This window comes from Shewanella sp. Iso12 (assembly GCF_012030025.1).
GTDB classification, from domain to species: Bacteria; Pseudomonadota; Gammaproteobacteria; order Enterobacterales; family Shewanellaceae; genus Shewanella; species Shewanella algae.
Window position 1 is genome coordinate 1 of sequence record NZ_JAAUHW010000019.1, and the last position, 50,899, is coordinate 50,899.

Genomic DNA, 50,899 nt, shown 5'->3' on the forward strand with positions numbered 1-50,899 from the left:
AATTGTTTGGCTGACAAAGCCGTGACGAGCGAGCCGCGCAGTGTACTGAAGTACATGAGCAGCGTAGCAAGGAAACAATACCGTCAGACGGACAATTAACCAGTAAGAATATGTCTGGTGACAATAGCATTGTGGTCCCACCTGATCCCATCCCGAACTCAGAAGTGAAACGCAATCGCGCCGATGGTAGTGTGGGGTCTCCCCATGTGAGAGTAGGTCATCGCCAGACGCCACTTTGGTTTTCACTTTTTAGAAAAGTAAAGACAAGACAGTAACGATGGATCCCCAGCACTTTGTGTTGGGGATTTTTCGTTTTAATTGCATTTTGAAATGTCCACTCTCACATGGGGAAGATAAAGAGTCCGAACGCAGTGAGGCACAATCCCATGTGGAGTAGGGTGAGGTTGTCGCATCAAACTCAGTTTGATGCGACAAACGAACGCGGAGAGCTTGCTCGAAGCTGGCCATCGCCAGACGGCTAATACCAATTTGATTAACTATCTGGTCAGATTTATCCAATCTCTGGAGCACAAAGATTTCACCCAACCGGTATCCTCAATAAAGGTACTCGAGGCTTAAGTCGAGAAGGGTTTATCTCGCTTCCAGCGAGCATGACTTTCATGGCAGTCATATATTTCAGCTCGCCGTGGTGCAGTTTAATGTCACAAGCACTCATCAAAACCTGTTGTCATATGCTATCAATCCAAAGGCTTTAAGATGTTACTGGTGGCTTTATGATACAGCTAACTGTCATGGACAGGCTTTTCCTTTATAATTAACAATTTGATGCTTTCATATATTCTTGGTTAAGAATGAGGAGTCGAGCTTGCTGACCAAAATTCTGCTGACGGCCTTGGTATTGGTACTGGCGTGGACCATGCTCAAGCGAAGGGCAAGCCCTGAAGTGAGGCAGAAGGAGATTGCCGAGCCTTTGCCCCTGTTCAAACGCTTTCTGGTCCCTGGAGCCGTGGGCGTTACCTTGATACTGGCCTGCGGCTTTTTTGCCTGGCAATGGTTTGATGGTTATCAGGTGGTTTCCGTGACCTTGGTTTCACCCAAGGAGGAGCGGCGGGAAGTTTATCAGGTGCGCAAGAAAGATATCTCAACTAATGAATTGGTTACCGTGGATGGACTTAGGATCCGCCTTTCCAGTGAGGAGCGTTTGATGATAGCCGAGAAAAGTGTTCCCTGACGCCATTGAGCACTTTCCATTAATGGCTTATCAGGTAAACTAGGCACATTTTTTTGCCGGGCATTTCTTTCTACGGCACGGCTATCTTCAGGAGGACCCATGATTACTGCATACACCTATCAGGATCAGCAGCTTAAAATTATTGAGCTGACAATAGAAGACGGTCTTCCGGAGCAAACTCTGTGGTTGGATCTCTACAAGCCGGATGACGATGAGCGGGATTGGTTGAGTCGTTACTCGGTGGAAGAGGTACCCGACGAGGAAGATATCAATGAGATTGAGGCCTCGGCACGTTTCTATCAAAACAAAGACGGCTTGCATATCAACTCTCTGTTTCCGCAGCGGGTTGGCCAGGATGTTCGTGGTGTCAACGTCTCATTCAACCTGCGTAACCGGTTTTTGGTTACCATACGTGAAGAGGATGTCGGTCTTATTCGTTTGCTGCGTAACTATTTGCGCCTCGGACGCATCATGGTGGCCACGCCTCAAGCGCTGTTTATCGAACTCTTTAATCTTAAGGTAGAGTACCTCTCTGACTTGATTGAAGATGTTTACACTGTGCTGGAAAACGTTGGTGAGCAGGTGTTTGAGAGTAATGAACTCGATGATGTGTTCAAGCTGATCACTTTGCAGGAAGACTCCAACGGCAAGATACGTTTGAGTCTGCTCGATACCCAAAGGTCTCTGCGTTACATACAGAAGTATTACCGTAAAGAACTGGCCGAAGATGAGCTCAAGGAGATCCGCGAGATGTTGTCGGACATCGAATCTCTTATGCCTCACAGTCAGTTTATCTTCGACAAACTCAACTTCTTATTGGATGCTGCCATGGGTTTCAGTGGCTTGCAGCAAAACAAGATCATTAAAATCTTCTCGGTTGCGGCCGTGGTCTTTCTGCCGCCAACCCTGATTGCCAGTAGCTACGGGATGAACTTCAGAGAGATGCCTGAGCTTGAGTGGTACTTCGGTTACCCTATGGCGCTGGTGATGATGTTGGCCAGTGCGGCAGGCACTTACCTGTTTTTCCGCCGCAAAGGTTGGCTGTAACGTTGTAAGGGCTTTAGCAACTTGGTTACAGGGGCTTGCGCCTTAATGGTATCACCTGAGCCTTGTGATCTCTGTACTGGTCCGGTGCTTCCAACACGCTCGCCAACGCGGCGAACTTGTGGCGCATAATGCGGATGCTGACCAGGCATCTGTGATAGGGGTTATTGCAGCGTGCCAGACTCTGCTGCAGGTGGTGTTTAATGGTTCTGAGCTGGTCCTGGTTGGAGTCGGAACCATTGATCAACTCATCACTCAAACGCTCCTGTAGCTTGTCCAATTCTTCAGGCTGGTTTTGAGCCAGCCACATCAAGGTGTCAAAATCCGGTAGTTCTGTCATTGCCGGCCTCCGCCTGTGAGGGGTGAGCCTGGTTTCAGGCTACCCAAATCCAGGTTGCAACAACAAGATTAGTTCAGTCTAACTATGATGGCGATAATGACTTTGGTTATATAGGCCGAAGGGCTCAGCCTTTGCTTTCGCTGCCGAAGTAATAGCTGACCCGTTCTCTGGGATTGAGATACTTGAAGATTTTCTCCGGCAGGGCCGCCGGTGGCAGGCAGCGCACAATAGAAAGGCCTTCTGCTTCCAAGTCGATAATCGGTGCCTGATCTTTGGGCACCAGAGCGTCATATACCAGAATTCGTGGCAGAAGTAGCTTATCCAGGTTGACCGACATTACCAGCCCATATTGACCGGAAGAGAGTTCGACCACGCTGCCGGGAGGATAGACCCCGAGCATCTTGATCATCTTGCCGACATATTCCTGATTCAGCTTCCCCTTGGAGTATTTATACAGATAGCCCAGAGCAGCATAAGGCGTTTTGGCCTTGGATTGCACTCCAGGGTGACAAAGAGAGTCATATTGGTTCACCACAGCCACCAACTGGGCGGTCTGGCTCAGTTCATCGGCTTTCAGGCCTCTTGGGAAACCGCTGCCATCGAGCAGCTCATGGTGATTGGTGATAACGTCCCTGGCATTTTCCGGAAAATCGGCTGCCAGCTTGATGAACTCTGCGCCCATCAACGGGTGCTGATTCAGCAGGTTTTGTTCGGGTTTGTTCAGTGGCTCCTGCTTACGCAGTATCTGGCTTGGCAGTTTGAGCTTGCCTACGTCATGGAACAGTGAACCCAGGCCCACGGCCTCGATATCTTCTCTGGGCCATTGCAACTCTTTGGCTACCAACATGGCGAGAATGGCTACGTTGAGAGAGTGAAAATAGATGCCTTCGTCTTTATCCGAATCGGCCATCAGATGCAGAATAAGGTTGTCGGAGGATAACAGTTGCTCGGCTATGTCACGCACCAAGTCCTGCGCCTCGGTAACAGCATTCAGAGGCCGGCTGCGTAGTTTGTTGACCAGATTGCGCATTCTTGCCAGTGAACGGTCAAAATGTTCCTCTGTCTTATGCAGCTCACGGCGCATTTTCTTGAGGATCTCGATTCGCCTTTGCTTGTCGCTTTCCATCTGTTGTTGCAGAGAGTCGACTTCCTGTGGATTTTCCACCGGAGCAGGCTGCTGATCGGCCGGTAGCGGCGGGGTATCACTGCGATCCGGCACCACGAATACACTGTCTATGCCCAGCTTGCGGATAAGCTCGATTTGAGCCTGCTGTTTGATACGGAAGCTACTGAAAAGAAAAGGGTGATCTTTCCACGCCAGTGGAAGGCGGACGAAGTTGCCTACCTGCAGTTGTTGGACACTGACTCTACAGCTCTTGTTCATTCAAATCATCTTTTTTAAGCAATCGAATCATTTTAGCGCAAAGAGTACGCTTTACAATTAGTTAGCTCACATGTAAGCATGTTTGGATAAAAAATTAATCAAATTGAGATTTTTATGGACTTTATCGAAGTATATCCCAATGCCATTCCTGATGAGTTATGCGATCGTCTTATTGCCGCCTTTGATGCTCATCCGGGTGTTACTGAGGGCCGCACAGGCCATGGTGTCGACAAGGAAAAGAAAATCAGCCGCGATCTGACATTGGATCAGTATCCCGAGTTGCAGCCTCTGCGCAATGAGCTGCTGGGCCACACACTAAAGCATGCCGGGCGATACTTTGATAAGTATGCCATGGCGCTGATGGGAGCCGTTGCCGTGCAGGTGGCTGATGAGTCCGGCAATGCAGTAACCCTGACACCGGATAACTATGCTCGTCTGGGAGCCCCCCGAGCCGAGGCGCTGGTACAATACCTTTATCGTAGTGGTACCATCAATCTGCAAAGATATCAGCGCGATGTCGGTGGTTATCCTCATTGGCATTCTGAGCAGTTTCCCCAGGCCGGTCACAACGACGCCCTTCACAGAGTGGTGCTCTACATGTTCTATCTCAATGATGTGGCCGAAGGCGGGGAGACTGAATTCTTTTATCAGCAGCGCAAAATTGTGCCAAAGAAGGGCACCATGGTGATAGCCCCGGCGGGATTTACCCATAGTCATAGGGGGAATCGTCCCAAGAGTGATGACAAGTATATTGCCACCTCCTGGATCATGTTTAACCGCGCCGAGCAACTTTATGGGCCAACCCGGCGCTGAGACTCACTGCATGGGAATTTGAATGCGGAAGCGGGCACCTTCCAGATCTGAATCCTCAATGCTGAGGGTGCCGCCGTAACTGCTGACGATTTCGTTACATACCGCCAGACCAATTCCCTGTCCCGGTGACTGGGTATCGGCGCGCACGCCGCGCTGGATGATCTTCTGTTTAAGGCTCTCATCAACCCCTGGGCCGTCATCTTCTACCAGTATCTGCAGTATGTTGCCTTGATAACCGGCACTGACGCGAACGGTTGAGATACACAGGCGGAACGCATTTTCCATCAGGTTGCCGAACAGCTCCATCAAGTCGCCCTGATTGCCGGGAAACTGCAGCTCTTCCTCTATTTTGGCGCTGAACTTCACCTGTTTGTCACGGTATACCTTAAACAGCATCTGTGCCAGTTGCTCCACCAGAGGGGCAATCGGAGTCTGTTCCTGCTTGAGGCCTTTGCGTCCCAGCATGGCGCGCTTGAGCTGATATTTCACCAGCTGATCCATCTGGCTCACCTGTTCCATGATTTTTTCGCTGCTGGCCTGTTTGTCCAGGCTGGCATCATCTGTGATGGCATGCACGGCGGCGAGACGGGTCTTGAGGCTGTGGGCCAGGTCATTCATGGCATTTTGATAGCGCTGTTGTTGGGCGCTGGATTGCTGCAGCAGTTGGTTGAGAGCTTGGGTGACGCCTTCAAGCTCCACAGGATAACCGCCCGAGAGTGACTTGGACTTACCGTTGATGATGGATCTCAACTCATTTCGCATCTGTACCAGTGGCCGCATGCCCCAGTAAGCGGCGCTGATAAGCAGTACCAGCGCCAGTGCCAACACCAGTGCCAGGCGAATATAGGTGCGTTTGGCAAATTGGCTGTATTCCTGCTCCAGTTTGGCCGCATCCTTGAGCACCAACAGGTTGTAGTGAATACCGGCGATATCGACCGACAGCAGATAGGCAAAATAGGCGCGATTATCGGCCATGTTGAGGTAGTAGGGGGGCGCTTCGTTGCGGATTTCATTGAAACGTTCACAGGTATCGAACAGACCTCTGTCCACCGCCAGCGACGAGGTCCATACCTGCTTGAACTTCTCGTCACAGGAGGCGATGACATAGCGCTCCTGTTTGTTGTTCTCCTCAAGCCAGGAGCTGGTGTCCGGTATCAGGTCGTGCTCCCTGAGCTCGGCAGCCACCTGAGGGATTTCGGCTATCAGCTGCGCCGTCTCTTCGTTGTAGCTGTTTTGCGCATGCAATATGTTGACCATCCAGGCCAAGCCAAAACCGACCACGGCAATGATCGATAACGAAGTGAGAAACATCCGCGTCAGCAGGCGTTTCTTGGGCTTTATTCTCAATTGCATGGCAGGTTGAATTTGTACCCCTGGCCTCTGATGGTCACTATTGGATTTTCGATGCCGTCACGGGTCAACTTCTTGCGTAGTCGGCTCACCATCACCTCAATGGTGTTGGGATCGCCTTCCTTGTCGCCGTAAATAACGTCCAGCAGGCGTTGTTTGGCGACCACTTCATGGTTGTGACGCATCAGGTACTCAAGAATTTGATATTCGAAGGCGGTGATTTCCATCGGCTCACCGTTCATGGTGACTTGCTTGGCGGCGAGATCCAACGACAGGTCGCCGCTGTTGATCACCGGCTTGACGAAACCGGCACTGCGGCGGACCAAGGCATCAAGACGGGCCACCAGTTCCTCTTTTTGAAAAGGTTTGACCAGGTAGTCATCGGCGCCGGCGTTGAGTCCCTCAACTTTGTCTTGCCAGTTGACCCGGGCAGTAAGGATCAGGATAGGGGCTTTGACATCTTCATCCCGCAGGCGTTGGATAAGCGCAATGCCGTCCTGATCCGGCAATCCCAAATCCACAATGGCGACATCAATGGGGTAGTTGGTCGCCTGAAAAAATCCCTCTTTGGCTGTTCCCGCCACCTGGACCTGATTTCCCAATTCTCCCAGTTGTACCTTGAGGTGATGGGAGAGTAAGGGATCGTCTTCAACAACCAAAATTCTCATATTCTTTACGCCTTTAACTGAAATCCAAACAGTGTACGCAGTTCCCTGGAACAGCTCAAGCCGAGGGGCTAAATCAAGGGCTTAGGCCAAAGACCCGGCTGGCTTAAACAGGGCTATACACTGGCTCGAGTGTATAGTCCTTTTACTTAACCTGTGCTGACCTCTGACGCGGATTGTTGAGTAATTGGTCTAAGAATTGGAAAGGTTGTGGTGAGTTGCCGTTATGGCAGGCGGCTACGGTTTCTCGCCAGCCCATTACCACTCCAGGCGCACAGCAGAGTAAACAGGGTGACCCCGCCCATAATGAATGCCAGCCTGACCCAGGGGGCATCCATGGCCTGGCGCATGGCAACATATTCAAAGCCACTCTTGGCCCATACCAGCAAGGCGCCGGCCAATAGGCCGACTTGCAGGATGCGAACGACAACGGCGCTTTTCACAAACAGCACGGCCGGCGCCAACAGGCAGATAGCGGCGGCGATTGTGTGTGAGTATCTGAGAAAATGGGCACCCAGCAGCCAATAAGCAAGACAGAGTAAAACAACACGCCACCACATAGAAACCTCGAATCGATTGAGTTGGGGCTATTCTAGTCTGGATTTAAAATGCATTCTATTTACTGCTTCACAGTTTACTCCCGGAGCTCCAAGGGTTAAGTCCTTCAGGCTTTATACCAAGTTTGTGGCTCAATTGTTCTGCGTCAAGCCGTCAGCAACCTCAGCAGTATGGCAACCGAGACGGCCAGGAAGATAGCGCCGCAAAGGTAATCTATGTAATGGCCAAAGCGCAGCAGGCGTTGCTGCACCCGGGCGTGAGACAGCAGCATGGCCAGCATGGCAAACCAGATAACCGAGAGCAGCGGCAGTAATATGGCGGCCAATAGCTTGGTCTGGCTGTTGACCTCCGGGGTGATAAGGGTGGAAAACAGCGTTAAAAAGAACACCAACGCCTTGGGGTTGAACAGGTTGGTCGATAACCCAAGCAGCAACCCGGCGGCGGCAGACATGGTGTTATCGCTCGCACTTTTACCTGGCTCATTGTCTACCCTATTGTTTAACTCCTCGGACTGCATGACTTGTGTATCATTGATTGCTGCCCGGCAGGTTGGCAATTCATTGGTTTGAGCTTCAGCGAGTGGTCTTGCCGCCAAGGCGCGTTTAAGCCAGGCCTGAACACCAAAGGCTCCCAGTCCCATCCAGCCCAGATAAAGGGCGCCAAAGAGCTGCACCAGCACAAACAGGGTATGCGAGCTTTGAATGGCCAGGCTGACACCTGTGAGGCTCAGGACAGTGTGCACCAATATCGCCAGAGAGATGCCAACGGCGGCCGCCAGTGCGGTGCTGCGCTGCTCTCGGCTGGCAATTTTCAGGATCAATGCAAAATCCGGCCCCGGGCTCGCCAATGCCAGCAGGTGAATGGTGCCCAGGGTCAGCAAAAGATGCAGATCTGTCATAGTCAACTCTATCCTGTAGTGCCTCATTAAGACGAGGCTGAAAGTGTTTGGGTATAGGGGTAAAAATGCTCAGCCACCAGAGAGGGGCGTGTGGCATTCACAGCATGCGCCGCTGAAACGCCTGTGGAGAAAGCAGGAAGGCACGCTTGAAGGCTTTGTTCAGATGGCTCTGATCGAAGAAGCCGACTTGCTGCGCCACCGAAATCACACTGTCTCCCCTGAGCAGGGCTTTCTTGGCATATTCCAGGCGGATCCGCTTTAAATAGGCATGTGGCGTCATGCCGGTTCTCTGGCGAAACTGCCTAAGCAGTTGGTATTGGCTGAGATCCAGCTCCTTGGCAAGCTGCGGCAACCTAAATGGCGCACCGGGATCGGCATGAAAGGTTTCTCTTAACCTATCGAGCTGACTCTGACTCAAGGCATGGGGCTGCCTCTCGGTATTGAGCTGGCGGCCATGCAGGCGCATCAGCTTTTCCAAAAAGGCAATAACCGCGGCTTCGGGAACCAGGAGATCATTGGCTGCTATGGGTTGGGTCAGCAAATGGTGCAGCTGGCAAAATTCCTGATACAGCGCTGGATGATGCAACATAGGCGCGGCAAAACTGAAATATCCCAGGCCGAGATCCCGCGCCAGTTGTTGCAGCCAGTCATGGGGCAGGGACATTACCAGGGCACAATAGCCCTGTTGTTCGCTGCTCTGGCCATCATGGCTGCTGTCGGGATCCAGGGTCGACAGCCAATTGGGTCTCAGGTGCCAGGTTTGGCCACGGTAATGAAAGTCCTGGCCGCCGTGACTGACCACACCGATATGAAAGTCCAGATGAACATGGGGCTCGAAGTGAAAATGTTGAAAACTGGCCCGACTGATCTCCAGTTCGGGATGGGATGGGGCGCGCCAGTAATGGATTTTCTCCTCGTGCATCTTGCTATCCTGGGTAAGAATTTATGTTATCTTAGCGGTCGGTGATCCAGGCCGCCTAGTAAATTATTGCACGGCCGGTATCAAAGTCAGACTTATAAACACCGATAACAGATTGGAGCCCACTGTGAAAGGACAGATCTTAAGAGAAATGAAAGTACTGAGTGCTATTGAACCTGAATATGAGGTGGAAAGGCGGGTAGCATTTCTCAAGGCCAAACTGCAGGAGGCTCACTGCAAGACTCTGGTTCTGGGGATCAGTGGCGGGGTCGATTCTTCCCTGGCCGGACGCTTATGTCAGTTGGCGGTAGATTCGCTAAATGAAGGCAAAGCCGAGGCTGAGTACCGTTTTGTGGCCATGCGTTTACCTTACCTTGAGCAGCGCGATGAACACGAGGCGCAGCAGGCGCTGGCATTTATCCGCCCCAGCAAACTGGTGACTGTGAATATTCATGACGGGGTTAGCGGCATTCATCAGCATGTACTCAGTGGCTTTGACCGCGCTGAACTGGCGCTACCGGATGCCAATAAGGTTGATTTTGTGAAGGGTAATGTCAAGGCCAGAATGCGGATGGCAGCCCAATACGAAGTGGCGGGTCTGCTGGGTGGCCTGGTGGTTGGTACAGATCACAGCGCCGAAAATGTCACAGGTTTCTATACCAAGTGGGGCGATGGTGCTTGCGACTTGGCGCCGCTTTTTGGCCTGAATAAGCGTCAGGTCAGGCAGTTGGCCGCCTTCCTCGGCGCCTCGGAAACCTTGGTACGCAAGGCGCCAACGGCGGATCTTGAGTGTGACAACCCTGGGCTTGAGGACGAAGTCGCCCTTGGGCTGAGTTACGATCAGATAGACGACTTCCTTGAGGGCAAGCCGGTTTCCGCCGAGGTGGAAAGCAGGATCATAGCCATCTACAAAGCCACGCAGCATAAGCGCAGGCCTATCCCGACCATTTACGATTAACGGCTCAAATTGAATCGTAAAACGCCGCGTTAATCGCGGCGTTTTCTTTATGGGGTGCAGTGCAGCGCTTGGCGCAGCAGCAAAATACTGGCGTTGGGAAATTGGCGGTAATCCAAGTAGGGGACTTTCCAGCGCCACTGATCCAGCCGCTGTATCCCGGGGGCAACAGTGAGCTTCTGTCCGGCATCGTCGGCGATATTGAGTTTGCCGGCGGCTTCATTGCCGGCAATAAGAGCTATGCCGCTATCGGTTGCCAACCGGGTCGCTGCTATCTCAAGTGCGACCTGGGAAAAGAGCCGCTGCTGCAGAAAGCTACGCCAGTCGTCATCCGGGGCAAATATCTTGGCGCAGATCACCAGGATTTTGCGCCAGTGGTTGGAGTTGGCGGCTATCAAGGCCGCAGCGGCATCGCTCTGTTGCCAATGCCAGTCAAGCGGCAGTGTTGGCGGGTTGGGCAGATAAACCCGCGCTTTGGCCAGGTCGTTACCAATACGCAAAGGAAATGAAGGCGTTGAGTGTGCGTGCACGTTTGCTCTCTGTTAGACTTTTATGCCAATGAATCTCAGTGTAATGCCATTCCAGCGTCGCCACTTTGGGGCAGTTCAAGGTAAAGGTCAATGAAAACTCTGCTTATCAGTTCGGGGAAACAGCTCTCTATCGCGCTTTTTTATGCTTGCTTCGGTATAGGGCTGGCGTTGACTGTAACCGGGATCTGGCTACTCAATGGCCGCGCCGATTTAAGTCCTTGGCATACCCATTTTCTGAGCCATGAGTTTGATCGCCACAAGGGAGTCGAGGACTTCGGTGATTATCTCAAGTTGGAGCAGCAGCTGTTTACCGAGCTTGATCAGGAACTTGGCAAGCTTTCTGGTGGCATAAGTTCTCCCATCAATCGTTATCACACTGGCAGCATAGCGGATCCCAAGCGCTGGGCTTTGCCTTGGAATCAAAGTTTTGAGTGGGCCAATGCGGACGCGCAGTTCGGGCTCTTGTTGCTTCATGGCATGTCAGATTCACCCTACGCCATGCATCAGTTTGCCGAGCAGTTCAAGGGGCGCGCTCATGTGTTGGCGTTGAGGCTACCGGGACATGGCACTCTGCCATCAGGCCTGGTGCGCCTGGAATGGCAGGATCTCGCCGCTGCCGTCAGGCTGGCCAGTCGCCATATGAGCCAGGTGCTAAACGGCAAACCTCTCTACGTGATAGGTTATTCCACCGGTGCCAGTTTGGCACTCAACCATGAGTTGGAAAACCTTCACAGCGGCAGGCCTGCGGACTATGAAAAGGTGGTGATGCTGTCACCGGCCATAGGTTTGGCCCCCATGGCCGTGGGCGCGCAGTGGCAGTCGCAGCTGGGCTATATTCTGGGGCTGGAGAAACTCAGCTGGAATACTATCTCACCCGAGTATGACCCTTTCAAATACAGCTCTTTTGCCGTTAATGCCGGTGATGTGGTTTATCGCCTGGCGCAGCACAACAGTCAGCGTTTGTTGGCTTTGCCTGAGGATAAAAAACGCCAGTTGCCGCCGATTTTGGCGTTTCAGTCGTTGGTGGATGATTCGGTATCGACGAAAGCTGTGCTGGAGAACCTGTTTCTGCAACTGCCCAAGGGAGCCAATGAACTGGTGATCTATGATATGAACCGCAGTCAAGTGAACCTCAGCATGACACCTGTGGATCCGCTGGCGGAAATCAGCGGCATACTGGCGCGAACCAACCTGACTTTCCGGGGAACTTTGATTGAGAACCAGGTGGGCTTTAGCCATTTGGTGCAGGCCAGAGAGTTTGGTACTCATAGCGGAGTGGAAAAACTCGACTTCAAATGGCCCGTGTCTGTCTATTCCCTGTCTCATGTGGCCTTGCCGTTTTCTGCCAACGACAGCCTGTATGGCAATCAGATGCCAAACAGTATGGAGCGCATTCAAATTGGCGCCGCAGCGTCCCGAGGGGAGCGCGGTGTCATCAGCATTCCGGCTGCGGATATGCTGCGCCAACGTTGGAACCCTTTCTTCGATTATCAGATGCAGCGGATTGAAGCCTTTTTCAGCCAAAATCCTGAGCCGACAGAGTACAGATGACCCGGTTGCGTCCCTCGCTTTTGGCCTGGTACAGGTTGGCATCGGCTTCTTTCAACCATACCTCGAGAGATGAGCTGTAGGAGGCGTTGGCAATCAGGGCGCCGATACTGACAGTGACACTTATTAGGCGTTGATCTTCGGGGTTGATGATCTCAAGCTCGGCAATGGCCTGACGAATTTCATTCAGAAACTGCTCTATCTTGAGTGGGTTGCACATGGGCAGCAGCAACAATAACTCTTCACCGCCATAACGGCTGATAAGATCCGAGTCGCGCTTGAATTTTGTCTTAAGTAAATCGGCAACCCGTTTCAAGGTCTCATCGCCGCCCAGATGACCATATTCATCATTGACCCGCTTGAAAAAGTCCAGATCCATCAGCACCACGGCTATGGCTTCGTGATTGCGCTGACACAGACCCTGCAAAGTGGCGAAACTCGCTTCGGCATGGCGTCTATTGGCAAGTCCTGTGAGTGGATCTGTCTGGGCCAACTGTTTGAGTTTACGGTTGGCCTGCTCAAGCTCCAGAGTTCGTATGATGACTTTTTCCTCCAGATCCAACTGATGCGCCATCAGTTGGCGTTGGCTTTCCTTGAGCTCACTGTAGAGATGGCTTACTTCCACGGGCACATTGTGGCCATCGAGTAACTTATCCTCGGTAAGGCGTTTACCCTTGTTGAGCTGCTCTGAAATCAACTCCAGCGGCATGGTCAGGCGCTGCCCCACCACCCTGGCGACCAGCAGCGACAAGAGTAAAAACAGCAACAGTAGAGCAAAAGTGAACATAAACTGGCGCTCTACTTCGTGCAGCAATGGGGCGTAAGGGTCGAGCACAAAAATTTGCCAGTTGTTTGGCAGGCGATAGTGGCTGTAAACATATTCCGGGCTGTCATTATCCAACGCTTTTAGATTGAGCATGGGCAATAAAGAGCTGTAGTGCTTGCCACTTTGGCGATAGTTGAGCCGCTCGAGTTTTGGCAAGGCCAACTCCCTGGAGGCATAGATAAGGCGCATGTTCTCATCGACAATAAACATCAACTGGTTGGTTTGTTCCAGAAAGTCATTATCCAGTTCGCTGAAACGATTGAGGTTGAGTGAGCCTTCCAATATGCCGATAACTTGTGGGCCTGTGGCGAGATACAGCGGGCTGCTGATGGCGACTATGGCATCTGAGCCGAAGCCCCGGCCGAGAAATACCGGTGAGACATAGAGGCGCTCGTTGAAAAACGCCTGCTGGAAATAATCCCTGTCATCTATACGAATATGATTTCCTTCAAGGCCCTGAAGCCTGCTGACAGGGCTTGCCTGCACTATGCTGCCTTCGGGATCGGCAATCAACATGGTTAAAAATCCCGGATTGAGTTTGTGGAGCCGCGACAGCATCCGCTGCAATTCATTGGGAGTGGGTGAACTGTGTTTGATAAGCTCGGCGGCAGTGGCTATAACCGACTTATGCCGCTCGAGATAATGCTCTACCGCCAGGCCGATATTTTTGGCGGTTTCATGTAAGTGTTTACCCAGGATCTGTTGCTGTTTATTGACCCAGTAATAATTGAATACCAGGGTAGAGATCATCAGGCTCAGGTTAAGCAGCAGTAAAAAGCTGTAAAAGAGTTGCTCGCCAAAGCCACTGCGCTTGGCGGGTAACTGACGAGCAATCAGGCGTGTCAATGCAGGGATTAACAATACAATCAAGCAGGCCAGGGTGATATAGACCATGGCATTGACCGATTGCTTGATCACCACAAATGGAATGTATTCCGAAGGTAAGTCGCTGAAAAAGTGGAGATAACCATAAATAAGTGGCATGCCCAGCAACAACCAGAAGCCGACACCCGCGTAAAATACCGGCCAGCGCCTGAGCCTGGCAACCCCCAGTGCCAGGGCCTCAAGGCAGAAAAGCAGATAAACGTGCGGGCTGTCCCATTGCAGCATCAGCGAGGTGACGCTGATGGTGGCGGCGAGCAGGGCATACCAAGGCCCAAGTAAGATGGCAACAATCACATAGAGGGTATTACCCAACACCAGCTGCACATTGGCAAACAAGGGGATAGGGAAGCTGTTACAGGCAAAGCCTATCAGGCCGGCCATCAGACTCAGCAACAGTGGTTGTCGATACCAGGGCAAGTGGGTCAAGTCAGTTTCAACTCCCGTCTGGAGTTAACGAATAGTTAATGACAAATGCTAGAGCTAAATGGTTTATTTAACAATAATTTTTGAATATTTGTCTTGAGCGCTATCCAATACCTGTTTCGAATCGGTACTCGCCAAGGTTCGCTGTGGTGGCGGTTTTGCATAAAAAGGGATGGTTGGGTGGTCAAACAGGGCAAGCCAATAAAGATGAATAGCTGAAGATAGCGGCCGGAAAAAGCATCAAGGCGCCCTTGAACAATGAAAGCGCCTTGATGTGTTTGACAGCCTTATTCGCCCTTGAGGCGCCGGTCCAGTTGATCTTTTAAGTTGGCGGGCACGCCTTTGATTAAAATGGTATCCGAGATAGGGTCGTAGATGACCCGTTCGCCCAGATGTGAGCTGTCAAAGCTCAGGGTCAGGCCGCCGCCGGTGCCGGAGAATTTCTTCAACTGCCTCAGGGTGGATTTATCGGCCGGAAACTCCTCTTCCAAACCGTAATCACCGCCCACGGCAAAGTCATAGAAGGAATCCATGCCGGATTCTGCCAGTTCATCGGCCAGATCCTTGAGCATGACTTCACTGCCGTTGTCGACCTGGGAGGTGCAGTATTCAAACACCCGGTCGCGGCAGGTTTGACGCTCTTCTTTGGTCAGTTCACCGCCACCGACAAAGTCTTCCACCGCCTGCATCAGGGTCTTGCTCTGCTGCTTGGGGTTAACCCCTTCGACGCAGCCCATAAAGTCGAGGAAGAAGTCGGCCACCTTGCGACCGGCTCTGCCGCGGATAAAGGAGATATATTTGCGTGACTCACTGTCGGCTTGCCACTCGGTGAGATCGATTCGGGCCGCCAACTGGATATTATTCAGATCCAGATGGTCGTTTTGCGACAGCTCCATATCATCCAGCACCGTCATTGACGACTTGGCATTCAGCAGTGCCACAAACAGGTAGTCGCTGGCCATAAAGGTATAGCAGGCCAGCAGCAAAAATCCGCCCTGGCTGAAGTCATACTTGGAGAGTTCTTCCTGCAGCAGTTTGCCGGCAGTGGCTGAGAATTCTACAAAGCCTTGCTGCCCATCGCGATAAGACTTGAGTGCTTCCTTGAAGGCGGGGTTGGCTTCGCCATCATCACCGGGGACGCCAAAATAACCAAAGCCTTTTCCCGCTTTGCTGGAATAGCTTTGGTGCAGCTCATCAAGCATGGTCTCAACAGCCTGGCTGTTCAGCAGTGGTTGAGGGCGCAGACGGCAGCTGAGCTGGCCTTCGCCGTTTTGGGTGATTGCGTGAATAATCGCTTGTTCGACGTGAATACTCATAAGCCCCGATAGTGATACTCTGTTGTAAATCCGCTATTATATGCCGCTAATCCTAATCTGAGTGAATCATTTTTTATTTATGGCTATCCAATCAAAATATACCAATGCTCAAGTTGAATCCCTGATCGCCGAATTGCTGGCTGTGCTGGAAAAACACCAGGCTCCGACCGATCTTGGCCTGATGGCGCTGGGGAATGCGGCTTCGCATCTGTTATCGACCAAGGTGCCCAAGGAAGCCCGTCAGCAGGTGGCGGAACAATTTGCCAAGGCATTGACACAATCCCTGCGTTGACTTGTAACAACTGAAATGCGCTAAATAGTGGCGTTGTAAGTCAAAAAGCACATAATAGCAATCAATGTAAGATACACAGGCAACTTACAAAAAGCGGATCCATATGGTCGAGCGAACAAAGCAGTTGGGCAAGGATAGGGTTTCACGCCTAATCAATTGGGGGCACTGGTTTGCCTTCTTCAATGGCTTTTTGGCCATGATAGTCGGCAGTCGATATCTGGAAAGTGTCGGCTACCCGGAAACCTGGATTGGTTGGGGTTACCTTGGCGTCAGTACCATAGGCCATTTCAGCTTCCTGGCGTTTATTGTCTATCTGGTGTTGCTGTTTCCCGTTACTCTGCTGTTGCCTTACTCGCGTATCCTTCGGGGATACGCGGCAGTGGTGGCCACCCTTGGCCTGTGTATCATGCTTTATGACACCATAGTCTATGACGACTATGGTATGCATTTGAGTCCCTTCGCAGTCGATTTGGCCTGGGCCGACCTCAACAGTCTGCTGCATGGCACTTCCTATATCGTCACCCCCCTTGGGATCCTCGCTCTGGAGTTGACCGCCGCCAACTTTATCTGGAAGCGGATTGAGAAAATTCAAAAGCGCAATTATGGCAACAAGGTGGTGGCCTTTATCGGGGTTTGCTTTGTCAGTAGCCATCTTATTCATATCTGGGCCGATGCCGCCGATGTCACTGAAATTACCCGTTTCGATGATGCCTACCCGTTATCCTATCCGGCAACGGCGCGCACCTTCATGGAAAATCACGGTATCGATGGTTCCAGCAGCTTGAAGGTGGATACCGAAACCAGCTTTAAATACCCAAGAGCGCCGCTGACCTGCAGCGCCGAAGAACATCCCAATGTGCTGCTTATTGCCATCGACAGCCTCAGGGCCGATATGGCCGACGAGCAGACCATGCCGTTTTTCAGCCGCTACAGCAAACAAAACCATGAGTTTATGAATCACCTCAGCGGTGGCAATACCTACCGCAGCGGCATGTTTTCCCTGCTTTATGGGCTGCAGGGCAGTTATATGGACGCGGTGGAACTCAATTACACCAGCCCCTTGCTGGGGCAGAGCCTCAAGCAGCAGGGTTATAATCTGGGGCTGTTTACCAGCAGAAGCAATTATGCAGAGGCGCGGCCCCAGGCAATTTTCCGCGACTTCGACGCTCATATTGCCGAAGATGAGGGTGGCAGTGCCATGGCCGATATTCAAAATATCGACAGTTTCAAGCAGTGGCGGGCCCAGCAACAAGCTCCTTGGTTTGCACTGCTGAACCTCAAATCACCGGAAGACTATGATACCCCGGTAGGTTTCCTCGGTGTGCAGACGGTAAAACCCGACAGTGCCCTCAAGCCGGCGCAGAAGGTGTTGTTCAATCAATATCGGCAATCGTTGAACTTTATCGACAAACAGCTGGAGCAACTCTTGTCTGCTATGCCGGAAAATACCCTGGTGATTATCACAGGTGTCAATGGCAAGGTGTTCACCAGTAATGCCGATGAAGCCAGGCGCGACCTGTCACCGGCCAATGTCAATGTGCCTCTGGTGATCCATTGGCCCGTCGGCGGCCACGCCCAGGCTAAATACCGCACCAGCCACTATGGTTTGGTGCCAACCTTGATGAGCCAGGTGCTGGGGTGCAGCAATCCGGCCACAGATTACAGTGCCGGTCGTCATTTGCTGCAACCGGACAGTCTCACTTGGGTCTATGTCGGTGATGCCAGAATTTTTGCCATCTATCAGCAGTCGGAGATCACTGTGATTGACCGTCACGGTCAATATCGTATCTATGACAAGGCTTATCAGAACCGCCTGGACAAGAAGATGAGTGCCCCGGAACTTATCGAAGTGATGCGTGAAGGGCGGCGTTTGTACAACCATTAAGCGCTGTGGATTAAAGACTGTACGATAGAGAAAAAACAGACCACAAACTAGGCAGTTAAACTAAAAATCCTCAGATGGAGCTTGCACAGCCTCGCGACTGTTGATAAAGTTCTGCCTCGTTGAGACGGCACACTGCGCCAGCCGCTCAAGACAAATATCGGTATGTAGCGCAGCCTGGTAGCGCACTGTCATGGGGTGTCAGGGGTCGGAGGTTCGAATCCTCTCATACCGACCACATTCAAAACAAAAAAGCCCAATCTTATGATTGGGCTTTTTTGTGCCTGTTTTTTGTATCTGTCTTTTTTATCGTCTTTGGGTAAGCAGCGAAGTCAGCAGTCTTGCTGGTTTATATTACTGTGCCTGTTAATGGTCAAGGTTCCCAAGCCAGGAGAATGAACGGCGGATAAAGCGGTCGGCATCCCGGGACTGACATTCGCCGTGGGCTATGATGAGTTTCTCCGCTCGCCAGCCAAGTATAGTCGCCAGGGCCTTTCGGGCCTGAGGCTTGCCAAAGCTGAAGCTCAGGCGCCAATCCAGAGGTGTCTTGCCGTTAGGGGCCAGTATGCCGCTGATGCGTGCCAGCGGTCTTTGCCAGGCTTTGAAGCACTCGGGCTGAAAGTTCTCAATCAAGTCGGTCAGGATCAGCGTGCGGCTGTGGCGATGAAAGAATACAGCCTCCTGCATCACAGGGCTGCCCTGAAACAGGCAGAAGTCCAGCTCGTCAAGCCAAGGGGCATTGTGTTGCGAGTCTGCCAATTCGCTGAGCAGCAGTTGGTCGAAATGCAGATCGCTGCGTTTTTTTGCCAGTTCTTCGGTCGCGTAGCTTAGGGCGTTGGGAAAGGCTTGCTGCCAGTCTTTGATAAACAGATGGTGCAATGAGTTGGGCGCCAGCAGATAGCTGACTTCACCGAGGGCCTTGACCTCCTCGAGCAGTTCGCGGCTGAGCTCAATGGGGGAGTGGAGCCAAAGCGTGCCATCATCAAGCCTGACCACTGTCATCCGGGTACTGTAAGGCAGGCCAAAGAAAGGCACTGTCTTGCCTGCAACTATCCAGATGTTATCACCGAAGGGTATGAGTCTGTGATTTGGCATTCCGGCTCCTTGGTCTCACTTCTTCCATGGCATTGTCATCTAACGCCGATGATCCCGCCCATTGTCAATGTTACTCCTGTGGGGCTTTTAATTCCCTCAGGTAGCGGTAAATGGTGTGCACAGAAATATCCAGGCGCTTGGCGGCCACTTGGGCACTGTCTTTGAGCTCAAAAATACCGGCATCGAAGAGGCGAGTCACTATTTCACGGCTCTTTTTCGATGGCGGGATCAGTTCACTGTGGCGTACTTCCTGGTTGACCTTGTCTATGGTGCTGTGCAGCGCTTCTTCGATATTACGGGCAAAGACTTCCGATGTGCCACTGCTCTCTGTGAGCGGACATTGCTGCGGCAGCATGGAGCGCAGTACAGACATCAAGGGCGCATCCATATCCGTATTGATACACAAAAGGCCTATGGCCATCTGCTTTTCGTTGCGAATAACCGTAGTGATGGATTTCAAGGTCTTGCCGTTGCTGCTCTGGCTGAGATAGGCCTCGGAAATATCGTGGCCGCTCTTGAGCTTTTCCAATGCCAGATTGGTAATGGGAGCGCCGACACTGCGGCCGGTGACATGGCCATTGGCTATTTTGATGATTGAAGGGTGGTCTCGGTCCAGACTGTGCAAAACCACTTCTGTGTGTTGCCCATACATGGTGGCTATACCATCGACCACATTTCCCATGGCGTTGAGTATGTCCATATCTTTGGGGGTCAACTTATGAAGTTTCACAGCTATCCTCTTGCGATGGCCCGGCAATTGCCGGGCGTCGGAGATTAGGCAGACATAATACTGATAATGGTACTGTCGGTCGACACCATTCCATCACAGATCATCTGTCCCAGATTCTTGATTGTTTGTTCGACATCGGCGGCGACTATGCCCTGAGTCGATACGGCATGCTGATTGAGTGCCATCAAAAACGCCCTGACTGCCGTGCTTGATGAGGTACTGACCTTCATGGCGCAGGAGGCTTTGGCGCCGTCACAAACCATGCCGGCACTGTCACTGATAACGTTCTGAATGGCGTAGCAACCTTGCTCAAAACTGCCTCCGGCGAGATAAACCATGGCCATGGCAGCGGCGGCACTGGTCACTGTATTGCCGCAAAAAGCTGACAGTGGCGGATAGTGGGACTTGATATAAATCGCGCCCAAGTGGCTCATGATGAGTGCCCGGGCCAGCTGCTCTTCACTGCAGTTGAACTTCTTGGCCGTTACAACCACAGGCACAGTGGCGGCTATCCCCTGGTTGCCACTGCCAAAATTGCTCATGGCCGGCAGGGTGGCGCCACCCATGCGGGCATCAGAAGCCGCGGCCGTATACATGACTATGGAGTTGAGCAGGTCATCACTCAGCAAGCCGGTATCTATGTTTTTCTTCAGCGTTCTGCCCACCTCCAGGCCATAGGCCGAATTCATGCCTTCGTCGGACAAACGGGAATTCAGATCCGATGCCGCCAGAATAAATCTGATCCGGTTAACATCTATCCCGGTGGCAAACTCATATATTGAGGCGATGCTGATATCGACCCCGTCGCATACCGAAGCGGTACTGCCCTTGGCAGAGGCTTCGGCCCGATACAATTGTTGGCCGTCGAGCCATTTCTCGGCAATCCGGGTATGGCTGCCACTGATAACGATTTTGGCCTGGTGCTTGTCGTTGGCAGCTGTCACAGCGCAGTAAATGAACTCATCGGCCTGAATGCGGCATACCTTGACCTTACCGGCATCAATAAGTGCCTGAGCCTCGGCCACTTGTGCCGGGTTGATATTTGCCAGCACTTCAAGGCCGGCATTGGCATCGCCCCCCAGGGCTCCTGCAGCTGCGGCAATGGCCAGGCCAATCTTGCCTGTGCCGGGAACAAATACTCCCATGGAGTTTTTGTAGAGGTTATCCGAAACCTGAACTTCCAGGCTCAAAGGCTTGGCGCCCAAGGTTTCGGCTGCAACGGCCGCGGCATAAGCCGCCGCGATAGGCTCGGTGCAGCCCAGCGCGGGACGCACAACTTGATTAAGGATATCTATATATTGTTGCCACTGTGGTTTCATCACTAGGTTCCACCGAGTCTGGTTTAAGGATTGATATGGGCAATGGCTTCGACTTCCACCAAGGCGCCCATGGGCAGATCTTTCACCGCAAAACAGCTGCGGGCAGGGCAGTCTTGCTTGAAGAAGGTCTTGTAGACTTCGTTGAAGGCGGCAAAGTCATTGATGTCGGATAGATAACAGGTGGTTTTGAGCACGTTTTGCAGACCACTGTTGGCGGCTTCAAGCACATATTGCAGATTCAAAAGTGATTGGCGGGACTGTTCACTGATCCCACCTTCGACCAAAGCACCTTGTTCACGGCAGACTGGCAGCTGGCCTGAGGTGAAAAGCAGCTCACCATAAGCGGCTGCATGAGAATAGGGGCCTATGGCTGCGGGGGCTTTGTCTGCATTGATAGTCTTTTTCATGATATTCCTTGCAAATATATTTGAGTAACAAGAGATTTTGTCTGCACAATTATTTGCAAATAGGCTTCTTCTTGCAAATTTATTTTATAAAAAGGTGGGCTGTAATTGCTTTTAGTGTGACGTTGATCTTATAAGTTGGCGGTTTTGTGGTTAAATTCTCGGCATCAGCAAAAGTTGCAAAAATCTGGTTGCTGCTGTCAGTTGGTTCAAATATATTTGCAAAAAATAACATGTTGGGTATCCAACAATAACTAAGGTTGTTATATGAAAACTGACACTTTGACATCAGAGTGGGGCGCAACAATTACTCGGGAAGACACGCAGGCCTGGAAGGAAGCGACCCGATTCGACAGTACTGACTGGGGCTGGATCATCATGTCCATCGGCATGGCCATAGGCGCGGGCATAGTATTTTTGCCTGTGCAGGTGGGGTTAATGGGATTATGGGTGTTTCTTTTGTCTGCCGTGGTGGGTTATCCGGCCATGTACATGTTTCAGAAGTTGTTTATCAATACCCTGGCCGAGTCCCGCGAATGTCAGGATTATCCCAGTGTGATCAGTGGCTATCTGGGGAAAAACTGGGGCATATTTCTCGGCGCACTCTACTTTGTCATGTTGGTCATCTGGGTGTTTGTCTACTCGACGGCGATCACCAATGACAGTGCCTCTTTCCTGCAGAGTTTTGGAGCCACCAAGAGCCTGCTGTCTGAAAACCCCTTCTATGGTCTGGGGCTTATTTGTCTTCTGGTCGCATTGGCCTCCCGCGGCGAAAACCTGTTGTTCAAGATTTCTACCCTTATGGTGCTCACCAAGTTGGGTGTGGTGGCGCTGCTCGGCTTAATGATGGTCGACAAGTGGGATATCAATAATGTCGGTGCAGTGCCCACTACGACTCATTGGATCCGTGATGCCGTGGTGATGTTGCCCTTTACCTTGACTTCCATTCTGTTTATCCAGAGTCTCAGCCCCATGGTGATCTCTTATCGATCGCGGGAGAAGTCGATTGAAGTGGCGCGCTTCAAGGCGATGCGAGCCATGAATATTGCCTTTGGTGTGCTGTTTGTTACCGTGTTCTTCTACGCCGTTTCTTTCACTCTGGCGATGGGCCATGAGCAAGCTGTGAGGGCCGAGCAGGAAAATATCTCTGCCTTGGCCATGGTGGCTCAAGGTATGCCTGGCCAGACGCTGAAACTCCTGAGCCTGACGCTGAACATCTTTGCCGTGATGACGGCTTACTTCGGGGTGTATCTGGGTTTTCGGGAGGCGTGCCAGGGGATCACCATGAACCTACTGCAGCGGGTTATGCCCAAGGAGAAGATCAACGCCAAGCTGGTGGGGTATGGCATCATGGTATTCACCATACTGCTGTCCTGGGGTGCGATTGTGCTGAATGCCCCTGTGCTGAGTTTCACCTCCATCTGCAGCCCGGTATTTGGTTTGGTGGGCTGTCTGATCCCTGCCTATTTGGTTTACCGGGTACCTTCGCTGCACAAATACAAGGGCGTTGGCCTGTATGTGATTATCGCCACTGGTATCTTGCTGTGTATCTCGCCCTTCCTGGCGTTCAGTTGATAGATGCAATTGGCTTTAAGAACGCAGTCTTAAAATCAGTGCCAAAGAGCCCCGCAGATGTGGGGCTCTTTAAGCTTCAGGCGGCAGACTCAGGCTTGGTCCTGCTGCTGCAAAAACTCATGAAATTCCTCTTCATAGAGACGGAACAGCACCAAGGTAACGGCAAAGATGATCGGGCCGTAAATCAGACCGATTAGACCAAATAGCTGCAAGCCACCCAGCAAAGAGAAGAAAATTAACAGGGTGCTCATTCCGGCAGATCCCTGCATCAGAATCGGCCTCAGGAAGTTGTCAATGGAGCCAACCACCAATATGCCCCAGGCGCAAAGGAACAGCCCCCAGCCCCAGTCTCCGGTCAATGCCAGATAGAGCGCTGCTGGCACCCAGATAAGTGCGGTACCCACCACAGGAATAAAAGAGGCGAATGCCATCATGGAGCCGAGGAACAATCCCGGCAGGCCGACTATGGCCATGGCAATACCACCGGCAAAACCCTGTGCCAAGGCGGTCAGGAATGAGCCGAGTACCGCCGACTTGGCGACTTTTTCCACCTCATCGAGAATTTTGTCTTCCTGACTGCGGGACAGGGGGATCACGTGTCTGAGACTGGCAATAATCTGTTCGTTGTCCCTGAGGAAGAAAAACAGTACGAACAACATCAGGGAGAAATTGACAAAGAAACCTGTGATATTGCCGAGCAATGCCGTGCTCAAACCAACCAGACGGGTGCTGAGCTCCGTAAGCGCTGCGGTGGCTTTTTGCAATATCTCCTGCGGCTCTATGCTGTCAAACGGCAGCCATTTATTGGCCAGCGCCAGTGCCGACTGTACCCAAGGATGTTCCAACAGCTCCTTGGCACCACCATGGGTCAGCCATTGATAGGCATGGGTGGCGGAGTTGACGCCCTGTTCAATCACGGAAATCAGCATGAACAGCAAGGGGATCAAGATGATCACCGTCAACAAGATGCAGGAAAGCAATGCACTCAGGTTGGGATGTTTGGGGAGTTTCGCTTCTATGCGCTTGTGCACAGGCAAAAACAGCAAGGAGACGATAAATCCCAGCAGTATTGCCCCCAGATAGGGAGCGACCAATAGATAACAGGCGTAGGCAGCAATGGCCAACGCGGCGAGGATCAACCAATGGCGGGGTTCAACCCGAAAACGTACGGACACGGGAATTCCTTTTAATCAAGAGTGTGTTGAATTTGCCATCTGCAGGGAAGGGCATGGTTTATAGACTCATCGGTCTGTTGCCAAGGACTCCGGCTTTTAAGCCAAGCATATCCGGGACTTGCTTGTACCTTCCTCTGCCTGTCCGGGCGACCCAGACTCGGTTACAGCGGAAGTTATTAAACCACGGAGCGACGGGGCAAGAGAAGCACTGCTTGGTTGATAAGGGGGATTGGCGCTGGTTTTGTATGCTATGCGTTGCCGCCGGTGCCGTAGGGGGCGGATACTGGGGCAAAATGCTTGTCAAACTTAGGTTTTAGTCGCATTGCCGCATAACTGGCGGAATAGACTTTTAGAACCGTTTTTTATAGGCTAACTCATTGAAATTAGGAAACGAGCGTTAATCCCGTTAGCAATAAACCTATAGCAGATAGGAACAGATGTAAGGCTATGTTTAGACCATAAGCCGCTGTTAACTGGTATGCAGACTGAGAAAATAAATTAACCATGAATCTACTTTTTGTATGCAGTGAGAATCGCTTGCGAAGCCCTACCGGAGAAGAGGTTTTCTCGGCATTTGAGGGGGGTTACGCGATTGGAGCCGGTACAAAGGAAGGTGTGAATAAGTCCTCGCGGCACTCTGGCTTACACAGCAATTGGCGTTCAAGGCATCTGACTGAAGGCATGCCGGGGCCTGTCGAAGTCGGATAACGCAGAGAGCCGGTTGCTGTGAAAGCCCCTAAGGGCGTGGCTTACAGACCTGCCTGCTGTGTTGTGCTTCTTGCAAAGGACTAGGGCCATTTGCTGCGAATCACGCCTTGCATCCAGGCCCGTAAGCCGACGCAGAGCACGCATGGGACTTGTTCGCACCTTCCCTAATGCCGAAACTGTGGTAAGTGGCGATCTTATTCAATGGGCTGACTTTATCTTTGTCATGGAAAAGTCTCACAAGATTAAGGTCGCAAAGAAGTTTAAGGAGCTTCTGAAAGGCAAGAAGCTTGTGTGTCTGGATATTCCTGACAATTACCAGCGGATGGATCCTGCTCTTGTGACCTTACTTAAAAATAAGGTTGCCCAGCATGTTCGATTATCTTAGAAAATAATAAAAATCATGAACTTGCTATGTTAAGGCCTTAAATTCCGGAAAAGATAGCAACTGGCATAGCTTCAGTTTACCGAATTCATTATGCATTGACTTGAAATAAACAAGATATTGACCAGCATCACGCATACTTGTGTCTATGTAAAAAGGGCTCCTTCAACGGAGCCCTTGGTTTAGCGATTAACTGCGATTAAGTGCGACTAAAAGTGAGGCGTTGGCCCAAGGTATTGTCGATAAAGCGACTGCCGTCAAACAGTTGGTTACCATTGACCCAGGTACCACTGATAGATGCGGCAAACTTGTGGCCGGTAAAGGGCGACCAACCGCAGTGATAGCGGGTGTTTTCCAGCGTGGCCTCGAAAGGCTTGTTGAGATCCACCAGTACCAGATCCGCCAGATAGCCTTCGCGCAGATAGCCCCTGTCTTTGAGTTCAAAGCGCTCGGCCACCGCATGGCTGGTCTTTTGGACGATTTTTTCCAAACTGAAGTGCCCCTTGGCATGCAGATCCAGCAGGCCGAGCAGTGCATGTTGCACCAGCGGCAAACCGGACGGCGCCTTGAAATAGCTGTCGGCTTGCTTCTCTTCCCAGGTGTGCGGCGCGTGATCTGTGGCGATAATGTCAATGATGTCGCGATTGACGGCATCTATCAGTGCCTGTTGATCGGCAAGGGTCTTGATGGCCGGGTTACACTTTATCTGGCTGCCGAGGCGGGCGTAGTCACTGTCGTTGAACGAAAGATGGTGTACACAGACTTCGGCGGTAATGTTGGCACCCTTGAGTTGTGCCAGTTGCTTGGCCGGCTCAAACAGATAGAGTTCGTCGGCGGTGGTTAAATGCAGTACATGCAGGCGTGCCTTGTGACGGATGGCCAGTTCGGTCGCCAGTTGAGATGACTTGAGGCAGGCTTCACGGGAGCGGATTTCGCCGTGCAGCTCCATAGGTATGGCATCGCCGTATTTTTCACGCATGGCGGCTTCATTGGCGGCTATGGTGGGGCTGTCTTCACAGTGAGTGGCAATGACCACAGGAGAGTTGGCGAAGATGCCGTCAAGAGTGGCACTGTTATCCACCAACATATTGCCGGTAGAGGCGCCCATAAAGATTTTTACACCACAGGCCTGGTTGGGATCGAGACGTTTAATCTCTTCCAGGTTATCGTTGGTGGCGCCGAGATAGAAAGCAAAGTTGGCCAATGAACTTTGAGACGCGCGGGTATACTTGTCTTCCAGCGCCTGCAGATTGGTGGTTTGCGGGTTAACATTGGGCATTTCCATAAAGCTTGTGATACCCCCGGCCACGGCGGCGCGGGATTCACTGGCGATGGTGCCCTTATTGGGGAAACCCGGCTCACGGAAATGCACCTGATCGTCGATCATCCCCGGCAGCAGGTGTTTACCCTGAGCATCTATGACCTGAGCCCCTGCCGGAGCCGTGATCTGGGGGGCAATCTGGCTGATGCGGCCGTTGTCGATCAGCAGATCCTGAGTACGGATTGTTCCTTCATTAACCAATTGGGCGTTGCAGATGAGGGTTTTCATAGGATACCTGATTAGCGTTATTAATATTGGCAGTGACTTGCGTATAATACCGGAAACTCAAGCAAAAAGCTGTGGAGCTTTTGGACAAGATCACAGACTTTTTGCGAAAGATACGTCAAGTGCCGATACCCTAGCCGGTATCGGTTCAATCGGTGCCAATATCGGCCGGCCGATAACACATGGGTGGACTGTTTATCTGCCTGGGAGCGAGAATGCAATTATTTGTCAAAGATTTAACTGTGGTTGATTTTTCTTACCTGTGCCCGTTTCGCGGCATGGTAGGCGAAAGTTGGATAGTCGATGTGCTGCTCGACGGTGGCCTGGATGAGCAAAACATGTTGCTCGACTTTTCCAAGGTCAAACGCACCATAAAGCAAACCATAGATGATGTGGCCGATCACCGTTTATTGGTGCCCACCGCCTGTAGCCAGGTACGCTGGCAACAGCAGGGCGACAAGGTGTGGATGGACTTCCATAGTCTGCGCGGCAGCATTCACCTGGCTTGCCCGGCGCAGGCTTTCGCCCTTATCCCCAGCGAGATTATCGATTTTGACAGCGTTAACCTGTTTTTGCACAAGGCGCTGACAGATGCCTTGCCGGACAATGTTCAGGGTATCAGCCTGACACTTCGCAACGAGGTGCTGGAAACGCCCTATTACCATTACAGTCACGGCTTGCGTAAGCACGACGGTAACTGCCAGCGTATCGCTCACGGCCACCGCAGTCCTGTCAATGTGTTTGCCGATGGTATCGCCGCGCCCAAATGGGATGAATACTGGGCCAAACGTTGGAAAGATATCTACCTTGGCAGTGAAGAAGATGTGGTTGGTGTCAGCGAGCTTGAGCTGTCACCCCAAACCAAGATAGATGACAAGAGCCATATTGGCTTCAGATACCAGGCGCCGCAGGGGGATTTCCAGTTGGCGATGCCAAGAGACTGCTGTGATTTGATCCCCCACGACACTACGGTCGAATTGCTGGCTCATTTTATGGCCGACAGCATGGCGGGCTTTGAGCCGGGCAAACATTTTAAAGTGGTAGCCTTCGAGGGTATAGGTAAGGGCGCCATCGCATCGGCGCAGCATCAGGGTGACTGATAGATACTGCCTGGCCTGAGCAGGGCCAGGAATAAAGCCAACCTAAAAGCATCTAGAGGCATCCGCAAATAGACCGCACCTTGGGGTCTATGGGGCGTAAAGATAAAGAGGAGCAAGAGTGAAGTTCAATAACAGCAAGATGCCAATCCCATCTTTTAAGGCGCTGCCGCTGATGCTGCTGGGCACTTTGGTTGTGAGTCCTATGCTGCAGGCCGAATCCAAGTCTGAGCCTCAGCCCAACATCAAACCCGAGTCATCACGGGTGCAGTTTCAGGGCAAGTTTGAGCAGGGGGCCCTGATCAGAGCCAGAACAGAGCCGGGTACTGAGGTACAGCTCAATGGCGAGAGCATCACACTGACGCCTGATGGCCGGTTTGCCTTTGGTTTTGAGCGTGAGGCCGCGCTCGAGCAAACGCTGACACTCAGTTACCCGGATGGCAGCAGTGAGAGCCGTAGCCTCAAACTCGACAAGCGGGATTATCGCATTCAGTATGTTGAAGGGATCAGCAAGAAAATCATGAAGCCGGATCCCAAGGCCCAGGAGCGCGCCGCCAAAGACAGCGCTCAGGTCAAGGCGGCCCGCAGTCATTTCAGTACCCAGCAGTCGTTTGCCGACGACTTTATCTGGCCGCTGACAGGGCGAATTTCAGGGGTTTATGGCAGCCAAAGGGTCTACAACGGCAAGCCAGGCACACCGCATTATGGTGTGGATGTGGCTGCGAAAACCGGCACTGTGGTGGTGGCACCGGCCGATGGCGTTATCAGCCTGTCGGTACCGGACATGTTCTATTCCGGCGGCACCATGATTATCGATCACGGCTATGGCGTCAGCTCCAGCTTTTTGCACTTAAGCAAGCTCTATGTCAAAGAGGGCGATGAGGTGAAACAGGGCCAGGCGGTGGCCGAAGTGGGGGCGACAGGACGAGCCACAGGGCCACATCTGGATTGGCGGGTGAACTGGTATCAGGTGCGTCTGGATCCTACCACTTTAGTGCCGCCAATGAGTCAGGTATTACAGCAAGCCAAGAGTGACGCGAAAAAGTAGCGATTTACTTTGACTGACTCACACTCGATGTCATACGCCGCCGGACTTAACCCCAGGCGGCGTTGTTTTTTTCTTTGTCAGCCACAGGCTTAGAAGGGGTTGGCTATACTCATTCTATGAATATAGCCGGAAGAATAAGTGACTGATTTGAGACGTTGGGGGCGCGACGAATGGCTGCTGCTTTTGCTCGGAGGTTTGGTCTGCTATCTCAGCGGCCGACTGGGCATGGCCACTTTGGTATTGCAGCCGAGCAATATAACCCTTCTATGGTTACCTTCTGGGATAGGGCTTATTCTGTGCTTGCGTTTTGGCGCCGTCGCCATAGTCCCTTTGTTTCTCGCCTCCTTTCTGGCCAATCTTCCCGGGCTCAATAACGGTCATCTGAGCCAAACCTTGCTGCACACCTGGGTCTCCGCCGCAATTGATGCCCTGATGCCACTTTTGGCCGCCAGAATGCTGCGTTGGGCTCTGCCCATGGGGTTGCAAAGAGCCAGGGAGTTACTGGGTTTTGGGATCTACGCTTGCGTTATTCCTGTGGCGTTGTCCAGTATCCTGCTGGCGGCAAATCTTGTTTGGGGCGGTTATATCGACAAGAGTTACTGGCCAACTATGGTGGTGATGCTGTTTTTGGCTGATGCCCTGGGGATAGTCTTGGTTTATCAGGTGTATCTGGGGTGGTCTGAGCGGTTTTTTATCAGCCAACGGCAAATCCGGGCATCTTTGTTGTCGATCCTGGCTTTAGTACTCATTTTCACTCTGGCATTTGGCAATCAACCCTGGGTCTTGTATCTGCTGTTGCCTGTGTTGGTGATGCAGGCATTTGAGGGCAGTTTCCTGCTGACTTGCAGCCTCAGCAGTAGTGCCTTCATTGTCGTTATCTGTGGCAGCGCCAAGGGGCTGGGGCCCTTTGATGCCGGATTGTATTCGGCAGAAACGGCGGAACTGGCCGCGTTTTGTTTTGCCAATGCGCTGGTTTTACTGGGGATTGCCCTGCAAAATCGCCAGTTGCGCCTATCCGAGCAGCACAGGGAAGCCTGGCAGCAGGTGGCCTTTCGCGATCCGCTGACAGGGTTACTCAATCGCCGTGGATTCGAGCCGCAATTGGAGCTGGTGGATAAGCAGGCCAGGCTCAATCGTGAAGATTACAGCCTGGCGCTTTTGGATCTGGATCATTTCAAGTTAATCAACGACAGCTTTGGTCATGCCACCGGCGACAAAGTATTGAAGCAACTGGCCGGCTTAATGCAGGCCCAGTGTCGCCAATCGGATGCCATTGCCAGAATTGGTGGTGAGGAGTTTGCTATCTTGCTGCCAAACTGCGCGCCGGCTCAGGCTGTTAATCTGATGGAGCGGCTGCGGGTCAAAGTGGCCGATGAAGATTTCCATGATGAGAGCGGCCAACCTATCCGCCTCAGTATCAGCGTTGGCCTGGTTTCCGGCCCCGCTGGTTGTCGCTCGGGTAAAGATCTGCAGGATAAAGCCGATCATTTTCTTTATGTTGCCAAGGCTGAAGGGCGCAACCGGGTCGTTCAAGGGTAAAGCGGCATCAGAGCCGCTTACTGCTCGCTGGCGATGATGGCCTGAATGCTGTGAGGGTGCACCTTGACGCAGACACCGCCGGCCTTGAACGCCAACGTCGGGTTGGCCAGACGTTCGGCTTCGCCTTTAGGGCTGCTGGCCTTGAGTTTAATATCCGTGTCGCCATCGAGTATGGCTTGGGTCCGGGGGCAAAGAGTACGCAGTTGCTCAGCCAGTTCATCGCAGCTTTGGGCGCCACCAGGCAAAACCAGCTCCAGATGTTCCCATCCCTCTTCGGGATAGTGTTTATCGCCGGGGAAGGGCAGCTCGATACAGGGAATTTGCCATTGACCCAGTTGCAGGGGGTTCTGCAGACGTATGATCAGGATAGGGCGGCCGTTGATGATGTTTTCCGAGATAATTTCACCACATTGAGCAAACTCGGCCTTGAGCTTTTCTGCCGCGGCGACAGAGTTGACCCGCAGCGCGGCGTGATCGCACTCGCCTAAACGCTCGAGTCCCAGGCGCTCAATCAGGGGCATGATTTTGTCGGCAAAGGCTTGCCAGTCTGCCAACAACTGCGACAGAGATTGAAGGTTTTGCATATCTGATTCCTGTTTCAGGGCCAAATTTCTATTGGCGTGCCCGGCTCAATCAACTGCCAGAGTTCATCCATCTCTTTATTGGTGAGGGCGATACAGCCGTTGGTCCAGTTAAACTGCTGCGCCTCTTCCGGAGTTAACCCAGAGCGGGGATTTTGGCCGTGGATCATGATTTGGCCGCCCGGGCTGACCCCAAGCGCCTTGGCCCTGAGTCTGTCCTCGTCATTGGGGTAGGAGATGTGAATCGCGCGGTAAAAGGCGCTGTCGGCCTTTTTGTAGTCCAGCAGATAGCGCCCCTCAGGGGTACGTTGATCGCCTTCCTGATATTTGTGGCCCTTGGGCATATCCCCCATGGCGATGCGATATTCCTTGATTACCTTACCGGCCTTAATCAGGCTCAGACGTGAATCTGACTTGTTGACCAGCACCAAATCCACCTGTGCCGAGGCAAAGGGGCTGTACAACTGGGCAAACGCCAGCAGAAATATTGCATAAACTATATGACGAAACGATGGGCCCATGACCACTTGGCTCTGATTATGGTTATTTTGACGGGATAATAACTGAAAAAGGGGGCCCTCTTGAAGCCCTTGAACAAGATTGTTGCCGAGAGTCGCGGAGCGTCAGCCAGAGAATATTTGGCACTCACGCCAATGCGTGGCAGACTTACGCCCCTGCCTTTTGGGCGCGGCGCCACGAACTCGAATGCGTGAGACTCGAAAGGGTAAAGATTGAGGTGCCGTTTGGTTGGAAAGTAAGGAAAGCTTAGCGCATGAATCAACATAAGATGACAGATACGCCGCCGGAGCCGGAACTCAAGCGTAAGCTCAGGATCATCATCTTTGGTACCGAAACGCCCGCCGGCCGCTGGTTTGATATCAGCTTGATCATCTGCATTATTCTCAGTGTTGCCCTGGTTTTTCTCGATACAGTGGCCGATATCCATGCCCGTTTCGGACATATCATCCTGGCACTGGAATGGGCCTTTACCTTGGTGTTCACTCTGGAATATCTGCTGCGGCTCTATTGTTCCAGCAATCGCTTGAGTTATGCCCGCAGTTTTTATGGCGTAGTGGATCTGCTCAGTATCCTGCCCAGTTATCTGGCGCTGTTCTTCCCCGGGGCCAATTTTACCCTGGTGATCCGTATTCTGCGGCTGTTCAGAATTTTTCGGGTACTCAAGCTGCTCAGATACTTGAGTGAAGGGAACCTCCTGCTTAAGGCGATGCTGCAGTCGAGTCGCAAGGTGTTTATCTTCTTTTTCTCTGTGAGTCTTATCATTATGGTGCTCAGCGCCATCATGTATGTGGTCGAAGGCCCGGACAATGGCTTCAGCTCGATCCCCAAGTCTGTCTATTGGACCATAGTGACCATTACCACAGTAGGGTACGGTGATATCACTCCCAAGACAGAACTCGGACAGGCCATAGCGGCGTTTACCATGCTCTTGGGTTATTCGATAATCGCCATTCCCACGGGGATCCTCACCGCTGAAATCTCCCAGGAGATGGGCCGTAGCCGCGATCTGCGCCGCTGCGCCAACTGCTTGAAAACCGGGCATGATCACCATGCTCTCTACTGTAACCGTTGTGGCAGTGAACTGGAGCCACCTCCGGAAGAAAACAAGGACTAGGGTGTCAAACAACCAATCATCTGCTAAGACAGTCACTCAAACAGCCACTCAGGCCGTCACTCAGGCTAAGTTTGTTGAGGGCAATATACTGCGTCACATTCTGGTGATGAGCTCTACCGCGGCCGTTGGGATCTCGGCGCTGTTTGTGGTCGACCTGCTGGACATTTTTTTCCTCAGCATGCTGGGAGAGTTGGAGTTGGCGGCCGCCGTGGGCTATGCCGGTACCATCTCTTTCTTTACCACTTCCATAGGTATCGGCCTGTCGATTGCGCTGGGGGCACTGGTGTCCCGCGCCGTAGGTGCCAGAGACACAGAAGGAGCCAAGCGCTTGCTGCTGAATGCCGCCATGGTAACTCTGCTGGTATCCAGTCTGATGGCGATAGTGGTGACGGCTCTTATCCCTGAACTGCTGGCGCTGGTGGGCGCCAGGGGACATACCGCCGAGCTTGCCGCCGATTATCTGTATATTCTGGTGCCTTCCTTGCCGGTCATCTGTTTGGCGATGGCGCTTGGCAGTGCCCTGCGCGCCGTGGGTGATGCCAGGCTCTCCATGCTATCGACCCTGGCGGGCGGCGCGGTCAATGCGGTATTTGACCCCATTTTTATTTTCCTGTTTGCCATGGGCATAGAAGGCGCGGCTACCGCCTCGGTATTGGCGCGCCTCAGTGTGCTGCTGATCGCGGCAAGAGGTGTGTTTATCAAACACGGCCTTTGGAGCCGTTTCGAACTTGCAAGCTTTCGCGGCGATCTGCGCGCCATTTTTGCCATCGCAGGGCCGGCCATGCTGACCAATGTGGCCACCCCCATAGGCAATGCGGTAGTGACCCGGGCGATTGCCGACTTTGGTGACAGCTTCGTCGCCGGCTGGGCCGTCGTTGGGCGTTTGACCCCTGTGGCCTTTGGAATGATCTTTGCGCTTTCCGGCGCCATAGGGCCCATCATAGGGCAGAATTATGGCGCCAGGGCCTATGACAGGCTCAGCGAATGCCTGACAAGGGCGCTGCAATTCTGTATCGCCTATGTGCTTGGAATGTCGCTGCTGTTGTGGTTGCTGCGCGAGCCTTTGGTTTTGGCATTCGACATGCGCGGGGATTCTGCCGAGCTGGTACGTTTCTTCTGCCAGTATATGGCGCTGTTTTTCCTGTTCAACGGCGCACTGTTTGTGGCCAACGCCTCGTTCAACAATCTGGGTAAAGCCAAGTATTCGACCGCCTTCAATGTGGGCAAGGCCACTATCGGGACGCTGCCATTTGTTTATCTGGGAGCCGAGCTCGGTGGGGTATATGGAGTCTTGATTGGTCAGGCATTGGGTTCAGTGCTCTTTGGTGTATTGGCGGTGATCACCGCCTACCGCTTGGTTGCCAGAGTGGCCGCCAATGGCCGCCAGCAAGGTCTTGAGGCCGACGGGCTTGATGAGGAGGAGCTCTCAATGGCCTCCAGCAGTCCATTGTCGTCTTCCTGTACCCAGATGGGGCAGATGACCGAAGAGCTGGAGCCGATAGCCAGTGCCCAGGCTACCTCGCCCCAGCGGGAGAGGTCTTAATGCCGGGAACGACTCATGCGTTTAAAGAGGGGGCCTGGAAACGTTTTATTGGGTGTCAGATTGGGAAGTCGCGGCCGCAGCGCTTTCCGTAGCGCCGTTATCTGGCTGCTCAACAGCATTGTTTTCTGCTTGCTCGGCGGCAGCGATTTTGGCGCGCTCGGCCTTGGAGATGTAACCCTGTTTGGCTGGGCCTGAGTTGGGGATCTCTTTCTTGTTTTCCCGGGCTTTGGCACGCTTGGCCAGTTTTTTGGTCAGTTTTTGTCGCTTGTTCATGCTAAATTTCCTGGTACTTCCCACTTGGATGGGCAAAGGGCAGGCATTTTAGCCTGCCGGCGGCCGGGCAACAAGCTCAAACTGTCTCAGTGTCGGTGTTTGAATACCGCGATGACTGGAGCCTACTTAGAGGAACAGGGTCATGAAGACACCGATATAGCTCATGGAAACCGCGACCCCAATACTGAGCAGGGCCATATCCAACATCAGTGGCCTATCCGGCGTTTTGGCAGCCTTGATAAGTTCTACCACGCTGGTGGGGATCACTATCAGCCCCGAGACTATCAGCAACAAAAAACCGGGGCGGAACAGGCTGAGTTGCAGTGCGCTTTCATCCTGCCACAGGTGCGCATATTGATCGCCAAACAGCAATAAAGCCATGGCGACCACGGCCGACAGACTGGTGGCCAACAACAACTGACGATTAACCTTGCTGCGGTTAACCGACTCTTCTATCTCCTGAATAATTCCTGTGGGTTCCATCTCAAATACACCTGAAGCGGGAAACTGCGGCAAAACTAGCAAATTTGAGGCTTATTTTCAAAAAAATTACTTGTTGCCGAAGCGACTCCTGTCCATCTCACTGGCGCCATCCCGACATTCACCGCGGATCTCCCCTCTGTCGGATTGCAGCAGACGACTGAGTTCATAAAAACCTTCACGGCAGTATTGATTCATTTTGAGGGTGTTATCGAGTCCAAGCTGCAGTTGCTGTTCAAACACGGCTTGCCTGGCTTCTCTGATAGCCAGTTGTTGGCGCATCTCCTTTGCCGTACGTGGTGCCTGGACACTTATCCTGTAACTGCCGCCAGAATCGGGCGTTATCAGCCGCGCCGTATAGGTAAAGAGCTTCAAGCCATCGGCCTTGATATCCGTCTGGAAACTGTCTTTGATGGCACCGGCAAAATCGGCCGGATCTATGCTGGGTTTTGAGCTGCAACTACAAAGCAGCAGTGGCAGTAATAACAGAAAAAGCGCACGCATAAGCTGGGGTGATTATCCTTATTATTTTTTTGGAGATACAAATTATCGTTAACTTACTGCAGAATAAGCACAATTGCATTAACGGCGTGATAAGTCAGCGCAGCATCGACCTCTACCGCCTTTGTTTGATAACCGGATGGTAGGTTATGTTCGAGTATCTTCAACATCTTTTCGATAAGGTGCAATGGCAACCTGGGCTGACGGATATCCTCTATTTGGTTCTGCTCGTTGGCTGGTATGCCTGGATCTGGCCCAAACGGGACTGGCAACAACTGCTGGCGGACAAGAGCTTGCAGTGGCGGGCGCTGCTCAGTACCTTGGCCATTAATGGCCTTTGGCTACTCAATGCCAGTGTTACCGAGGGGATCCACGCTCATTTTCTGGCCTTGGTAACCCTGATGTTGATGTTCGGCTGGCGCTTGGCGTCCGTATTGATGCTGCTGCCGGTGAGCTTCTTTTGCCTGTTTGTCTATCACCAGCCCTGGATGCTGGGCCCCATGATGTTGTTTGCTGTCTGCCTGCCGCTTTTATTGGCATTGACCGTACACAGCTTGAGTTATCATAAATTACCCAACCATTTGTTTGTGTTCATTTTTGTGGCAGGTTTTCTCAATGCCGGGCTATCTGTCGTCAGCCATATTCTCGCTTGGTCGACTTATCTCTGGGCCAGCACGGATTACAGTGCCACTTACCTGGTGGATAACTATCTGCTGCTTATTCCGCTGCTTGGATTCCCGGAGGCTTTACTCAACGGTATGGCAGTGACTCTATTGGTGGTTTACCGGCCCGAGTGGCTCTACGACTACTCGGACCGGGTCTATCTCTGGCGTCACTGACAGGTGCGACTTTAGTCTTTGGGGGCGCGGATCACCAGGGTGCCGGCGAGTTTGTCATGCCAGCTTTGTTTCCGGGGATCGAAGGCCACCCAGAGATAGCCAAGGCCGAGTACCAGAGTAGAGGGGATATAGCCTAAATAGCGCACTATCAGGCTGGCGGTTGATGGCTTTTGCAAAGTGTCGGCATCAACAATGACGGCTCTTAGCACCATCTTGCCCGGAGTCGCCGACTTATAATGCCAGAACAAGATGATCAAGATGAAAGGCAACAGGTAGTTGATCACAACATCGAGCGGGCCCAAGATTAGGGCATCGTTCTCCAATATGGCATCAATGCCAAAGACTAGCAGAGTCAGTGGCACTGTGATGCACATCAACATGAGTGAGTCCAGCAGGGTTGCCGCCAGTCGCTCCCAAAAACCGACATAGATGGGATAGCTGGATTCATTGTTTGCTGCTTCTGCAACGGGTGGTGGAGGCGTCATTCCCGAGGCCAGTTCCGTAGGGATTGTCTGTTCTTGATGAGCCAAGACTGACTCTATGTTGCGTGGGTTTTGCTCTGCTGCCATTTACTCTGTCCCTGATTAATAATTACTGTTGGGACGATACACAGGAATAAAGCTTGGAACAAGCTGTGCCTGCCGTATTGGCACGGCAGGCAAGGGATTGATCAACCGAAACGCTGATTGAGATAGCTGATGATGTCGTTGGATTCATACATCCAGGTCACTTCACCGGCTTGTTCTATTTTCAAACAGGGAACTTTCATGGTGCCGCCCCCGTTTTGCAGGGCACTCTTGTGTGGCTCCTGCTTGGCATCCAGGGTGGTGATATTCAGGCTCTGGCGTTTCATGGCTCGTCTTACCTTGACGCAGAAAGGGCAGGCCGGATACTGATACAGGCTGAGGCTACGACATTGTTCATCGATATCCGCCTGCTGCTCGGGTTGCCGCTTAAGGCCCTTGGGTGAAAAAACAAAGTTGAGCAGCAAAATAATCCGCCCCAGGATCCAACGAATAACAAACATAAGCATCCTCTATATAAGCTTGAAACGGCAGGCAGTTTAACTCAGTGGTGGTGAAACTCAAGCCCGGACTTGGAGTTCAAGGGTAGCGATGATTTCATCTTCATCCTCCGGATCCGGCCCTTGCTCAACAAAGCCGAAACCGGCGTAAAACGCTCTTGCTGTTTGGTTTTCATCTGCATAGCAGATATGCACCCGCTGCGCATTTTCCTGGGCGCGGATCTCCTCGAGTACCAGAGCCATCGTGCGGCTGCCTATGCCTTTTTGCTGATACCCTTCGGCCACCATGAAGCGGAATATGTTGTAATCGTTGGGTTTGCCTTCTTCAGCAAGCGATTCATACATCAAAAAGCCTACCGGAGTGTCGTCCAGGTAAATCGCCTTGGGCACATAGAAAGGAAAAAACTGGGCTTCGGCGATGGAAAGCATATTATCGGCCAGCAGATCGCGTTGCTCCGGCTTGGGGGCCTACGATTTCAAAGTTGTCTCGGGTTATCTGTTGCAGACTTATTGGCATTTGTGGTTATTGGTTTTGGCTGAATTGATTGCCGGCGATAATAACAGCCCTGCAACACTTTACCAGTTCAATAATCCGTCATGAATACGAAAAAGGCTCCCATAGGAGCCTTTCTATGGTGATTTCAATAGGTTTTAATCGGCATTCAGTGACAGAATCGCCTGAGATGCATCCTGTTTCATCTCTGTCTTGCTGTCGAGCAGGAAGACTCTTTCCGGGGCGACGGCTGCTCTGTCCACCAGGAAGGCCTTGATGGCCTGGGCCCTGGCCTGAGCCAGATTAGCCAGCTCGTTATTGCTGATCTCCTGAGCGCTGAGCAGTTGGTTGTAAAGGCCCATATGCCAGACGGTGAGCAGGGTATCTTCATCGACTTTTTCACCGTCGGCCTTTTCGGCAAGTTTTTGCTTCACTTTGTCTTTTTCCGCATCGGCATCCAGTTTGAGCTGTTGCTCGAACAATTCCACCAGGGCATCTGCCAGCTTACCCTGGGTAGGGAATCGACTGGCGCTCAGCTCGTCCGGCAGGGCTGCAAGCTTGCTGGCCTTGAGCAGTTGCAGCTGCAGTTTTTGCTCTGCCAGCGCCTCACTGTCTTCCCGCAGCGCCACGCTGCCTTCAATGCTCAATTGCAGCTTGGGCCTGTCATCCAGCGCCTTGGCCAGCTTGCTCAGCTTATCTTCGGCGTCAGCGTCCAGCGTGGCTATACCGGGTTGGAAAGCGACCAGGTTCAGCTCTTCATCACTGCCAACCAGACCGGCCAGCAAAGAGAAGGGGGCGGTGACCGCCTTGGTGATGACATTGGTGATGGCGGTCATCACTATGCTGCCGAAGCTGAAACTTGGGCTGTCGAGATCTCCTGAAACCTGTAAGCCAAGATCTATCACCCCATGTCTGTCCTGCAAAAGGGCGATAGCCAAGGTAATCGGCAAACTGGTGGCCAGATCGGAATCACTGGGTTTACCCAGCTTAAGCTGATCTATCACCAGATGATTGTCTCCCTTCAGCTGGTTGTCTTCCAGTTGATAGTTGAGCGCTAAAGACAGCTGGCCTTTGTCTATGTAGTAACCGGCATAGGTGCCCGAATAGGGATTCACCGAGGTCAACTCGACACTCTTGAATACCAAATCCAGATCCAGATAGGGTTTCTCCAGCAGCGGATTCACCTCTCCCCTTAGGGTGACTGGAGCATACTTGTCTATCTTGCCCTTGATATCGACACTGGCCTTGGTTCCCGGGGTAGAAGACAGGTGGCTTATCTTGCCTTCCAGCGCCTCGATACCTGAAGCAAAGTTAGGGGTGAGGGAGTTATCGGCAAAATAGGCCGAGCCGTTTTTGATGGCAATGCTGCCGATATCCAGTTTAAATGCCTTATCTGTCGAGGCCTTGGTGTTGATTTTTTCCTTGGCGGCCGTTTGCTGCGGCGCTTCGTTTTCCTGGCTTTGTTTTGTCTGCGACTGAGCCGCCGAGTTATCACCAGGTGGTTCGGCGCGGATCAGCTCGCCGATATTAGTGCGCTGATCTTCGGTGATCATCACCTTGGCGTATGGCTGTTCCAGCAATATATTGCTGATTTTCAGGCTGTTTGCTTCGGAATCAAAGCTCATCGCATCTATCGCCATATTCTGCCATTTCAGCAGAGGCTCAAATGCCAATCCATCCTTGATAAGCAGCTTGCCAATTCCGGCTTGTCCCTGAAAATGGGCCTTCCCCTCGGCGTTGGCAGTGAACTTGCCCTGAGTGCTCAACTTGCCGCTTTCAAGCTGCATATTGAGATAGGGCGTCAGATAGGGCTGGAACTGTTGCAGCTCCAGCTCAGTCAGCGTCAGCTCGCCATTGACAGTGAATGCCTTGGCATCTATCGCGCCGGTGGCGCTGAACTGGCCTTGGCTGGTTTCCGGCTGGGTTTGGGCATCAGAACTCAGTGCCAGCTGCAACTGGTAGTCTATGCTTCCTTCGAGATCGGAACGCACTGGACCTGTGGTGATATCCAATGGGTAGACACGCCAGTGGACACCATTGCTTTGCTGCTGCTCAAACAGGTTGAGATCGGCCTGTTTGAGACTGATTTTGCCAATAGTCAGCAGCCACTGTTTGTCTTGCTCCTGGGCTTTGTTTGGCTCTGCGGCTGTATGCGCTGTGGCTTTTTCTTGCGCTGTGGCCTTATTTAGCGCCTCGGTTTCATCTGCCGCCTCTGGTTGGGCTAGTGCTGGTTCCACTTGCGCCTTGGCCGCGGTGTCATCGGGCTTGGCATTTGTGGCGGGCATAAAGAGCTGCTGTAGATCCAGGCCTTGCTTATCCAGGCGGGCATCGGCCCACAGACCTTGCAGCGCCAGTTCGTCGATATCAACACTCTGGTTGTCGCCGTCCACCCGAATGTTATCCAGTGCCAACAGCGGCAACTTGACTCTGGCTTGCTGTTGGTCGGAGAAGAGCAGATTTTCCAGAATAAACCGGCCCTTGTGGGTACTGTAATGCAGTTGGTCTTGTTGCTGTTTCAACTGGTACTGGCTTTGGAAGCTGAGTTCACCGTCACTGAGCTTAGCGGCAATAAGCGCATCGGCAAACGGCCAGAAGGGTAGCAGGGAAACTTTGGCCAGTTGCAGCTCACCGGTGACTTCGAGAGGCTGCAGCTGAAACTGTCCCTGAGTCTGCAATTGTCCGTTATCGCTGCCGGTCAACGACAGGGCATAGCGGTTGGCATCTTTCGCCAGTACCGGTTCGTTCTCGTCTTCCGGCAAGCTGAGGCTATAAGCCTTGGTATCCAAAGCTTGCAGGCTGAAATTAAGCTCGTCGTAACTGAGCTCTGTATTGGCGACCTTATCCATATAAGCGAACTTACCCTCTGTTACCCGGATATCCCGGGCAATGACTCTGGGCGGTTCAGAGGTGTCTTCTGTAGCCTCGGCTTGCGGTGTTTGCTTGGCTTCAAGGCGGGCAAGCATATCGCTGAAGTTGAATTGAGCTTGGCCATTCTCTGACGCAAGCCTTTGCACATTCACTTGCGGATCAACGAGGTAGATATGATCTATGGCGATGGCCCCTTGGGTCAGCGAGCGCCAAAATGCCAGCTCCAACTCAAGCTGGCTGAAAGATGCAAAGACTTGCTGTGGGTCGCTCTCCTGCAGGGCGAAGTTATCCAGGCGGACTCTGAGAAGGAAAGGGTTGATGCTGATATCGTTCAGGCTCGCCTGACGGCCGAGCAGTTGTTGCAGTTGCTTTGGGGCTTGTGACTTTATCACCCAGGGGGCGAGCCCACCAAGCAACAGGGCGTAGAGGCCATACCCGAGGAGCAGATAGATGCCTGTTTTGATGGCGAGCGGCGCCCGGCGAAAGCGTGAAAAGAGCTGAGTCAGCACATTGGGCATAGCGGTGTGAGATCCCTTGAAGCAGGTTTGCGGCAAAAATTTGGCGTTATTCTAACGCGTATTCGGTATGCTTTGTAAGTCACTTCTGAACCTATGATTTTTGTTATCTTGCTCGATACCTGCATGATACAAAAAGAAAACTTAGCTAAGGAAGGTGTGAATAAGTCCTCGCGGCACTCTGGCTTACACGGCAATTGGCATTCAAGGCATCTGACTGAAGGCATGCCGGGGCCTGTCAAAGTCGGATAACGCAGAGAGCCAGTTGCTGTGAGAGCCCCGAAGGGCGTGGCTTACAGACCTGCCTGCTGTGTTGTACTTCTTGCAAAGGACTAAGGCCATTTGCCGCGAACCACGCCTTGCATCCAGGCCTGTAAGCCGACGCAGAGCACGCATGGGACTTGTTCGCACCTTCCCTAACTCATGTTGCAATGATCAAGAGTGATTTTCGCTGAACATTGCATTCACAAGAGGGCAATAACCAAGGTTGTAAAGACCTTGAATGTTCAGTATCAGCTCAGCAAACCTGAATCCTGGCAAGACTATTGCCTTTGCCCGCCCTTATCCTTTGGTTGGGCTGCTGTAGGTGATGGCGGCGATAATAGCGCCGCAGGGGTCTTTTATCCAACAAAAGCGGCCGACCTGGGGAATGTCCTCAGGGCCGTAGAGTACATCGCCCCCCAGTGCTTTGGCCTTAATGGCGACGGCGTCGACATCTTTAACGGTAATGTAACCAGTCCAGTTACTTGGCATGGCCGGCGCCGGGCTGTCTGTGATGCCACCTATGCTGATACCGTCATTTTCTATGATGTGATAGGGGCCTTGTGGCAACTGCATCGTCTTGAAGCTCCATCCAAAAATCTCACCATAAAACCGCATCGCCAACTCAGAGTCATTGGCGGTCAGTTCGTGCCAACTTAAGGCTCCATGGGTAGTAAAAGGGGAGTTCATAGATAGGTTCTCCTGAGACTGAGGGGCTGACAATTCGGCTGTGAAGATCGCCGGCCAGCAGATCTTGAGCCGCTTTGAGTTCAGCTTTGAGTGTAGTCGAGTCGGCTGTGCTTTGTGGCTTTCTTGGACTACGAAGAAGAGGGGAGGTTAGCTGATGAGCTTGATGTAATCTGCAATCTCAGTGCGGCCCCATTCATGGGCAAACTCGAGGGCTCCCATGTCCTTCATCGTCTGGCCGGTATAACGGATGCTGGTATCTATGCCCGCCTCAACCAACCGCTTCACAATATGGAAGTGGCCATAATGAATTGCGGTAAAAAGGGGATTACGGTCTGGCTCAGAAATATCGAGCCTTGCGCCAAGGCCGATGAAGTAGTTCAAAATATCTTCGTTGCCATTCGAAGCAGCCCTATGGATTGGGCTGCTACCACTGAGATTGTCTCTACTATCTATATCGGCTCCCAGCTTGACTAGAGCCTGGCACAATTCCAAGTTGTCATTATCAGCGGCAATATGAAGAAAGCTGCCCAATGGCGTTTGTAACTGAACCAGCTCAGTGTTCATTGATAGAAAGTCGATTGCATCAGCGGTTCTCTTCTCCCTGATGCATGCCATGAGTGTCCTTAATTTCAGTATTACTGCTTCGTTCACTTATTTATCCGTCCTGACTTAATGATCCCCTGTGGGTATCAAGCCTAGTGTTTTCGAGTGTATTCGATTAATCGACCGTCTCATGCTTGCCGAGTTTTACCGTAAAATACTGGCAAACATTCGCAAGTGGTCAGTATACCTAAGGAAGGTGCGAACAAGTCCTCGTGGCACTCTGTTTGTAGAGAGAGGCCTAATTTGCAGTTGCCGCTTTGGCAGAAGGTTGCGGCGACTCACTAAGTGCAGAAGTTCTTACTATTAGGATCATCAGGGTTCAGTACTTGTATCCTGAAGTCCGGTGCCAGATTAAACCGTTTTATAACGCTCGATATTCGGTCAGATGTTAATGCAGAACCGAAATCCAAGAAGAATGGGATTGGATCATTATTGATAGCCCACATCTCATTCATTTTCTTGGCTAATTCTCTGGCTTGCTCCCAATCTCCTGCAAATATCTTGGAGTAATCAAAATAGGGCCATGCTGCGATATCATCTTCCTCTGCCGAATCTTCGCTGAAGAGAAAGGATACGCTAATCTCCGAGTGCCAGGGAAATACGCCTATATCAATGATTCTTAGCTCTTTTTTACCAAAATTATCTACCGCTTCCTGCAGTTTTCCTTCTAGCAGTTGCTCAATATTTTCTCTGCTGTATTCCATATCCATTTCTTTTGATGTCTTAATTAAGTTGTATTGGCTTACATGAACAATCGGGCTTCATGCCTGCTTCACCAAGGATGCAAGATGCAGCATGTAGTCCGGTTTGCTTATGTCCAGACCTTTATGGCGAAGAATATCGTAGGCCGTAACCATGTGGAAGTAAAAATTGGGGATGAGGAAGTCATTGATATATAAGGTACCTGGAAGGTCTATGTACGAGCCTTGATCCAGCTCAATGCGCGTTACTTCCAACATCTTTGAGTCATCACTCTGTGCAGCAAGCAACAGTTGTTTGGTGTTGTTGATATGTACCAGTGCCTTATCTAACGACTCCACACACGAATCCAGATTGTCCATAGGCTGATTGGCACACCACTGCGCGAAGTTGCGTGGTTGATTGTATGTAAAGGCTATTTGTCCACAAGACCGTTCTATCAGGTCGCGTTCCGCAAAAAGCTGTACGGCACACTGGAGGAACTGCAAAAAGACTTGGACGAATGGTTGGCGCTGTATAACAATGAACGCACCCATCAAGGCAAAATGTGCTGCGGCCGCACACCGATGGCAACATTAATTGATGGAAAACGGATTAGGGCGGAAAAGAATTTAACCCAAATCTAATCTGACAACGGCACCCCAAAATCGGGTAACTGTCAGCTCAGGTCTGAGCTAGTACAACTTACACAAGTACATACTTTGTCTTTTTACCTGCTAGCGAGCTTTCTGCGATTTCTATGAGTCCGCTCCATTTCGATTCAGTACATGCTAAAAGAAAACTTTTAGTTAAAGCTTGAGGCCAATTGTAGCAAGCTGCAGCAATGTAACATCTAGGTGTTATTACTTTACCTTCATCCAAATCTCTTTTAATGACGGAGCTTAATAGCATATTGATCGTCTTTTCATCTGGTACCCTGCCCGACGTTAAAATTGCAGCGCATGCCCCTGAAAGCAAAAGGTCATTCTCTGTATCGAGAATGCTCAAAATGTATAAGAATGAATCATTGCTCACATCATTAATCATGCAAATTGCAAAACCTATATCCTTGTAAAGAACTGTTGCATCATGACTCTTGCTTTCAAGTTCTCTTAGGTATTCAAGAGATAAACTAGAACCAACGAAGCCAAGAGCTCTTATCACTTCAGATTGTGCTTGCCAGGAATTTGGCCTCTCGACCAAACACTTTAAAGCATCCAGCAGTAGTTGTTCATAACCGCCAAATTTACTCTTGGCTATCTTTTGGGCAGCTTTCTTAATTCTAGGTGGTGACTTTGACTTTAATTCTTCTTTGAATTCCATAACTGACTACTTTAGGTATTTAGACACAATGATTCTCTATGCCGTTGTAGGCCTCCACGTTTTTGCGTGGATTAGTTAAATATAGTTAAACAAGAGCCACTGTTTGTTGCCTTTATTGAAAGACCTGGCAAACAATTACAGAGGGCCGACATGTCTAAAGTAAACACACTTTTTATCGGGTTGGATGTACACAAGGAGACCACTGATATGGCCTGGCTTTCTGACAAGCCCGCTTATGAGGCAGGTCCCGGAAAACATGGTCATGTGGTTAAACCTCACGCCGCTCTCTTCGAAATAGTTGCAAGGTCAACCGTCGACCTGGCTCGCCAAAGTCCGATGCTGCCTTTGCATTTTATGCTTTTGGCGGCCAATTATAATTTACCCATTCTTCATAAAATCAAATTCATACTGTAGATTGGTTATTTTATGGGGTAATTTGGCAGCTCTTAAAAACTCTGAAAATTGTGAAACGACTTTTCTGGCCGGGATCGGGGATTTATGAGATATAAACATTGAAAATGTGTATACATCATTTTCTTGAGATTCAAACGTAAAACCTGCAATTTCAGATACTTTGTTTTGCTTTAGTACAAATGTGTTTGAGAGAGTCTCTACAAGCTCTAATTCTATAGGACACTTACTGAGGTGCTTTTTCAAGCATTCCAGCCCCAGTACTGCCACTATCTCTATATCGAAATCCTGATCCATGATTCTTAATTCCACATAACGTCCGTATGATTTTGATGCGTTGCTATTAAATCCAAGAGAGCCATAATTCTTGCACTCACGTCTATAGCCGAATGGCCTCATAAAGAGGCGAATGACTGATTTTCTCTTCGTGGAAACACCAGTCTTTTAGGAGTCTGGGTGCTAAAGTCTTTGCTCAGTTAAGAGTGGAGGCATATTTGGGGGCCAGTCCAAAATTTTCTAGAAATTACCAAAACAAACAGTAGTAACAACACCATATTCAGTTTGAACTTCAAACTCATGCTCTTGAAAGTAATAGCTTTCCATTGAGCCATAATCTTCAAATTCGTACTTGGTTCCAAATATTATTTTGAGTTTAGAAATTGCTTCGTCTACGTCTAGACCTATGATGTTAATCCCTTGAATAGATAACGCAGGGTTTGAACATTGAATCCAGTGAAGTCTATCCGCCTCGTCAATCCAAAAAGTACACATTAGCTTATTGTATTGAAGAAGAGGAAATCCATCATTATCAGTATTAATTTTACTGGGTTCCCCTAGTTGCTTTGTCAGGTAGATTTGGTCTAAGCCAAATCGAATATCACCTAATCCAATCCCTAGTTTTACTTCCATGCTAAAAACCTATGTCTAGACATAATGATTCCCTGTGCAAGTGTTGGCCGCTGTAGTGGATTAGTTAAACCAGAGCCAAACTGTTTGTTGATCCGATAGGTAAACAATCACCAGAGGTCGACATGCCTAAAACTAGCACACTTTTTTATCGGGTTGGATGTACACAAGGTGACCACTGATGTGACTTGGGTACTAATAGTGTCCGTATTGCTTCAAATGCATATAGCTTAGTACTGTTGCTTTTCAAAAAAATCTACAACTTTAATAAAACGAACACCGGATAATTTTCTCTGAACGATAAAATCAACTACCTTCTGATGGAAAAATAGATAACTTTTAGAACAATTAGCGATTTTGAATATCAATCGTTCGTTTTCTGCTATTTTTTCCAAAACACGGCTGTCTAGAGAAAACTTCTTAACTTCTAAGAGTTCATCGTCATCATCATCAAAATCGAAAATTTCAATGGAAGAATTATCACGATCAAGACAGTCAAGCTCTTTATAAAAACCCAAATACCAATAGTTCTCATGCCACACGTTATTATCATCAATATATATTGAAGGATAAATTTGCATCCCATCAATATCATAATTATCCATTTTCAGCTTAACTTCCTTATTAATCAACAAACCAGCAGAATCAACAAACAAGTCCGTTAGTGGCCATCTATTTTTGTCTTCACCCTTAAAACCGTTCAAAAAGAACAAAGGCTTTTCTCCATAAAACAGCTGCTTGAAATGATATTGTCTTTTTGCAGTGTTTAAGTCTGGCTTAATATAAATCTGGTTATCTCCACTAGGACGAAAAGCAATGTAATACTCATCATTATAATTTTTCACTGGTCTATCCTTAATAAAATATCAAGCCGCCCATTATAAAATAGCTTGTTATGTCAAATTTGGTAATTCATCTTTTGCCAAATTAATTAGCTGATCTAAATACTTTTTTGAAACGCTTCTGATTTCTTTGGATAGAATAAACAACCATTCCTTTCGGCCACGATCTGTATCTAAATCTGGCAGACTTTCTTCATTGATTTGGAACCTTACTTGGTAAAGTTCGGCATGAGCTTGCTTCAATACTTCTTGAAACTTGGATGATGAGAACAACCCGCCAGAAACACTATGTCTTGCAATCTTACGTAGGGATGAATCAAAATCTACGTCCCCTTCAATGACTGGTTCACCGCAATGGGATGCTCTTACATATTCACACCAAAATATTATTTCTTCAAATGACTCAATCACTTCTTTGTAGATTGATCGCCGTTCATCCCAGATTTTTTCTCTTTTAAATTTTCTTAGTGCCAATAAAGATCCCAAATACGCGGCGATAAATCCCACAGTCAATGGTGCTATAAATTTAGAGATCTCGTCGATTTCCACTTGCTACTCCCTAGACATAACGCGGAACTTTGCGGCCGCGAAGCGGCGGAAAAATTGTCCGACAACAGTGAATTGTTAGGTGCACCCAGACTTGAAGGTGACCCGGGGGGACGCGTAATCCAGAATACTGACACAATCATTGATTCCGGCTACAAGATACTCCTTTAGTTGACTGTTTTCCGCGATGGACGGCGCTGTTTCGCGAGCGGCTTCTGCAGCTAGCCAACCATTGTTCAAGACTTCGAATACCCAGTGATCCTTGGAATCATCGCCCCAGAACTCCAGCAATTGACCTTCATCGAGTACGCGAAAGCCTTCCACCGCTTCAAAATCAACATATACAATCTCATTGGGCTGGAACGCAAGAGTGAGGCGTAGCGTCCACAGGTCATAATTGACCGTGAGAAGTTCCGGCATATTGCCTTCTTGTCTCGCTTCTATCCCCTTGAGGCGCGGGAATGTCATAGTTCACCTAGACATAATGATTCCTTGTGCAAGTTTAGGCCTCCGTGTTTCCCGTGGATTAGTTAAATCAGAGCCACACTGTTTGTTGATCCAATAGGCAAACAATCATAGGAGACCGATATGGCTAAAGCTAACACACTTTTTATCGGGTTGGACGTACACAAGGAGACCACTGACGTGGCCTGGGTTTCTGATAAGTCTGCTGAGACTGTGCATTACCATGGCACAATCCCAACCAACCTGCGTTTATTTGATAAACTCATTAAAAATCAGCAAGGCTCCTGCGGCGAACACAAGTAATGCGAATAACCAAACTCGCGCGGTTCTATTCAAAAGAGTGCAAGGTCAACCGCCGACACTTACTCGCCAAAGTCCGACTGTCAGAGTGTCCTTACCGGAGATTTTTGGGTCTCCGGTAAGGACACTTTTATCTATTTGACAATGGGAATCATATCAACGCCGCGCTCTGCGGCAAATTTGGAGCGCAGCGGAAAATTTGTCCGACAGCAGTGCTTTGTTATACGGCGACAAGCCGACTCTCATAACTATATCTCGGCCAGTCTTAATTGATAGTTATCAATTCAATTTCAACCGCTAACATCAAGCTGTATACTTCTCATACTCTTCTAAGTACATGTTTTCCGACTCGTCACGAAATTGCTGCCGTCTCTGGTGCAAATCACAAAGCTTTTCACTAATACTTTTATAAATAATTTGATGGGCTTGATTCCTAAGTTGATTTTCGTCATACGCATCGATTTCAAAGCCATCTTCGAGAGCCAGGTTAACCAATCTCAGTAGAACGTTTTTATCCAGTTTATCTATTGGTTCATAGCCACTTTCTTCTGTTAAATAATAACCTTGGCTATTATCAATCTTTAATGCTTTCATAACCGTTCTTCCTTTCAATATATGCATCTTTACCAGCTTCCAGTGAGTCTAGTGTCACCTTGAAATTACAAATCTTTTTGCCATCAACTGAGTGAAGTTCTTTATCCGATGGATGGCCCGAATACCTTCGATACACAATCTCACGTCCTTCAACTTCCTTAGATGTGTAAACAATATAATCTGCACTTATTGAAGCACCGACAGTACTGTTGTGCGTAACAACTACTACAGGCATGGTTCTAGAAAGCTCTTTCAATATCTGATTAACTTCTCCTTTCAGGAATAGGTTATCAAAAGAAGACTCTGGCTCATCGATCAATAAGTAGTCATAATTTTGAGCGTCTTTTATTTCTTGAAGTAATCTAAATTCTGATCTTTCACCGCCAGAAACCTTAAAGCCGTCTCGGTTTAGTATCTCGTATTCAATGCACGCAAAATACTTATAAAACTCGGAGGGCGTTAGAGATTCGTTATCCCTCAATACCACTAGGTATTGGTATGGAGAAGAGTACTCTTTATACGCATCGGCAAAAGCGACTTTCCTACCACTAACACCTTTAATCTCACCTGGTCCTATAAAAGCGCGTTGCTTACAGACCACTTTAAATCCCTGTATGTTTTCTTCATGTATAACCTTTTCTGTCTGTAACCGTTTTGCAATTTGATTAAACCGCTGCACTTTTTGATGCTCAATCATGACCTTGTATAGATCAACATCTTTAACTTGAGTGGAAGATGAGCGCAGATGAAGTTTGCTTTTAACGTCTCGAACAACATCATTTACAGCACTCTTTTTCTTCCGCTCTAGGTTCTTAGCCCAAAAAAGTCTAATCAATTCACATGCCAGTGCTTTCAAAGAGGAAGTGTTGATATGCCTATCAATTATTTCCCTATGTTCAATATTTTCGATCAATAGACGTACAGCACCAACAAGGTCACTAAGCCCCTTTTCCTCGTTTGTATCAAATAACGTTTCGTTAAACAGTGACACTTTTGAGAAAGCATCACGTTTACCGGCTTCCTCTGCTAACTTCAATAGGCTGTCAAGATAATCACCTACTTTTCGCCGATTTGCTGCAAGATCAATGTTTATAACATCATCTAAAACAGCCTTAAAAGGGCTCAAATGTTTATCTGCAAAGTTGCTTTTTTTGCGAGCTACACCTTCATTAAACTCTCTCTCATTAGCGGCATCATCTCTCTGCACTAGAGAAAACTGGGGAATGTATTTAACATTTTCACACTCTTCATTTATTCGATTTAAGGTTACAGTTTTACCGGACGATCTTGCGCCTAAAATAATATTCAAACCAGTAGACAACTGCTGGCCATCATCAAAAATGTTAAAAAGTGAATTCCCGTCTGATTTCGATAGAGCAACCTTTTTCCTATCCCTAAGGCTGTGCTTTATGGCATTTAAGGTCAGCTCCCCACAATCAATATAAGTCTGCCTAGGCGGGAAAATACGCAAGCCTTCCTTGATCCTTAAATCACTAAATAGAACTGGCGTTAACTCAGCTTCATCTCTCGCCATACGGATAAATTTTTTGGGGCTGTCAACCTCGCCCGCAGAGATGAATGCATTTAGTTCTTGAATGTTGCCTTTCGAGACAGCGGGCTTTTTCTGGTAATGAGGATAAGCAAATAGTTATTTAGATCGCCAAATATTTGGATTAGTTCACCTGCACTTATTGAATCTCCAATTTCCTTGATCTTGTCCGAAACCAGATTTGTTTTAATTTGAAACTCTTCTAAATTTCTATTTTCGGAAATAACTAAGATGTGACCATTGTCTAGGTTAATTTCAATGCCGGGGAAAACGATACAGTCTAAAGCGGCTTCGATCTTATGGAATTGTCCAAGATCGAAAATATCGTGATTTGTTATCGCGACCGCATCAAGTTCAGCAGAGTTAACGTACTCGATAAACTTGTCTAACGAAAATGTAAAATCCGCATCACTGACCGTAGGTATTGTGTGCAAGTGAAGATCAATTTTCTTCAATGGTTTCTCCAAAATCGGCTATATGAAGATGTAAATCCTTCTCTTCATTGAAAAAATTTTACACAAAGGTATCCCGTGTACGATGCCG

At 50.4% G+C, this 50,899-nt stretch carries 54 protein-coding genes, 1 tRNA gene, 1 rRNA gene and 1 pseudogene; 19 read left to right on the forward strand and 38 right to left on the reverse strand.

The window, feature by feature from the left end:
- The first annotated feature begins 113 nt into the window (after positions 1–113).
- The 3 genes from rrf (at position 114) to corA (ending at position 2,239) form a co-directional block, all read left to right on the forward strand.
- Positions 114–229, forward strand: a 5S ribosomal RNA gene (gene rrf / locus HCX89_RS21355).
- A gap of 597 nt (positions 230–826) precedes the next feature.
- Positions 827–1,192, forward strand: coding sequence for a hypothetical protein (locus tag HCX89_RS21360; protein ID WP_025889694.1), 366 nt, complete (start codon positions 827–829; stop codon positions 1,190–1,192).
- A gap of 99 nt (positions 1,193–1,291) precedes the next feature.
- Positions 1,292–2,239, forward strand: coding sequence for a magnesium/cobalt transporter CorA (gene corA / locus HCX89_RS21365; protein ID WP_071238815.1), 948 nt, complete (start codon positions 1,292–1,294; stop codon positions 2,237–2,239).
- 25 nt (positions 2,240–2,264) lie between these two features.
- Here corA and HCX89_RS21370 read toward each other — a convergent pair whose 3' ends face one another.
- Both HCX89_RS21370 and HCX89_RS21375 read right to left on the reverse strand, forming a co-directional pair.
- Complete coding sequence (locus HCX89_RS21370) at positions 2,265–2,576, reverse strand: DUF3135 domain-containing protein (protein WP_025011469.1); 312 nt, start codon at positions 2,574–2,576, stop codon at positions 2,265–2,267.
- 124 nt (positions 2,577–2,700) lie between these two features.
- A complete protein-coding gene (locus tag HCX89_RS21375) occupies positions 2,701–3,960 on the reverse strand; it encodes an HD-GYP domain-containing protein (RefSeq protein ID WP_025011468.1) in 1,260 nt (419 codons plus the stop codon).
- Positions 3,961–4,074: 114 nt separating this feature from the next.
- On the opposite strand from HCX89_RS21375, the gene HCX89_RS21380 reads away from it, so the two are divergent.
- On the forward strand, positions 4,075–4,773 hold the full coding sequence (locus HCX89_RS21380) for a 2OG-Fe(II) oxygenase (RefSeq protein ID WP_144217079.1): 699 nt from the start codon (positions 4,075–4,077) through the stop codon (positions 4,771–4,773).
- A gap of 3 nt (positions 4,774–4,776) precedes the next feature.
- Here the strand turns inward: HCX89_RS21380 and HCX89_RS21385 are convergent, their stop codons facing one another.
- The 5 genes from HCX89_RS21385 to HCX89_RS21405 form a co-directional block, all read right to left on the reverse strand.
- Positions 4,777–6,126, reverse strand: coding sequence for a sensor histidine kinase (locus HCX89_RS21385; RefSeq protein ID WP_071238814.1), 1,350 nt, complete (start codon positions 6,124–6,126; stop codon positions 4,777–4,779).
- Positions 6,117–6,791 (reverse strand): response regulator, encoded by a 675-nt coding sequence (locus HCX89_RS21390; RefSeq protein ID WP_025011466.1) that lies wholly within the window; start codon positions 6,789–6,791, stop codon positions 6,117–6,119. Before HCX89_RS21390 ends, HCX89_RS21385 begins: the two co-directional genes overlap by 10 nt.
- A gap of 221 nt (positions 6,792–7,012) precedes the next feature.
- Positions 7,013–7,348 (reverse strand): hypothetical protein, encoded by a 336-nt coding sequence (locus HCX89_RS21395; RefSeq protein WP_144377835.1) that lies wholly within the window; start codon positions 7,346–7,348, stop codon positions 7,013–7,015.
- Between the two features lie 143 nt (positions 7,349–7,491).
- Positions 7,492–8,244, reverse strand: a complete 753-nt coding sequence (locus HCX89_RS21400; protein WP_167717429.1) for a LysE family translocator — start codon at positions 8,242–8,244, stop codon at positions 7,492–7,494.
- 97 nt (positions 8,245–8,341) lie between these two features.
- Complete coding sequence (locus HCX89_RS21405; RefSeq protein ID WP_044734689.1) at positions 8,342–9,166, reverse strand: AraC family transcriptional regulator; 825 nt, start codon at positions 9,164–9,166, stop codon at positions 8,342–8,344.
- A gap of 124 nt (positions 9,167–9,290) precedes the next feature.
- Here HCX89_RS21405 and nadE point away from each other — a divergent pair, with 124 nt between their 5' ends.
- On the forward strand, positions 9,291–10,121 hold the full coding sequence (gene nadE, locus HCX89_RS21410) for an ammonia-dependent NAD(+) synthetase (RefSeq protein ID WP_167717431.1): 831 nt from the start codon (positions 9,291–9,293) through the stop codon (positions 10,119–10,121).
- A 47-nt stretch (positions 10,122–10,168) separates the two neighbouring features.
- Here nadE and HCX89_RS21415 read toward each other — a convergent pair whose 3' ends face one another.
- Entirely contained in the window at positions 10,169–10,648 is a 480-nt protein-coding gene (locus HCX89_RS21415; protein WP_167717433.1) for a hypothetical protein, read from the reverse strand.
- A gap of 90 nt (positions 10,649–10,738) precedes the next feature.
- On the opposite strand from HCX89_RS21415, the gene HCX89_RS21420 reads away from it, so the two are divergent.
- A complete protein-coding gene (locus tag HCX89_RS21420) occupies positions 10,739–12,199 on the forward strand; it encodes a carboxylesterase (protein ID WP_117200792.1) in 1,461 nt (486 codons plus the stop codon).
- On the opposite strand, the gene HCX89_RS21425 is transcribed toward HCX89_RS21420, so the two are convergent.
- Together HCX89_RS21425 and yejK are read right to left on the reverse strand one after the other, a co-directional pair.
- Positions 12,165–14,333: a diguanylate cyclase gene (locus HCX89_RS21425; RefSeq protein ID WP_167717435.1), complete on the reverse strand. Its 2,169-nt coding sequence runs from the start codon at positions 14,331–14,333 to the stop codon at positions 12,165–12,167. The two genes, HCX89_RS21420 and HCX89_RS21425, sit on opposite strands and share 35 nt — an antisense overlap.
- A 284-nt stretch (positions 14,334–14,617) precedes the next feature.
- The gene (gene yejK / locus HCX89_RS21430) at positions 14,618–15,646 is read right to left on the reverse strand and encodes a nucleoid-associated protein YejK (RefSeq protein ID WP_025011458.1); all 1,029 of its coding nucleotides are present in this window, start codon (positions 15,644–15,646) and stop codon (positions 14,618–14,620) included.
- A 79-nt stretch (positions 15,647–15,725) separates the two neighbouring features.
- Here yejK and HCX89_RS21435 point away from each other — a divergent pair, with 79 nt between their 5' ends.
- The 3 genes from HCX89_RS21435 (at position 15,726) to HCX89_RS21445 (ending at position 18,058) form a co-directional block, all read left to right on the forward strand.
- Entirely contained in the window at positions 15,726–15,938 is a 213-nt protein-coding gene (locus tag HCX89_RS21435; RefSeq protein WP_025011457.1) for a YejL family protein, read from the forward strand.
- A gap of 103 nt (positions 15,939–16,041) precedes the next feature.
- Positions 16,042–17,823 carry a DUF3413 domain-containing protein gene (locus HCX89_RS21440; protein ID WP_025889703.1) on the forward strand — a complete coding sequence of 594 codons (1,782 nt, stop codon included), beginning with the start codon at positions 16,042–16,044 and terminating at the stop codon, positions 17,821–17,823.
- 158 nt (positions 17,824–17,981) lie between these two features.
- Positions 17,982–18,058, forward strand: a tRNA-Pro gene (locus tag HCX89_RS21445).
- 128 nt (positions 18,059–18,186) lie between these two features.
- Here the strand turns inward: HCX89_RS21445 and HCX89_RS21450 are convergent.
- The 4 genes from HCX89_RS21450 to HCX89_RS21465 all read right to left on the reverse strand — a co-directional run bounded on the left by HCX89_RS21450 (position 18,187) and on the right by HCX89_RS21465 (position 21,371).
- A complete protein-coding gene (locus HCX89_RS21450; protein ID WP_167717437.1) occupies positions 18,187–18,915 on the reverse strand; it encodes a DUF4336 domain-containing protein in 729 nt (242 codons plus the stop codon).
- Positions 18,916–18,985: 70 nt separating this feature from the next.
- A complete protein-coding gene (locus HCX89_RS21455; protein ID WP_025011455.1) occupies positions 18,986–19,645 on the reverse strand; it encodes a transcriptional regulator in 660 nt (219 codons plus the stop codon).
- A gap of 44 nt (positions 19,646–19,689) precedes the next feature.
- Positions 19,690–20,964 carry a serine dehydratase subunit alpha family protein gene (locus tag HCX89_RS21460; RefSeq protein ID WP_096141813.1) on the reverse strand — a complete coding sequence of 425 codons (1,275 nt, stop codon included), beginning with the start codon at positions 20,962–20,964 and terminating at the stop codon, positions 19,690–19,692.
- Between the two features lie 23 nt (positions 20,965–20,987).
- Entirely contained in the window at positions 20,988–21,371 is a 384-nt protein-coding gene (locus HCX89_RS21465) for a RidA family protein (protein ID WP_028781671.1), read from the reverse strand.
- 264 nt (positions 21,372–21,635) lie between these two features.
- Between HCX89_RS21465 and HCX89_RS21470 the strand changes: the two genes are divergently transcribed.
- On the forward strand, positions 21,636–22,943 hold the full coding sequence (locus HCX89_RS21470) for an amino acid permease (RefSeq protein WP_025889728.1): 1,308 nt from the start codon (positions 21,636–21,638) through the stop codon (positions 22,941–22,943).
- 89 nt (positions 22,944–23,032) lie between these two features.
- Here HCX89_RS21470 and HCX89_RS21475 read toward each other — a convergent pair whose 3' ends face one another.
- Positions 23,033–24,118 carry an AI-2E family transporter gene (locus tag HCX89_RS21475; protein WP_107004957.1) on the reverse strand — a complete coding sequence of 362 codons (1,086 nt, stop codon included), beginning with the start codon at positions 24,116–24,118 and terminating at the stop codon, positions 23,033–23,035.
- Between the two features lie 850 nt (positions 24,119–24,968).
- On the opposite strand from HCX89_RS21475, the gene HCX89_RS21480 reads away from it, so the two are divergent.
- On the forward strand, positions 24,969–25,211 hold the full coding sequence (locus HCX89_RS21480) for a hypothetical protein (protein ID WP_223828836.1): 243 nt from the start codon (positions 24,969–24,971) through the stop codon (positions 25,209–25,211).
- Positions 25,212–25,407: 196 nt separating this feature from the next.
- Here HCX89_RS21480 and HCX89_RS21485 read toward each other — a convergent pair whose 3' ends face one another.
- Entirely contained in the window at positions 25,408–26,757 is a 1,350-nt protein-coding gene (locus HCX89_RS21485) for a dihydroorotase (RefSeq protein WP_028781667.1), read from the reverse strand.
- 212 nt (positions 26,758–26,969) lie between these two features.
- Between HCX89_RS21485 and HCX89_RS21490 the strand changes: the two genes are divergently transcribed.
- The 3 genes from HCX89_RS21490 (at position 26,970) to HCX89_RS21500 (ending at position 30,438) form a co-directional block, all read left to right on the forward strand.
- A complete protein-coding gene (locus HCX89_RS21490; RefSeq protein ID WP_167717439.1) occupies positions 26,970–27,854 on the forward strand; it encodes a 6-carboxytetrahydropterin synthase in 885 nt (294 codons plus the stop codon).
- A 202-nt stretch (positions 27,855–28,056) separates the two neighbouring features.
- Positions 28,057–28,899 (forward strand): M23 family metallopeptidase, encoded by an 843-nt coding sequence (locus tag HCX89_RS21495; RefSeq protein ID WP_139190849.1) that lies wholly within the window; start codon positions 28,057–28,059, stop codon positions 28,897–28,899.
- Positions 28,900–29,037: 138 nt separating this feature from the next.
- Positions 29,038–30,438 (forward strand): diguanylate cyclase, encoded by a 1,401-nt coding sequence (locus HCX89_RS21500; protein WP_167717442.1) that lies wholly within the window; start codon positions 29,038–29,040, stop codon positions 30,436–30,438.
- A gap of 17 nt (positions 30,439–30,455) precedes the next feature.
- Here HCX89_RS21500 and HCX89_RS21505 read toward each other — a convergent pair whose 3' ends face one another.
- Positions 30,456–31,022 carry a VOC family protein gene (locus tag HCX89_RS21505; protein WP_144135981.1) on the reverse strand — a complete coding sequence of 189 codons (567 nt, stop codon included), beginning with the start codon at positions 31,020–31,022 and terminating at the stop codon, positions 30,456–30,458.
- 14 nt (positions 31,023–31,036) lie between these two features.
- Complete coding sequence (locus HCX89_RS21510) at positions 31,037–31,540, reverse strand: murein L,D-transpeptidase family protein (protein ID WP_025011447.1); 504 nt, start codon at positions 31,538–31,540, stop codon at positions 31,037–31,039.
- 251 nt (positions 31,541–31,791) lie between these two features.
- On the opposite strand from HCX89_RS21510, the gene HCX89_RS21515 reads away from it, so the two are divergent.
- Complete coding sequence (locus tag HCX89_RS21515) at positions 31,792–32,652, forward strand: ion transporter (RefSeq protein WP_025011446.1); 861 nt, start codon at positions 31,792–31,794, stop codon at positions 32,650–32,652.
- A 106-nt stretch (positions 32,653–32,758) separates the two neighbouring features.
- Positions 32,759–34,195: an MATE family efflux transporter gene (locus HCX89_RS21520; protein WP_232786041.1), complete on the forward strand. Its 1,437-nt coding sequence runs from the start codon at positions 32,759–32,761 to the stop codon at positions 34,193–34,195.
- Positions 34,196–34,240: 45 nt separating this feature from the next.
- On the opposite strand, the gene HCX89_RS21525 is transcribed toward HCX89_RS21520, so the two are convergent.
- The 3 genes from HCX89_RS21525 to HCX89_RS21535 all read right to left on the reverse strand — a co-directional run bounded on the left by HCX89_RS21525 (position 34,241) and on the right by HCX89_RS21535 (position 35,452).
- Positions 34,241–34,468 (reverse strand): DUF2986 domain-containing protein, encoded by a 228-nt coding sequence (locus HCX89_RS21525; RefSeq protein ID WP_025011444.1) that lies wholly within the window; start codon positions 34,466–34,468, stop codon positions 34,241–34,243.
- Positions 34,469–34,594: 126 nt separating this feature from the next.
- Entirely contained in the window at positions 34,595–34,951 is a 357-nt protein-coding gene (locus HCX89_RS21530) for a hypothetical protein (RefSeq protein ID WP_144221411.1), read from the reverse strand.
- Between the two features lie 66 nt (positions 34,952–35,017).
- Positions 35,018–35,452 carry a hypothetical protein gene (locus HCX89_RS21535; protein WP_101059366.1) on the reverse strand — a complete coding sequence of 145 codons (435 nt, stop codon included), beginning with the start codon at positions 35,450–35,452 and terminating at the stop codon, positions 35,018–35,020.
- 146 nt (positions 35,453–35,598) lie between these two features.
- On the opposite strand from HCX89_RS21535, the gene HCX89_RS21540 reads away from it, so the two are divergent.
- On the forward strand, positions 35,599–36,288 hold the full coding sequence (locus HCX89_RS21540) for an energy-coupling factor ABC transporter permease (RefSeq protein WP_167717443.1): 690 nt from the start codon (positions 35,599–35,601) through the stop codon (positions 36,286–36,288).
- An 11-nt stretch (positions 36,289–36,299) separates the two neighbouring features.
- Here the strand turns inward: HCX89_RS21540 and HCX89_RS21545 are convergent, their stop codons facing one another.
- The 8 genes from HCX89_RS21545 to HCX89_RS21580 all read right to left on the reverse strand — a co-directional run bounded on the left by HCX89_RS21545 (position 36,300) and on the right by HCX89_RS21580 (position 43,803).
- Positions 36,300–36,857 carry an RDD family protein gene (locus tag HCX89_RS21545; RefSeq protein WP_254428411.1) on the reverse strand — a complete coding sequence of 186 codons (558 nt, stop codon included), beginning with the start codon at positions 36,855–36,857 and terminating at the stop codon, positions 36,300–36,302.
- Between the two features lie 101 nt (positions 36,858–36,958).
- Positions 36,959–37,315, reverse strand: a complete 357-nt coding sequence (locus tag HCX89_RS21550; RefSeq protein WP_025889405.1) for a glutathione S-transferase N-terminal domain-containing protein — start codon at positions 37,313–37,315, stop codon at positions 36,959–36,961.
- 57 nt (positions 37,316–37,372) lie between these two features.
- Positions 37,373–37,741 carry an N-acetyltransferase gene (locus HCX89_RS21555; protein ID WP_083390366.1) on the reverse strand — a complete coding sequence of 123 codons (369 nt, stop codon included), beginning with the start codon at positions 37,739–37,741 and terminating at the stop codon, positions 37,373–37,375.
- Positions 37,742–37,963: 222 nt separating this feature from the next.
- A complete protein-coding gene (locus HCX89_RS21560) occupies positions 37,964–41,191 on the reverse strand; it encodes a DUF748 domain-containing protein (protein ID WP_167717445.1) in 3,228 nt (1,075 codons plus the stop codon).
- A 558-nt stretch (positions 41,192–41,749) separates the two neighbouring features.
- Entirely contained in the window at positions 41,750–42,139 is a 390-nt protein-coding gene (locus HCX89_RS21565; protein ID WP_025889404.1) for a VOC family protein, read from the reverse strand.
- Positions 42,140–42,286: 147 nt separating this feature from the next.
- Entirely contained in the window at positions 42,287–42,790 is a 504-nt protein-coding gene (locus tag HCX89_RS21570) for an ankyrin repeat domain-containing protein (protein WP_141250899.1), read from the reverse strand.
- 233 nt (positions 42,791–43,023) lie between these two features.
- Positions 43,024–43,446 carry a hypothetical protein gene (locus HCX89_RS21575; RefSeq protein ID WP_025011435.1) on the reverse strand — a complete coding sequence of 141 codons (423 nt, stop codon included), beginning with the start codon at positions 43,444–43,446 and terminating at the stop codon, positions 43,024–43,026.
- A 57-nt stretch (positions 43,447–43,503) separates the two neighbouring features.
- Entirely contained in the window at positions 43,504–43,803 is a 300-nt protein-coding gene (locus HCX89_RS21580) for a DUF1993 family protein (protein ID WP_145839949.1), read from the reverse strand.
- Between the two features lie 72 nt (positions 43,804–43,875).
- Here HCX89_RS21580 and HCX89_RS21585 point away from each other — a divergent pair.
- Positions 43,876–44,067, forward strand: a pseudogene (locus HCX89_RS21585) (IS3 family transposase); the annotation flags it as partial.
- Positions 44,068–44,125: 58 nt separating this feature from the next.
- Here HCX89_RS21585 and HCX89_RS21590 read toward each other — a convergent pair.
- The 6 genes from HCX89_RS21590 to HCX89_RS21615 form a co-directional block, all read right to left on the reverse strand.
- Positions 44,126–44,743 carry a hypothetical protein gene (locus HCX89_RS21590; protein ID WP_144221414.1) on the reverse strand — a complete coding sequence of 206 codons (618 nt, stop codon included), beginning with the start codon at positions 44,741–44,743 and terminating at the stop codon, positions 44,126–44,128.
- Positions 44,744–45,121: 378 nt separating this feature from the next.
- A complete protein-coding gene (locus HCX89_RS21595; protein ID WP_167717447.1) occupies positions 45,122–45,451 on the reverse strand; it encodes a hypothetical protein in 330 nt (109 codons plus the stop codon).
- Between the two features lie 219 nt (positions 45,452–45,670).
- Positions 45,671–46,063 (reverse strand): hypothetical protein, encoded by a 393-nt coding sequence (locus HCX89_RS21600; protein ID WP_167717449.1) that lies wholly within the window; start codon positions 46,061–46,063, stop codon positions 45,671–45,673.
- A gap of 227 nt (positions 46,064–46,290) precedes the next feature.
- A complete protein-coding gene (locus HCX89_RS21605) occupies positions 46,291–46,905 on the reverse strand; it encodes a DUF1629 domain-containing protein (RefSeq protein WP_167717451.1) in 615 nt (204 codons plus the stop codon).
- Positions 46,906–46,953: 48 nt separating this feature from the next.
- On the reverse strand, positions 46,954–47,451 hold the full coding sequence (locus HCX89_RS21610; protein ID WP_115390243.1) for a hypothetical protein: 498 nt from the start codon (positions 47,449–47,451) through the stop codon (positions 46,954–46,956).
- A 75-nt stretch (positions 47,452–47,526) separates the two neighbouring features.
- Positions 47,527–47,916, reverse strand: coding sequence for a hypothetical protein (locus HCX89_RS21615; protein ID WP_025889398.1), 390 nt, complete (start codon positions 47,914–47,916; stop codon positions 47,527–47,529).
- A gap of 120 nt (positions 47,917–48,036) precedes the next feature.
- Between HCX89_RS21615 and HCX89_RS21620 the strand changes: the two genes are divergently transcribed.
- Positions 48,037–48,216 (forward strand): hypothetical protein, encoded by a 180-nt coding sequence (locus HCX89_RS21620; protein ID WP_025889396.1) that lies wholly within the window; start codon positions 48,037–48,039, stop codon positions 48,214–48,216.
- Positions 48,217–48,516: 300 nt separating this feature from the next.
- On the opposite strand, the gene HCX89_RS21625 is transcribed toward HCX89_RS21620, so the two are convergent.
- The 3 genes from HCX89_RS21625 to HCX89_RS22780 are packed head-to-tail and all read right to left on the reverse strand — an operon-like array spanning position 48,517 to position 50,811.
- Positions 48,517–48,807, reverse strand: coding sequence for a hypothetical protein (locus HCX89_RS21625; protein WP_144437734.1), 291 nt, complete (start codon positions 48,805–48,807; stop codon positions 48,517–48,519).
- On the reverse strand, positions 48,788–50,341 hold the full coding sequence (locus HCX89_RS21630; protein ID WP_217351542.1) for a histidinol phosphatase: 1,554 nt from the start codon (positions 50,339–50,341) through the stop codon (positions 48,788–48,790). Before HCX89_RS21630 ends, HCX89_RS21625 begins: the two co-directional genes overlap by 20 nt.
- Positions 50,342–50,391: 50 nt before the next feature.
- Positions 50,392–50,811: a PHP domain-containing protein gene (locus HCX89_RS22780; protein WP_217351543.1), complete on the reverse strand. Its 420-nt coding sequence runs from the start codon at positions 50,809–50,811 to the stop codon at positions 50,392–50,394.
- Positions 50,812–50,899: the final 88 nt, after the last annotated feature.

What these genes read in the sequence shown, in the direction of transcription:
- corA (WP_071238815.1), top strand. Translation starts at nt 1,292, where the DNA reads ATGATTACTGCATACACCTATCAGGATCAGCAGCTTAAAATTATTGAG.
- HCX89_RS21370 (WP_025011469.1), bottom strand. Translation starts at nt 2,576, where the DNA reads ATGACAGAACTACCGGATTTTGACACCTTGATGTGGCTGGCTCAAAAC.
- HCX89_RS21375 (WP_025011468.1), bottom strand. Translation starts at nt 3,960, where the DNA reads ATGAACAAGAGCTGTAGAGTCAGTGTCCAACAACTGCAGGTAGGCAAC.
- HCX89_RS21380 (WP_144217079.1), top strand. Translation starts at nt 4,075, where the DNA reads ATGGACTTTATCGAAGTATATCCCAATGCCATTCCTGATGAGTTATGC.
- HCX89_RS21385 (WP_071238814.1), bottom strand. Translation starts at nt 6,126, where the DNA reads ATGCAATTGAGAATAAAGCCCAAGAAACGCCTGCTGACGCGGATGTTT.
- HCX89_RS21390 (WP_025011466.1), bottom strand. Translation starts at nt 6,791, where the DNA reads ATGAGAATTTTGGTTGTTGAAGACGATCCCTTACTCTCCCATCACCTC.
- HCX89_RS21395 (WP_144377835.1), bottom strand. Translation starts at nt 7,348, where the DNA reads ATGTGGTGGCGTGTTGTTTTACTCTGTCTTGCTTATTGGCTGCTGGGT.
- HCX89_RS21400 (WP_167717429.1), bottom strand. Translation starts at nt 8,244, where the DNA reads ATGACAGATCTGCATCTTTTGCTGACCCTGGGCACCATTCACCTGCTG.
- HCX89_RS21405 (WP_044734689.1), bottom strand. Translation starts at nt 9,166, where the DNA reads ATGCACGAGGAGAAAATCCATTACTGGCGCGCCCCATCCCATCCCGAA.
- HCX89_RS21420 (WP_117200792.1), top strand. Translation starts at nt 10,739, where the DNA reads ATGAAAACTCTGCTTATCAGTTCGGGGAAACAGCTCTCTATCGCGCTT.
- yejK (WP_025011458.1), bottom strand. Translation starts at nt 15,646, where the DNA reads ATGAGTATTCACGTCGAACAAGCGATTATTCACGCAATCACCCAAAAC.
- HCX89_RS21435 (WP_025011457.1), top strand. Translation starts at nt 15,726, where the DNA reads ATGGCTATCCAATCAAAATATACCAATGCTCAAGTTGAATCCCTGATC.
- HCX89_RS21440 (WP_025889703.1), top strand. Translation starts at nt 16,042, where the DNA reads ATGGTCGAGCGAACAAAGCAGTTGGGCAAGGATAGGGTTTCACGCCTA.
- HCX89_RS21450 (WP_167717437.1), bottom strand. Translation starts at nt 18,915, where the DNA reads ATGCCAAATCACAGACTCATACCCTTCGGTGATAACATCTGGATAGTT.
- HCX89_RS21460 (WP_096141813.1), bottom strand. Translation starts at nt 20,964, where the DNA reads ATGAAACCACAGTGGCAACAATATATAGATATCCTTAATCAAGTTGTG.
- HCX89_RS21465 (WP_028781671.1), bottom strand. Translation starts at nt 21,371, where the DNA reads ATGAAAAAGACTATCAATGCAGACAAAGCCCCCGCAGCCATAGGCCCC.
- HCX89_RS21470 (WP_025889728.1), top strand. Translation starts at nt 21,636, where the DNA reads ATGAAAACTGACACTTTGACATCAGAGTGGGGCGCAACAATTACTCGG.
- HCX89_RS21480 (WP_223828836.1), top strand. Translation starts at nt 24,969, where the DNA reads ATGGGACTTGTTCGCACCTTCCCTAATGCCGAAACTGTGGTAAGTGGC.
- HCX89_RS21485 (WP_028781667.1), bottom strand. Translation starts at nt 26,757, where the DNA reads ATGAAAACCCTCATCTGCAACGCCCAATTGGTTAATGAAGGAACAATC.
- HCX89_RS21490 (WP_167717439.1), top strand. Translation starts at nt 26,970, where the DNA reads ATGCAATTATTTGTCAAAGATTTAACTGTGGTTGATTTTTCTTACCTG.
- HCX89_RS21495 (WP_139190849.1), top strand. Translation starts at nt 28,057, where the DNA reads ATGCTGCAGGCCGAATCCAAGTCTGAGCCTCAGCCCAACATCAAACCC.
- HCX89_RS21505 (WP_144135981.1), bottom strand. Translation starts at nt 31,022, where the DNA reads ATGCAAAACCTTCAATCTCTGTCGCAGTTGTTGGCAGACTGGCAAGCC.
- HCX89_RS21510 (WP_025011447.1), bottom strand. Translation starts at nt 31,540, where the DNA reads ATGGGCCCATCGTTTCGTCATATAGTTTATGCAATATTTCTGCTGGCG.
- HCX89_RS21515 (WP_025011446.1), top strand. Translation starts at nt 31,792, where the DNA reads ATGAATCAACATAAGATGACAGATACGCCGCCGGAGCCGGAACTCAAG.
- HCX89_RS21520 (WP_232786041.1), top strand. Translation starts at nt 32,759, where the DNA reads ATGAGCTCTACCGCGGCCGTTGGGATCTCGGCGCTGTTTGTGGTCGAC.
- HCX89_RS21525 (WP_025011444.1), bottom strand. Translation starts at nt 34,468, where the DNA reads ATGAACAAGCGACAAAAACTGACCAAAAAACTGGCCAAGCGTGCCAAA.
- HCX89_RS21530 (WP_144221411.1), bottom strand. Translation starts at nt 34,951, where the DNA reads ATGGAACCCACAGGAATTATTCAGGAGATAGAAGAGTCGGTTAACCGC.
- HCX89_RS21535 (WP_101059366.1), bottom strand. Translation starts at nt 35,452, where the DNA reads ATGCGTGCGCTTTTTCTGTTATTACTGCCACTGCTGCTTTGTAGTTGC.
- HCX89_RS21540 (WP_167717443.1), top strand. Translation starts at nt 35,599, where the DNA reads ATGTTCGAGTATCTTCAACATCTTTTCGATAAGGTGCAATGGCAACCT.
- HCX89_RS21545 (WP_254428411.1), bottom strand. Translation starts at nt 36,857, where the DNA reads ATGGCAGCAGAGCAAAACCCACGCAACATAGAGTCAGTCTTGGCTCAT.
- HCX89_RS21550 (WP_025889405.1), bottom strand. Translation starts at nt 37,315, where the DNA reads ATGTTTGTTATTCGTTGGATCCTGGGGCGGATTATTTTGCTGCTCAAC.
- HCX89_RS21555 (WP_083390366.1), bottom strand. Translation starts at nt 37,741, where the DNA reads ATGCTTTCCATCGCCGAAGCCCAGTTTTTTCCTTTCTATGTGCCCAAG.
- HCX89_RS21560 (WP_167717445.1), bottom strand. Translation starts at nt 41,191, where the DNA reads ATGCCCAATGTGCTGACTCAGCTCTTTTCACGCTTTCGCCGGGCGCCG.
- HCX89_RS21565 (WP_025889404.1), bottom strand. Translation starts at nt 42,139, where the DNA reads ATGAACTCCCCTTTTACTACCCATGGAGCCTTAAGTTGGCACGAACTG.
- HCX89_RS21575 (WP_025011435.1), bottom strand. Translation starts at nt 43,446, where the DNA reads ATGGAATACAGCAGAGAAAATATTGAGCAACTGCTAGAAGGAAAACTG.
- HCX89_RS21580 (WP_145839949.1), bottom strand. Translation starts at nt 43,803, where the DNA reads ATGGACAATCTGGATTCGTGTGTGGAGTCGTTAGATAAGGCACTGGTA.
- HCX89_RS21590 (WP_144221414.1), bottom strand. Translation starts at nt 44,743, where the DNA reads ATGGAATTCAAAGAAGAATTAAAGTCAAAGTCACCACCTAGAATTAAG.
- HCX89_RS21595 (WP_167717447.1), bottom strand. Translation starts at nt 45,451, where the DNA reads ATGGATCAGGATTTCGATATAGAGATAGTGGCAGTACTGGGGCTGGAA.
- HCX89_RS21600 (WP_167717449.1), bottom strand. Translation starts at nt 46,063, where the DNA reads ATGGAAGTAAAACTAGGGATTGGATTAGGTGATATTCGATTTGGCTTA.
- HCX89_RS21615 (WP_025889398.1), bottom strand. Translation starts at nt 47,916, where the DNA reads ATGACATTCCCGCGCCTCAAGGGGATAGAAGCGAGACAAGAAGGCAAT.
- HCX89_RS21620 (WP_025889396.1), top strand. Translation starts at nt 48,037, where the DNA reads ATGGCTAAAGCTAACACACTTTTTATCGGGTTGGACGTACACAAGGAG.
- HCX89_RS21625 (WP_144437734.1), bottom strand. Translation starts at nt 48,807, where the DNA reads ATGAAAGCATTAAAGATTGATAATAGCCAAGGTTATTATTTAACAGAA.
- HCX89_RS21630 (WP_217351542.1), bottom strand. Translation starts at nt 50,341, where the DNA reads ATGGCGAGAGATGAAGCTGAGTTAACGCCAGTTCTATTTAGTGATTTA.